The following is a 57671-nucleotide window of genomic DNA, read 5'->3' as shown; positions in this document are numbered from 1 at the left end:
GCGAGGGCACCTGGACCCACCGCAACTTCTTCGGCGCGGCCCGCTTGTTTAATGTTGGGCTGGTGGCCGAGACGGGCCTCCCCGAGAACCCGGACGGCTTCTTGCCCGCTTTTCTGTCGGGTGCCCAGTCGCAAGTGCCCACCGAGCGGCTGTTTCGCGTATCCACGCTGCTGCGGCAGCCGTTTATCTCTCGCACGCAACTGGCCGGTAGCGTCGAGCTGTTTGCCCTGCAGCGCCTCAACCCCAAGCTGCTTACCGACAACACGCGCTTCCTGGGCCTTAACGAGCGCCAGTTTGGCCTCAACACCGAGCTGACCTACACGCTGCTTCCCTTTCGCACCGTGTCGCTGCGCCACACTTTCAACCGCACCAAGCAATTCACCAGCCAGCGCACCGACGCCGGCCTGGGCCTGGGTGACGACTTTTTCGACAAGAGCATCCTGTCGCTGAGCGCCACGCTGGGCCGCACCGACGACTACCTCAACCCGCGCCGCGGCTTTTTGATTGAGCCCGGCCTGGAGGTGGCCGGTACGCTCCTCGGCTCCGATATCCAGTTTCTGCGGCTGAGCAATGCCGTCACCGGATACTATCCGCTCACGCCTAACATCAACGTTGCCGGGCGGCTGTTTGGCGGCTTCTTTCGCCCGCTACAAGGCACGCGTGGAGCCCTCACGCTCCCGGCCCGCCCCTCGCTCGATCAGCTGCGGCGCAATGTGCTGTTCGAGAATCGTCTCGACGACTTTCTGTTTTACGCGGGCGGCGGCACCGACGTGCGCGGCTGGCCCGCGCAGCTGGCCGGCGGCAAGTTTGCCCGCGACCGCAGCCTCGCCACCGACTCGACGGTCATTTATGAACCCACCGGCGGCACCATCAAGCTGGGCGCCAACCTGGAGATGCGCCTCCCGTTTCCAGGCCTAAGCTCCGACTGGCAGACGGCCGTGTTCGTCGACGCGGCGTATCTTGGCACCGATGGATGGGCGCTGGCCCCCGATCCGTCGGTGGCGCCCAACGTGTACCCGACGCGCTCAAGCCAGGGCCAGGTGCGGGTGGGCGCGGGCGTGGGGCTGCGCTACCGCACCCCGTTTGGATTTCTGCGCCTCGACCTCGCTGCCAAAGTTAATCCGGGGCCGTTGGACCTTCGCCGGCCCGGCGACGTGGTGGAAGCGGTGCGCGCGGGCCGTCCGATCACCGCAGCACCCACGCAGTGGGTGCGTCGCTTTCGCGTGCACTTTGGCATTGGACGTACGTTTTAGCTGCTGCCTTCCCCTTTTTCTCTTTGTACCCAACCCTGTATGACTGCTGATACTTCTACCGTCGTAGGACGCAACCCCGTACGCGAGCTGCTGGAGCGCGCGGATGTCGGCATCGAGAAGGTAATGCTGGAGCACGACGCGCACGGCAGCACCATCCGCGCCATCCGCGAGGCGGCGCAGGCGCGTGGCATTCCGCTGCAGTACGTCCCCGAGGCCCGCTTGCGGCACGAGGCGCAGGGCGCGGTGCACCAGGGCGTGGCCGCCATCACCGCCCCGATGCGCTACGACACCCCGCACGACCTGCTGACGGCCGTGGCACCCACCTGGGACGATGTGCAGACGCGCAAGCCCGTGCTCCTGGCCATCGACCGGGTTACCGATCCGCGCAACTTCGGGGCCATCTTGCGCAGCGCCGTAGCGTCTGGCGCGAACGGCGTGGTGGTGCCCAGCCGGGGCATGGCGCCGCTCAATGCAACCGCCATCAAAGCCAGCGCGGGCACCGCGCCCCGCCTGTCCATTGCCCGCACCGACGACCTGGCCGCGTTCCTGACGCAGTGCAAGGAGCGGGGCTACTGGGTGGTGGGCGCCGAGGGCACGAGCGACACGTCGCTGTGGGCGGTCGACTGGGAGCGGCCGGTGGTCATTGTTGTGGGCAGCGAGGGCGACGGGCTTGCCTCGGACGTTGCAGCGGCGTGTGACACGCTGGCGGCCATCCCGATGCGCGGTCCGGCGGAGTCGCTGAACGTGAGTGTGGCGGCGTCCTTGTTTCTCTTTGCCGCGGCCCGCGGGCGATCGTAGCGGCGTGCCGGCCCGTACGGTCGGCCCACCCGAAGCGGGCGCCGGTCACCGGCGATTGCCCCTCCGGGATGACCTAAAGGCCCGGCCACAGGTATCACCTTCGACCTCCCTTCCAGGATGAGCCGTCATTTGCATTGTACGGTACGTTCTTGCCCGACTGTGGAGATTGCTACGCTCCCGCTGGTCGCTCGCAATGACAAAATGGGGAATTGAAGGAACGGAGCGTCAATGGTTCAAATGGCCGTTCGGGGCGGCTTGCGCAACTGCACGCCCAACGTTCCGGAAAAACAACACCTTCTCTTGTCATTGCGAGGAACGAACGGAGGGGAGTGACGCGGAGGCCGAAGGTCATATCTAGGATGGCCGCGCGGCTCCCGTCCTGCGCCTTTACAATGACCGGCGCACGGTGCATCTTGTAGCTCCCACGGCCCGCTCCATTCCCCTTTGCCCTATGGACGCCTTCTCCTCCGCATCGGCCCACGATCTCCTCGAAGCAATCGCCTCCAAGGCGGAAGACACCAGCCGCTGGCTAAAGATTCTGGGCGTCATCAACATCATCATCGGGGTGATGTACCTCGTGGTGCTCATCGGCGCGCTGTATATCTGGCTGGGCGTGCTGCTGTACCAGGCGGGCAACGCTGCCCACAGCCCGTCGCCCGCGGATCTCGTGCGCATGCTCGACAAACTGCGCCTGTTCTTTCTTACGCAAGTGGTGCTATTTGCGCTTGCCCTTCTGTTCATCGTAGCGGTGCTCCTCATCGCCGTACTTACCGGCTCGCTGTTCACCGCCTTCGATCCGTCGACCCTGACCGTGTAGCCGCCTTCTCACGCGTTGCCGCGAAGCTTCTTGAGGCGCGCCCGGACGGCTTCGGCGTGTCCTTGCAACTCCTCGGCCTCGGCAAAAGCGACGATGGCATCGCCCGTCTGCTCCAGGCGCTGCGCGGTGTACTGAATCACGGACTGCGTGCGCACGAAGTCGTCGACGCCCAGCGCCGAAGCGTAGCGCGCGGTGCCTCCGGTGGGCAACACGTGATTCGGGCCAGCAAAGTAATCGCCCACCGGCTCGGAGGAATACGGCCCCAAGAAGATGGCGCCGGCATGGCGAATGTCGGTCATGGTGGCCCAGGGGTCGTCGGTCAGGATCTCCAGGTGCTCGACCGCCAGCTCGTTGATGAGCGCCGTGGCCTCCGCCATGGTGTCCGTCACGACGCACGCGCTAAAGTTGGGCAGCGACTGCTGAAGAATGTCGCGGCGGGGCAGCGCGGCCACCCGCGTCTCCACGTCCTGCTGCACCGCTTCCGCCAGCGGGCGATGCGGCGTAACGAGCACCGCCGAGGCGCGCGGATCGTGCTCGGCCTGCGAAATGAGGTCGGCCGCCACGAAGGACGGATCGGCCGTGGCATCGGCCAGAATCCCGATTTCGCTGGGCCCAGCCACCGAGTCGATGGCCACGCGCCCGTACACCTGCTTTTTGGCCGCCGCCACGTACACATTGCCGGGGCCCACAATTTTATCGACTGCCGGCACCGTGTCTGTGCCAAACGCGAGTGCGCCCACTGCCTGCGCCCCCCCGATGGCGTACACGTGCTCCAGCCCCAGGAAATGCGCCGTGGCCAACACCAGCGGGTGGGGGCGGCCGTTGGCTTGGGGCGGCGATACGAGATGAATTTCCTCGACCCCCGCAACCTGCGCCGGGATCGCGTTCATGAGCAAGCTGGACGGATAAAAGGCCGTGCCGCCGGGCACATACAGGCCCACGCGGTCCATGGGCATCACGCGCTGGCCCAGCACCACCCCATCCCCGTCTTCTGTAAACCACGACTGCCGCACCTGCTTCTCGTGAAAGCGGCGGATGTTGGCGGCCGCATCGGCAATGACCGAGCGCAGCGCATCATCGAGGGCCGCCGACGCGTCGGCTAGCGCAGCCGGCGGCACGCGCGGCGCCTCGATCGTCACGTCGTCGAAGCGCGCGGTGAACCGACGAACCGCTGCGTCGCCCTCGGCACGCACCGCTGCCAGGATCTCGGCCACGGCAGCGTCTACCGTGTCGCTGAAGGACGCGCTTCGGCTGAGCACCGCATCGAGCATGGCGTGGCGCTCGTCGTACGATACAATGGGGAGCAAGGGCATGGTGCAGAGGGCTGATGAACAGGTTCACGGAAGGCACATTCCGCCAAATGGTAGTGTCGACATTTTCCAATGTGCCCGTTGCATTGTACCGGCGCTGTCATTTTCTTGCGCATTCGCACAACCTCTCACAGAATGCGCGCATCGCGCCTCTTATTTCTTGACTGCTATGGATAACTTTTCGATACACGCCGCAAACGACGATGTTTGGGACGATGAGGCCGCCTGGGACGACGAAGACAATGACTTGGAGGACCTCGATTTGGAAGACGACGACTGGGACGAGGAAGCCGACCTCGACGACCTGGACGATTGGGAGGAGGACGAGGATTGGGACGACGAGGACGACTGGGATGATGAGGACTGGGACGACGAAGACGAAGAGGAGGACGACTGGGACGACACGGACGACCGGTAACGCGTCGCCCGCGTCCCCTTCTGACGCAAAATCAAAACAGGTGATCAAAAGGCGAGGCGCTCCACAATTTTCGGGAGCACCACCGGCCCGCGTGGAATTGGAGGCCGCACGAGCAAGACGGGGACGTCGAGTGCCGTGGCGAGGTCGTAGCTCAGATCGTCCATCAAGAAGGTTTGCAAGCGCGTGCGGGGCACGGTGCCGAGCACGACGATATCGGCTTGTGCTGCCTCTCGGTGCAGCGTGTCGTGTACCGGTTCGGCCGTGTGCACCACCGAGGTTGTGGGGGCGCTGCAGCGCTCTGCCAGGTCATCATGAAATGCTTTGACGCGCCCGCGGTGGTCGTCAGAGGCCGCACCGGGCACTGATGTCACGAACCGCAAGGTGGCGCCGTAGTGGGCGGCTACGGCATCAGCCACCACCACCTTGAGCGGCCCGTACGGACCGCGCTGGGTGAACACGGCCACCGTGTCGACGGCATCGGGGGCCGCGTGGGCATCGTCCAGAAATGCGTGTTCACAGGGCACATCGCGCATGTACTCGTCCACATCGTGGCCCAGCAGCTTAAAACGCCACCGCCCGGGCACCGCGCCGCCCACTTGCAATCCAATGCTTTGCGTGTCCACGAAGGTGCGCATGGCCCGCTCGGCATCGTGGCACACAATTTCGTGCGCCGTCACCGGCACCTCGTGCGTCGCGCCCCAGTGCTGCACGCGCTCCTCGAACGCCGCGTCGAACGACGCAATTGCATCGGCGGCCGTCGAGAGGCTCGTCTGACTGGGCACCTCCTCCATGCGCACCGCCGCAACGGCTCCGTCCCACTTCTGCGCAACGCTGCCGCCAATAGCAAGCAAGAACCGCTCGGTCTCCGGCGAAGCCGACGGGTCGAGCGTAATCATGACGTTCGTTTCGCGGATCGCAAACGTCTCGTCGATTCGCACCAGCGCGCGCTGCTGAATGGCACGCTGGATGGCATCGAGCGCTGCGCCTTCGCGCGCGGTCCGCTCGCGTCCGTACAGGCGGTACCACAACAAGCCCATGCCAATGATGCCCACGGCTCCGCCCAGCGCAAGCCAGCCCATCTGCGTGAGCAGCAGCCCCCCGCCACCGATGCCCGCGAGCTGAACCCACGGGTAGCCGGGCGCACGAAACGCCGGATCGTAGCTCTCCAGCCCGCTCTCGCGAAAGGCGATCAGCGCGCCGTTGATGAACGTAAAGATGAGGATCTTGAATGCGCTGGCCAGCTTGGCCAGCTCCAGCACCGGCACAAAGGCGATGAGCCCCAACAGCAGCGCGCCGGTAATCCACAGCGCGTAGGTGGGCGTGCGGAAGCGATCGCTGATGGTGGCCAGCACATCCGGCGCCAGGCGGTCGCGGCTCATGGCCAGCGGAAAGCGCGATGACGACAAGAGGCCGGCGTTGGCCATGCTTGTTAGCGCGAGGACGGCCAAAATGGAGATGATGGGCACGCCAACCGATCCGAATATGCGCGATGCCGCCTCGGCCATCGGCGTGAGGCTCCCATGCAGCGCGGCCGGCGTGGTGGCGCCCACCACCACAAAGGTGATAAGGGCGTAGAGCGGAATCATAATCCCAACCGAAAGGAGGATGCCAAGCGGCAAGTTGACGTCTGGATTGGCCACCTCTTCGGCGATGCTCGCCACCTTGGTAACACCGGCGTACGACACAAACACGAACCCTGTGGCGGCAAGCAACCCGCTGGCGCCGTCCGTAAAGAAGGGATGGTAGCGCGCCGAATTGACGTACGTGACGCCGTCGGCCCCAAACACCAGCAAGGCCCCCACCACCACGGTGACGATGACGGCTTGCAGCTGCCCGGATTGCTTCGCGCCAACGAGATTGATCCCGACAAGGGCTGCCCCCAGGAGCAGGCTCATGGCCTTCAACCCGAGCCCGCCCACCGGAACGACCAACACGAGGTACGCCCCCAGCCCGACCAGGGCGAACGCGCTTTTGAACACGAGCGAGAACCACGCGCCAAGCCCAGCGATGGTGCCCATCCGGGGTCCCATCGCCCGATCGATGTAGAGGTAGGTGCCGCCGGCATCGGGCATGGCGGTGGCCATCTCGGCTTTCGACAGCGCCGCCGGCAACACGATGAGTCCGGCCAGCACGTACGCAACGATGATTGATGGCCCCGTTTTGGCTGCGGCCAGGCCGGGCAGCACAAAGAGGCCGCTGCCCACCATGGCCCCAATGCTTACGGTGATGGTGGCATACAGTCCGAGATCGCGTTCAAGGTGTTTGGCCACGGGTACTGTCAGCGCTTCGAGCAATAGAAGTAGATGCAGCGAACCGGTTTCTCCTCTATGGGCTGACCAATGAACAAAGCAGCGCGCCCACTTGCAGACGGCGCTCGCGGGTTCCTCCCGATCTTTTTCTGCGCGCTGTTGGGCTACCCACAGGCGAGCATGCCCGCTGGCGGCCTAGCGCGTCAGAAGCTTGCCGTAAGTTGCACCCGTGCGGTGTGAATGGTGGGAGCGTTGGACGGGGCGCGGCCGTCGTAGGCGATGGTGGCGCTTAACGTTTGGGAGAGGCTAAGTTGCCCCTGCACGCGCCACAGGTACGAGGTGCCGGGGCCGCGGCCGTCGGTAAGCTCAAACTGCGCCAGCCCGCGGGCCGCGCCCGTAAGGCGCACGTTCGACACTTCGGCGCGCGCCGTCCACCGAAACGCCCCCGCCCGGGCCCACTCCACCACAAGCGGCACGCGCACCAACTGCGCCGATCGGTTGCCCAAGCGATCGGTTTTCTGCGCGAGGATGCCCTGTGCGGTGAGCGCCACGCTAGGGTGCGGGCGGTACGTGAGCGTCGGCTCGGCCTGGCGCGTCTGGATGGCGAAGCTGCGCGAGTCGAACGCGCTGCTGCGCTGCCGGTCGAGCGCCCACACCCCGCGCAGGCGCGCCGTCCACGCGTCGGCAAACCGCCAGTAGCCCTCCACGCTCCAGCTGTTCAGGAAGCTGCGCTGCGTGTTGGCCGCCCGGTCGCGCAACGTGCGCACCTGACTAAACGTGCCCTCTACCCCGTAGGCCACTTCATCTCGAAACAGCGCGGCGGTCTGTTGCAGGCGCAAGCGCCCGCTGAGCGTGGCCCCCGGCGTGCGAAAGCGCGACAGGTTGAGCAAGTAGATGGAGGCGATATCTGCTTGCGCATTTTCCTCCGCCACTTCAACAACGGTGCGCGTGGAAAGGTGACTCAGCCCCTGCTTCCACCAAGCCGTTGCCGTGTCCCACCAGCGGCGCGGCTCCCAGCGGAGCGTGGTGCGCGCATCGACGCTCACTACCGGCGTCAGCTCGTCTGACGGGATGAAGCTCTGGACGTATTCGCCTTCGTTGGGTGTCGTCTCGGGGATGAACTCGTCGGTTTGCTGCAGGCCGTCGCCGTTGAGATCGGTCCACACGTACTGGCCGAGGTCGGGCCCCGTGCGCAGGTACACCTCCTGCTGCGTAGGGGTACGCTCGGTGCGGCCTTCGTAAAAGAACGACCACTCCAGGCCCCGGTCGAGCGGGGCGGCGGTGGCCTCCAGCTGCAGCAGCAAGCTCTCGGTGCCCGCCCGCCCGCGATTGATCCGAAAGTAGTCGCGGATGCGCCGCGACCGGTAGCCCACCTGCGCGCGGGTCCGCAGCGCGCCGGCCGGATCGAAGGCCACGCCCGACTGCACCGTCCACGATGTGGAGGCCGCGCGCAGCGTGTCGGCAGCGGCCTCGTCGGTTTGGCGGTAGGCGACGCTGCCGGTTACGCGCCACGCCCCGGCCGTAAGGCCCACGCCCGGCTGCACCTCCACAAACACGAACGACCCATCGGTGAGGCGTCCGCTGAGGGTACGCTGCATGCGGCGCTCGTGCGAAATGGCCAGGCGCGGCGTAAGCTGCGCATCCCCCAACGGATAGCGCAGGGTGCCGTGCTGCTTCAGCCACGTGCCCGACCGGTCGGTGGCGCGGTTGGTGCTCGCAACCCGGCTCACACGGTAGCCAAGGGTGGGGCCTGAGTGGCCCGCGCGGAGGGCGCCCGTCTGGCGCCGGGCCGTAAAGGCATCGCCAATCTGAAACTGCCCCCACCCGCTTTCCACCGATACTACGGCGGCGGGCTGCCAACGGACCTGTGCTTCGGTGAGCACTTCGTCGCCGGCGGCGCGGAGGGCGTCGGGAAGTGCGGTGCCGCTACGGTCGAGGTTCCAGCGGCGGTTAAACTCGATGGCCCGCGTGGGCTCAAACGTTACGAATGAGGCCCCGCGGCGCTCGCGCGAGAACGTGGCCCCCAGGCGCCCCCAGCCGACGTTGAGAGAATCGAGGCGGAGGCCGGCCCGGTAGGCCTGCGCGCGGTCGTTGGCGGCATCGCGCGCCGAGAAGCGGTTCAGGTCGTTGTACGATTGCGCCCACTCGCCCACCAGCGTAACGCCGCGCACAGGCGTCAGCGTGCCATGCAGGTCGACGATGCGCTGCTCCTGCGGCGCCGGGATGGGGGCAACCGGGGCGTAGCGGCCCTCGCCCGGTCCCTCGTACGTGTAGGCCAGCCCATTGGCGGCACGCGTGCCCGGCACGTAGGCGCCGTTGCCGGCACCGACGAACGTGAAGTCGACCCGGTACACCGGCGCGCCGGGGGGCGGCGCGGTTTCGAGGACGGAGAAGATGGTGTCGCCGGCGGCCGTCACGCGACGCGCGTACTGGATGTAGGGCGCTTCGGGATCGAAGGGCACCTGCTCGGCGGTTTGGCGGAAGGCTTGCGCGTCGCCGGCCTGGCGCAGGCGGGTGGAGTCGGCAGCGGAGAGGTCGAACGCCGCGCCAAAGTTCTGGCCGTCGGCCTCGCGGAGGACGGTGGCCCCGAGGCGCACGCGCGGTGCGCCCTGGGCGGTGGTCCAGAACGCGGCCTGCGTTTGGGCGCCCACGAGCGTGCGATCGAACGCGCTGGTGCGGTACTGAAAGGTAACGGTGAGGCGGCGGTCGTCGGTGATGAGGCGGTTGGCCGTAAAGGTGAGCTCGGCGGCGGCGTAGTCGATGGTGTAGTCGTTGGTGCGGCCGCGCGTGAGGCGCTCGCCGTCGAGGTACACCGTCTCGGAGCCGGCCACGACGATGATGAAGCGCTCGCCGTTGGCGCCGCGCAGGCGGTAGGGGCCCTGCACGCCGTCGCGGAGGTCGACGGTTTGGGTGCGGAACTGCCCGCGCGATACGGCCCCGACCACCGTGGCCGATCCTTCCGCGAGGCCCACGGCGGGGCCCACCGCCTGGCTTTCGACCTTCGCGCCTTGCAGGCGCCGCGCGAACTGCGCGAAGCGGCTGGTGGAAAAGCGGGCGTCGATGTCGCCCAGCTGCATGGTGCCGGGCGGCGCGTTCACCTCCATAAAGACGCGGTCGAAGTCGCGCAGCCGCTGCGTGGTGCCGGCCGGCTGCAGCGGCGTGTTGGCGTCGGTAAGCACCGCGCGCACCGACACGTCTTTGGTCACGTTGCCCTGCAGCTGCATGCGCAGGCCCGAGGCGAGGTTGGCGTCGCGGTTGGTGCCGGCCACCACGCCCCGCGTGATCGACCCGCTGCTTTGGATGGCGAGCCCCGCGAAGGGATCGGCGGGGGCGTCGGCGCGCGTCGCGTTGGGCGCGCCCCGGCGGGCCGTTGCGGTGGTATCGCGCGGGCCGCGGCGGTAGCGCTGCGCAAGCGGAAAAGGATACGTGCGGTATACCGCGACGAGCGTGTCGGCCAGGCCCAGGCGACGGGGCCGCACCACCCAGAGGCGTCCGCGCTGCGTGTGGAGGCGGTACGCGCTGGTGTCGAGGCGGGCGCCGTTGAGGTAGATGCGCGCCGAGCCGGGCAGAATCCACGGGCGCAACGCGAACGGCTGCGGCCGAAAGGCGTCGATGGTGTCGCGGTGGGCGGCCAGGTCGCCAAACACGCGCGTGGTGTCTTGCGCGGCGGCCGCGTGCCCTCCCAGGAGGCCCATCAGCAGCAACCAGATGTACACGGCGCAACAGCGCATGCCCGCGAGGCAAAAACCGAGGGAGCAACAGCGTATGCACCATACGGCACGGACGCCCCAATGGAAAGCGCCCGGGCCGCGCAGTCATCTTGAAAGGGAGCCGCTAGGTCACACTGCGCTGGGTCACCCTGGAAAGGTGGAATCTCCGCAATGGGGCGCCTCTGCCCATACATGGAGATCGCACCTATGGCATGACCTCTGGCCCCATCATAGATATGACCTTCGGCCCCCACGTCCTTCGCATCCGCACCAGTGGCATGACCAAGGCCCCGCAGTCCTCGCGATGACACATGGATTTTTGCTTTTTTGTGCGTTGGGCGTGCAGTAGCACAAATCGAACCGAACGACCATTTGAACCATCAACGCTCAAACCTTCATCTAAGTCTTGGTGTCATTGCGAGGAACGAACGGAGGTGAGTGACGCGGCAATCTCCGCAATAGAGGGTTCCGGCCCGCACATGGAGATCGCACCTCCCGCGCTTAGCCGATGCGACGCAGTTTCGCAAACTTCAGCTTCAGCTTCTTATTGCCCACGTCCGAGCCGAAGTAGACCACCGCGGTGGCCTTCTCGCCGCGCCCGTCAACCGACTGCACCTTGCCCTCGCCAAACTTCTTGTGTTCTACGCGGGCCCCGGGTACGATCTCGCTGTAGTCCTCGTCGTACACCACCCGGCGCCCGCCCCCCGTGGTGCGCTGCACGCGCTTGGTGCGGCGCTTCGTCTCGTTCGATCCGCCCCCGCGCAGGTTCTTCCGGTAATAGTGCGGATCGACGCCGTCGTAGCGGCCGCTCGATTTCGTGGACCCGCCGCCCGATGCCTGAAAGCGGTTCTTCTTTTGCCGCAGCGTACCGCCGCCCTCCGTGCGCACCACGTCGGTGTCAATTTCCTCCAGGAAGCGACTGCGCGAATTGCTCTTTTGCTTGCCGTAGCGATAGCGGCTACGCGCCCAGCTCAAGAAAAGGCGCTCCTCGGCCCGCGTCGCGCCCACGTAAAAGAGGCGCCGCTCCTCCTCCAGCTCTTTTTTCTCCTGCGCCGCGCGTTCCAGCGGAAAGAGGCCTTCCTCCAGTCCGGCCACAAACACGACCGGAAATTCGAGCCCCTTCGACGCATGCAGCGTCATGAGCGTCACCCGGTCGGTCGTCTCGTCCTCGTCCTGATCGGTGAGCAGCGCCACCTCTTGCAAAAACGTGCTCAGCGACGCGTCGTCGCCGGTGGCCACATGCTCCGAGACGGCACTGATGAGCTCCTGCACGTTCTCCCACCGCCGCAGGTTTTCGCGGGTGTGCTCCTTTCGGAAATCCGCCATCACGCCGGCCTCCTTGATGAGGTCGCGCGCCAGCTCGTCGGCCGGCCCTTGCCCGCGCTTGCCAATGTACTTGCCAATCAGAAAGCGAAACTTGTCGACCGCGTTCACGGCCCGCGTGCCCAGCGCGTCGATGTTTTCCACCTCCTCGATGGCCTGCCACAGCGTCAGCTCGTGTTCCTGTGCGTAGCGGCGGATGCGCTCTTGCGTGGTGCGGCCAATCCCGCGGCGCGGGTAGTTGATGATGCGCTCCACGCTGGCCGTGTCGTTCGGGTTGACCAGCAGCTTGAGGTATGCCAGCACGTCCTTAATTTCCTTGCGGTCGTAGAACGAGGTGCCGCCAATGATGCGGTACGGCACGTTGGCGCGGCGCATGGCCTCCTCAATAGCGCGGCTTTGGGCGTTGGTGCGGTACAGCACCGCAAAATCGCCGTACCCCAGGTTCTCGCGGGCGTAGAGGTCGCGGATCTTCCGCTCAATCTTTTGGGCTTCATCCTTTTCGCCCAGCGCCTCAATGAGCGTCACCGGCTCGCCCGTCACGTTGTCGGTCCACAGCGACTTGTCGAGCTGGTTGTCGTTCTGGTCGATGATGGAATCGGCCAGGGCCAGGATGTTTTTGGTGGAGCGGTAGTTGCGCTCCAGCCGCACGGTGGTGGCGTTGGGGTAGTCCCGCTCAAACGACAGGATGTTGGTGATGTCGGCCCCGCGGAAGGCGTAAATGCTCTGGGCATCGTCGCCCACCACGCAGATGTTTTGGTGCCCGCCGGCCAGTTGCTTCGCCAGCGTGTACTGCGTGTGGTTGGTGTCCTGGTACTCGTCGATGTGGACGTACGCCCACTTCTCCTGATACTTGTTAAGCACCTCTGGGTGCTTGTTAAAGAGCTCGACCGGCTTGAGCAGCAGGTCGTCGAAATCCATGGCGTTGGCGCGCCGCAGGGCTTTTTCGTAGAGCGGGTAGATTTGCGCCGCCACGTCTTGCGCCTGTCCACGGGCCGTTTGGGCATAATCGGACGGCGCAATCATCTCGTTTTTGGCGCTGGAGATGAGGCGCTGCACCGACCGCGGGCGCACGTCGTCGGTGCCAATGTTGAGGCGCGTCATCTCTTGCTTGATGATGCGCTCCGCGTCGCTGGTGTCGTAAATCGAGAAATCTTTGGAGTACCCTATCTTGTCGCCCTCGCGGCGCAGGAGGCGTGCAAACGAGGAATGGAACGTGCCCACCCACATGCCGCGGGTGCGGTCGCCCACGAGCTGGTGCACGCGCTCCTTCATCTCGCGGGCCGCCTTGTTGGTGAAGGTCAGCGCGATGATCTCCCAGGGCTGCGCCTTGCCGGTGGCCAGCAGGTAGGCGATGCGGTGCGTGAGCGTGCGCGTTTTGCCCGAGCCGGGGCCCGCGATGATCATGACGGGCCCCTCGGTGGCCGTCACCGCCGCGCGCTGCTCCGTGTTCAGCCCTTGCAGGATGCGCTCTTGGGCGTCCGGATCGGCCTGTACGGTGCTCTGCGGATCGGGCGTGGCAAGTTCGATGTGGCGCATAGGAGCGGGCAGATGGCTTGGGCGCGGTACCTAACAGTTGGCGTACGGAAGGTCGCGGGCGGCGTTCTGCCGGTCCGCGCAAAGCCTGCACGAACATAGCGCGCCGCGTGGGTCCAACCAGGGGGCCCGCCGGACGCACACAGCGTATGCTCCAACGGGCCCAGCCGTTGTTCTTTGAGGATGCACATTCAAGAGCGGATACGCATAGCTACCGCACCACGCTCAAGCGCCGGGTGGCCCGGACGTGCGCGCCCACCGCCCGCACAAAGTACAGCCCGCTGGCCAGGTGCGCGCCCTTCAGCGTCAGGCGCAGCGGCGTCGACGCCGCCAGCCGGCCGCGGTAGAGCGTTTGTACGCGCCGCCCGAGCACGTCGTAGACGTGCACCTGCACCCGTTGGGCCTTGCGCACCGTCAGCTCGACGGTGGCTTGCCTGTGCATCGGGTTCGGGTAGGCCCGAAGCCGGTAGGCCGTGCCCAGCGGCACGCGCACGGCCTGCGGCGCCGAGGTCCAGGCCGCCGGGGCCTTCCCGGCCGGGCGGTAGCGCAGGCGCAACTGGCGCGGACCGGCCGGCAGCCCACGCGCGGTGAAGGCGTAGGAGGGGCCATGGGTCGTGTCGACGGCCGCCGAGTCGGCCGAAGGTACGACGCCCAGACGTTGCCACGCGCCGGTGGTATCGGCGCGGTGCTCGATGACAAAGCGCGCCGCGGGCAGGGAGCCGGTAGCGGCCCAGCGAAGCGTCGCCGTGCCCGGGGCCGGAGCTTGCACTGCGAGCCCTTGCAGGCGCGCTCCCGCAGCGAGAAAGCCCGTTGTTGGGTAGCAAACAAGGCCGCCATCGGGGCAGTTCGGCCCGCTCGGAAGCACAGAAATGTTGCGCGTCTGCGTATCCGTCTCGCCTCCCCGGGTGACCGTCACGCGAATGCCGCCATTGGGTATGACCGTATTGGTGTCGTTGAAAAACGCGTGGCTGCATGAACTCGTGGTGCACGGCAGGTCGTACCAGCTAAAGCTTTGGGGGTTACTGGCCTTCCAGGCATAGCTGATGGATCCGCTGCCGCCGGTGACCGAAGCGGTCCAGGTGCCCTGCTCGCCACTGGCAAGCGACGTGGGCCCCGAGAGGGAGACATCCAGGGGAGGCGTTCCGGGGCTACCGATCACGGTGTACTGAAAGCGTCCGCCCCGCTTATGCACCGTGGGATCGAAGGGGATCCACCCGATCTCCTGCCCATTGACGCTTGTCTCAATGTAGTAGAAAAAGGTCGTTGCCTCCGCCGAGCTTTTCGAGACGGACTTCGACAGGTACCGGTCTCCGTCGTTGGGGTTGGCCGCCGAGAACCCAGGCTCGGTGACGGGCAGCCAAAACCAGGGTTCTTCTTCGTAGTAGAAGTCAGGCGAGGACGCCGACGCGCTTAGCTTGTAGATGTCACAGATGTATATGCCCGCGCCATAGTGTACGCCCCCGCTGGAGGTAAACCCGTTAGGGAAACTCACGCTATCGTCGTTGTAGAGCTTCGTGAACGAGGCCGGGCCGTGGCTCACCTCGTAGGGGTCGCTGACGCGCCGAACGGCCGCATGGGCGTCGATCATACCGTAGCCCACCTCTGGGTCGTGGCCGCTCCCATAGCTCTGCGCCGTTCGCTTCAAAAGGTACTCAATGTCATGGGTGTGAAGGCTCGGCTCGGCGGACAGCAGCAGGCTGGCCGTGCCTGTTACGAAGGGAGCAGCCAGTGACGTGCCGTCGAAAGAGTAGTAGTCGACGGAAGCTGCACTCGTGTAAATATCCACCCCTGGAGCCGCTACGTCTGTAAAGGAGCGAGACCCGGTGTTGTCCCACGGCGACCCGCTTTGATTCATGGCTCCCACGTTGACGATCCAGGGTCCCACGTTGTTGGGATAGCTGGACGTTTGGCCAGGTATACCGTCCTTATATGGATTGGCGTGAACCAGAAGAACGTCGGCCTCATACGCGCTACGAAGTGCCTGCGTTAGGGTCGTCGACTGATCAGCAAATCCCCAGCTGTTGTTAATCACGGAAGCCCCGGCCGTCACGGCGTCCTCGATCGACTGGGCGGTGTTCACGAGTCCACCGAGTGGTTCGGAGTGAATTTTGGCATACCAGTCCACGCCGGCGATCCTGCCTGCAGGATTATCGCCCTTCGCGGCAGCAATTCCAGCGACAGCGGTGCTGTGATCTGTGGTCCCGGTGTATCCGCTGACCTTGCCCGACAGCTCTACGTGGCCGGCCTTGATGCCTCCGTCAACGATGCCAATCGTGACGTTGTTGCTTCCTTTCGTGTAGGTCCACGCCTTCGTGGCCTCAATGTCGGGGCCGCTGGTGTTGCGAAGCCCCCACTGCTTGTCGAAATCTTCCTGGTTCGGAGGAATCACTTCGTCGGTTGCGCTCTGGGGTTGGGAAGAAACCGTGTGCGACCGATTACCAGGAGAAAATCGTGGGGCGGGACGCTGGTTCTTCTCGGCGTACTGGACTCCGGGCAATCGATTTAGCCGGGCAACCACTGAATCGCGATTGGCATTCGGGGGCAGCGTGACGACAAAGAGGTTCGTGTAGTCGGGCACCCGATAGGTGCGCCCGTCGCCCAGGACGCGCAGGGTATCGGACCGCTGAAAATCAGGAAATCCCCTTGCTATCCTGCGGGCACCCGCCCGCTGCAGCACGCCCTTCACCGGGCCCGGCAGCCGAGCTTGGCCAATTTCGGCCCGCGTTGCTCCGTGGGGGAGTGCAGCGGCGTCCGTCTCGAACATCACGATGACCTGTCGCTCGACGGGCGGGTCCGGCGGTCCTTGTTGTGCGTGAAGAGGCGTGCTGAAACAGAGTCCCAGAACGAGGATTGTCCAGAAAAACGTGCGCATGGTCATGGTTCTGTGCTTGGAGTGAGTGTGATCCTGCGGATACAGCCCGGCCGACCTGCCCGTCCTCGCCCGGCGGCTCCCTGCCCGGAGCCGGCACGTGAGCCTGCGTTTTTGCAGCGGCCGGGTTTTCTGTTTTCGGAGATTGATTGCTGAAACATTGCTGCGGAGTTCGTTGCGATTCCGGCGGGGGCTCGTACCGCTGCTCGGGCACCTTCCCGGTAAACTCCACGGGCTTATCCGGTCGCGGAATGCTCACCACCTGCGTCGGCAGTATGATGGTCCGGCATGGGCCCAGGTCGGGAACCGGCCCAATGTCCACCACGACCCGGTCTCCGGCATCGTAGATGCCCTCGATGGCCCTAATTCGATGGGTGACCCTGCAGCCCCCGTAAAAGTAGCCCCAGTATATCCCGATGATGATTCGACGGTTGAAGTCGATTGACGGGGGAGGATAAAGCTCGAAGTTCTGGTCGCGTACCATAACGTGTTCGTTCCAGAACTGGGCCCAAGTGGTGCTGTCCCGGAAGACGCGCGCTTGGGCTTCGTAGACATCAACACCGTGGCCCCGCTTGACCCACTCATAGGGGATCGGCTCGCCGGGCGGGCCGGACGCGCCTTGAAGCAGGTCGCACCCTGCAAGGAGAAGCCCCGCGAGCAGGAGGGTCGTCAGTATCGTTCGCATGGCAAACCTCGTTCGGGTTTGGAAAAGAACGAATGAACGAGGGATGCCGGCCGCCTTTCCCTCACGGGTCGGGCGTACCGGTCCCCCGATGCTGCTTGATCTTGGCGGATCCAGGTCGGTTGGCAACGGGCACCGGGCCCGTCGAGGGTTTTTTATGGGGAACGCAAGTTGTCCTCCGGCCTGTCGCGGACCGTTAGTTCAGGGGATTGCGCGAAGGATTCGTGATCTGCCGCAGCTCCGAGCCGTCGCGGCGGATGACCCAGAGAGCAGTGAGGTCGCTATTGTGGGCCGGTTTGGAAAAGACGATGCGCTCCGAGTCAGGTCCCCAGGCTGGGAAGCTTCCCCCCTTGGCAAGCTTCCGTTTGCCGGTTCCGTCGGCCCGCATAACCCAAAGCTCGAAACCGTTTTCGTCGAGCGGGGACCAGGCGATCCACTCCCCGTCCGGGCTCCAGGCCGGATGGCGATTATCGACAGCGCCGTTGTCAGTCAGTTGCATTACATCGGCACGGCTCGTGTCAGCAATGAAAATCTGAGTCTTATCATACACGATTCTTTTGCCGTTAGGAGCCCAATCTGCGGGTGCAGCTCCAAAACCGAATTTTGTGAATGTCGAATCGGAGAGGTGGACGAACCAGATGCCGGACTCTTCTGTCGAGCCCGAGCGACTGAAGGAGAGGGTTTGGCCATCCGGCGACCAGCGTGGAAAGAAAGAAGCCCCAAAATCCGTGACCTGCCGCAGGCCCGACCCATCGGGTCGGATGGTGTAGATGTTGCCGGTCGTGAAGGCGATGCGCGCTCCGTCGGGCCGCCAGTCGGGACTTCGGGCCGAGCCCTCTACCACGAGCCGCGTCGAGCCGGTCTCGAGATTAAGGACGTAGAGCCCGCTCACGTCGGTCGTGTCCTCGGTCCACCCGGCGTCGTGATGGTAAGCAATGCGATTCCCCTCCGGACTCCATGCCGGGGAGTAGTCTACCCGGAAGGGGCCCGGGTTCGGGTCGTGGGTATAACCGGGCCCGCTGTCGCAACCGCTCAGGAGCGCGAACGCCACAAGGAGTAGAGCAGCCGTGCGCACGGCTACGCCGCGCAGGAAATACAAACGAGGTAAACCTGTCATAGCAGCTTGGATCATAGCAGCTTGGAAAGCAAAATGCGAGGAGGCAACAAGCCCATGGTTGAGGTGAGCGCGTCCTGAGGCGAGCGCGCACTAAAGACCCATTAGCTCTCGAAAACATAACCTTCGCGAGCTATTTTCCGACTTGGAGAAGGCGCCCTTGGAGAAGGCGATCCCCTCCGGGGAGCCATCTGGTTCAAGGTTTGCGTCGAGAGGTCGGGAAACTTCGGGACCGAGTCCGGCAGCGCCGGCCAGAGCGGCCGGGCCTGCATCGTCTCGAGGTCGAAGCGGTACGGCACGTAGCGCGCGCCCTGCCCCCGATTTACGTCCCGGCGAAAGATGAAATACGAACCGTCGGGGCCCCACCGGGGGTTATCGCCGCCGAGCGTAGTGATCTGGCGGGCATCCTCATCCGTCCCGTCCGGATCGGTCCGGAAGAGAAAAAGCTGCTCGGCGTAGCCGACGTAGCGCGGTTGCACCGCAAGGTCGGCCGTGGGGCTTGGCACCGGCGTGTCGACTAGGTCGAGGGAGTCTTTCGGAAAGTCGGTGATCCAGTGCCAAGTGCTATCGGCAAAGGTGTAACGAGCAAAGTTGCCGCTGATCGGCCCTCGGTCTCGCAGATACTTCTTTCCAACTACGTATTTCTTCTGGTTGCCGAAGGTCGTGGCTTGCATCAGTTCGACGAGCGGCCCGGTGGTCGTACTGTCGCGGGTGTCAATCACGTAAAGCCCGCGGGGGAAGGGCTGCTGGTAGGCCCTTTGGTTTACGTGGACGAGAATACGATGACCGTCAGGGAACCAGCCGCTGCTGGAAGCAACCTCGAAGGAGATGCGCTGGTTTTCTTCTCCGGTCCACTGTGTGGTTTCAAGCGTCTCCAGGTCGATGGTGTGAACAGTAAAATTGCGAAACACCGTGACAGCTACCTGATCCCCACTGGGATGCCAATTTACTGTAATAGTATTGACGCTAATGAGCTGAGGATTAGATCCATCCCGATCGACGATCCATAGCTGATTGCGCGGGTCAAACGGCTTGCCGGGGGTGCGCTCTCGGATCAGGGCAATGCGGTCGCCGCTCGGGCTGGGCATTAGATTATAGAGGTTCTCGGTTCCAGGCAGGGGCTGTCCGCCATACTCTCCCTGCGCGAAGATCGGCTCTTCTCGTTCCGGGGGCGGCGGCTCGGTAGGGACTGAGCAGGCTGCTGCCAGGAGGGTCATTCCGGCCATGGCGGTCAACAAGAGAACAACAACACGGGACATAGGAAGCAGGCTTCAATATGCAAAAGCACCGCAGGCAAGCGCCGCCCTGAAGGCCGCGCATGGTTTCCGGAAGTGAATTATGCTTCAACGGTACATCACAGGAAATGCAATATCAAGTTAACGAAAGAACACCTGCTGCGTGGACGGCCGGCACCGCCGTTGCATGCGCGAAGATTAACGTCGCCGCACGTCTCATGCTGTGCAAAGACCGCATGCGGTAACGGTACGCAAGGAACCAACGACGCGGCGCATAGCAATCCCCCAGGGCAAAAGCGGAGCGCGTACGCCCCCTCCCTTCCGCAGACCTTCGACGCCTCGGCCCGCTCGCACCTCGGCTGGAACCGCTGCGGGGGCGGGTCGTGTGGATCTCGCGCACTGCCTTCGTTCGCCGACGCCCCTTGCCATGGAAGCTTCACCGTCTATTGGACGCCTGCACGTTCTCACCGATTTCCACCTCCAGCAGCGCTACAGCCATGCCGCGCTGGCCCGGCTCGTCATTCGCGGCGGCGCGGATACCATCCAGTTTCGGCAGAAGACGGGCGGGCTGCACAACCTCCTGGTGGAGGCGCGCAAGGTGCAGGCGGTGTGCCGCGACACGTCGGTGCCCCTGATTGTGGATGACCACCTGCCCATCGCGCAGGCCGTGGGGGCGGCAGGCGTGCACCTGGGCCAGGAAGACTTTCCCATCGCCGCTGCCCGCGATGTTCTGGGGCCCGAGGTGCTCATCGGAGCGTCGGCCAACACCCGCGCCCAGGCCGAGGCCGCCTACGAAGCCGGGGCCGACTACATCGGCTACGGGCCCATCTACCCCACCACCTCCAAAGCCTACATTAAGTCTGTGCAAGGGCCGCAAGGCCTTGCCGACGTGTGCGAGGCCCTGCCGCTGCCCGTCATTGCCATCGGCGGCATCACGCACGGACGCGTCCGGCCGGTGTTAGAGGCCGGGGCCTACGGCGTGGCGGTGCTCTCGGCCATCTGCACGGCGGCCGACCCGGAACGCGCCACCGCGCGCTTCCGCGCGGCCATCGATGGGGCCTTGCTGCAGGAGGCGTAGCGGTGCTTTTCCACACCATCCGCAGAAACGCCGGACCGCCGCTCGCCGTTGGGGTCTTTCCGCACTGAAAGCGCTTTTCCCTCACCCGCCGTTATGCCTGTGCCTACCGATGCCCCTGCTGCTCCCGCCACCACCGCGCCCCCCTTTGGGGTGGCCAGCGAGTCGAACCTGCTGCAACAGGTGATCGTCCACACGCCGGGCCACGAGATGGAGCTGGTATCGCCCGATAACCGGCTGGAGCTACTGTTTGACGACATCTTGTTTGTGGAGAACGCGCGCCGCGAGCACCTGCTCATGTGCTCGGTCTTTGAAACGATCGTGGGCCGTGCCGACGCCGTGTTGCAGGTGGGCACCCTGCTACGGGAGGCCTTCGAGACGTCGGCCGATGCCCGCGGGTCGTTTGTGGAGGCGCTGTGCCGCGAGCTGCCGGCCACGTCCAACATCCGCGCGGTGGAGGGGGAGCTGAAGGACCTCTCCCCGGAAGCCCTCCACCGCTTTGCCCTCACCGGCGAGTCGGCCCTGCCGGTGGCGCTGCCGCCCTTGCCCAATTTGCTGTTCACGCGCGACCTTGCGGCTGTGGTGCACGATCAGATCATCATGAGCCACGCGGCCACCTCGGCCCGCACCCGCGAGAGCATCATCATCGAGACAGTCCTGCGCCACCACCCGCGCTTTGCCGACGCCGCCAGCAACCTCATAAAGCTCCCGCCCGGCACGACCTTCGAGGGCGGCGACTTGCTCGTGGCCAACGAAAAGGTGGTGCTCATTGGTCACTCCGAGCGCACGTCGCTGGGCGCCATCATGGCCATTGCCCACGAGCTGTTTGAGCGCACGCCGGTGGAGCACGTGCTGGCCGTCGACCTCCCGAAGCGGCGCGCCACCATGCACCTCGATACCGTGTTTACGTTTGCGGCGCCCAACGAGTGCGTGGTGTTTCCGCCGCTGCTGGAGCGCTTCGGGTTTGGCTATGCCGTGCACTTCACCGCGCACGACGGGCCCGGACGCTTTGTGACGGACATGCGGCGCAACCTCAAGGAGGCCCTGGAAGAACTCCTGGATCACGACCTCACATTCATTCCCTGCGGCGGCGATCAGCGCTTGCACCAGGAGCGCGAGCAGTGGACCGACGGCGCCAACGTGTTTTGCATCGCGCCGGGCGTCATCATGGGCTATGAGCGGAACGGCCGCACGTTTGCGCGGCTGCGCGACCACGGCTACCGCGTGGTGAGCGCCGAGAGCTTTCTCTCGTACCACGAAGGCGGATCGTTTGATGTGGGCGACGAGAAGGTGGCCATCCAATTGGCCGGCACCGAGCTTTCGCGCGGTCGCGGCGGCCCGCGCTGCATGACGCTTCCGCTGGCGCGCACGTAGCCGGTGCGTTCGTTCGTCTCCCCAAGCCTTTTGCCTGCCCTGTTGTGCCCGCCCCGCTGCCCGCTACCATCCGCGACCGCTTTGCAGCTCCCGAGCCGCCCGACGCGGTGGAGCTGCGCGCCTTCACGCACGGGCTGATGCCCCGCACGGTGCCCGCCATGATGCAGCGCTTCACCGAGGACTGGCGCACCCGCGGCGTCGATGCCTGGAACCGCGTCCCGAACCACTGGCGGCCCGCGAGCGATGAATCCGTGGGCTGGTGGACACTGCCGACGTACCTCGGCGACGCCTTCATCGCTCCGCTCCTGGGCGCGCCCGACGGCACGTGCATCCATCAGCCGCACGTGCATTGGACGATGCAGTGCCTGCTCTCGGCGCCCGAGGTGGCCGCCCGCGGCTCGTCTGTCCTCTGCACCGAAGCAGCATTTCCGTCGGTCGGCCACAGCGTGCAACAGTGGAGCGCCCTGGACGGCCTTGCGCCCACGGCCCTTCCGGTGGCGGCCGACGGCGCGCTCCCGGTCGACCGCCTGTGCGCAACCCTTTCCGACGATACGGCGCTCGTCATCGTTAGCCACGTGGGCTTCACCACTGGCGCCCGCGCGCCCACACGCGCCCTGCGGCGCCTCGCGGACGCTGCCCACGCGCACGATGCGCTCCTGGTGGTGGATGGCTACCATGCCGCCAGCACGATGCCCATTGACGTAGACGCCCTGGGCTGCGACGTGTACATGGGCGGATTGCTGAAGGAGGCGTGCGGCTCCTCGGGCAACGCTTTTGTGTACCTGCGCCCCGGACTCGACCTCTCGCCCCGGCTGCAGGGCTGGTTTGGCGATGCCGAGCCGTTTGCGTTCAACGATGCCCCCACGCCCCATCCGGAGGTGCGCCGTCGGTTTTTGGGCGGCACCACCGCGGTGGCCTCCATGTATCACGCCGTCGAGGGCGTGCGCATTTTGCTCGATGTTGGGCTGGAGGCGGTGCGCGCCCATTCGCTCGCCCTTACCGACCGGGCCCTGCGGCGGGCCGATGCGGCCGGCCTTACGGTGCGCTCCCCGCGGCCCGCGGCACAGCGCAGCGCCATGGTGATCCTGGCGGTGGAGGAGGCCGCGCGGCTCTGCGAGCACCTCAAGACGAAGCACATCTACACCGACAGCCGCCAGAACCGCTACCTGCGGATGGCGCCGTTCCTGTGGAATACGGCCGCCGACGTAGACCGCGCGTTCGATGCCATCGACGCGGCCCTGCAAAGCGGTGCCTACCGATCGGCCACACTCCCGGAGGGCGGGCCCGTCACGTAGCGCGCCGCACGGCTTCTTTCTGATACACCGGCACGGTGCTCTCCAAATCGGTGAGCGCGAGGCTCGCCCCCCACAGCCGAGCGGCCTTTTTCTCGTCGAAGGCTGCCGGCGGCGGCTTCACTTCTTCCGTCTCGCGGAAGTATTGTCCCGTCACGCCCTTTGCCTCCTCGGCGGCCGCGAGGTACACCACGCCCTTCGCGCCACCCGCGGGCGAGCGAAAGAGCCAGCGGAAGCGCCGCGCCAACCACGGCAGCCACCCTTGGTCGCGCCAGATGTTGGTGTTTACCACGCCCGGATGCACGCAGTTGACGGCCACGCCCGTCTCGTACATCCGGTGGGCCAGCTCGTGCGTGAACATCGTGAGCGCCAGCTTCGATTGCGCGTAGGCCTGCATGCCGCTGTAGTCGTCTTCGTTCTGCAGGTCGTCCAGGTCGAGCGTAGCGGCCCGCTGCGCATCGGAGCCCACATTTACCACGCGGGCCTCGCCGTGGGCCTGCGCGGTGGCTTCCAGGTCGTCCAGCAACAGGTGCGTGAGCAGAAACGGCGCCAGGTAGTTAACGGCCAGCGTGTACTCGATGCCGTCGGGCGTCGTCTCGCGGGAGGTGCGCAGCACGCCGGCGTTGTTCACCAGCACGTCGATCCGGTCGTAGTGCGCGCTCAGCTCGGCGGCCACCGCACGCACGTCCTCTTGCACCGCAAGGTCGGCCACGAAGAGCGAGAAGTGGCCCGTATCCACCGCGGCGGCCAGTTCATCGCGGGCCGCCGCGCCGCGTTCGGGCGAGCGGCAAACCATCGCCACCTCGGCCCCCTGACGGGCTAGCGCCCGCGCCGTTTCTTTTCCGATGCCCGAGTTGGCGCCGGTAACCACGCACACGTGCCCTGTGAGGTCGCGCAGTGTAGCGTCATCCATACAACGTTCGATTCAGTTGAGCAGGTACCTGCCATAGAGCAGGGACAAGAATCACGCCGCAAGCATCAACGACTGACGAAATTGCTCCACGTTCGACGCGATGTCACCGCCAAAAATGGCACTGCCGGCCACCAATACATCGGCCCCGGCTTGCACAATCTCCAGCGCGTTGTGCGGCTTCACCCCGCCGTCCACTTCCAACAAGGTGGTAACGCCCAGCGCATTGAGGCGACGGCGTGTCTGCCGAATTTTATCGGTGGTCGTGCCAATGTACGACTGCCCGCTAAATCCTGGGTTCACCGACATCACCAGCACAAGGTCGACCATCGTAAGCACCGGCTCGATCTGTGTGAGCGGCGTGGCCGGATTGATCGCGACGCCCGCACGGCACCCAAGCGCGTGAATCTGCTGGAGGGCACGGTGCAGATGCGAAGTGGCCTCGGCGTGCACCGTAAGAACGTCGGCGCCAGCCTCGGCGAAGGCTTCCAGAAAGCGCTCGGGGCGCTCCACCATCAAGTGAACGTCGAGCGGCGCTTGGTGGGCCTCGGCCACCGGGCGCAGGGCAGCCACGACGCCCGGGCCAATGGTCAGGTTGGGCACGAAGTGGCCGTCCATCACGTCCAGGTGCAGCCAGTCGGCCCCGGCCTGCAACGCCGCGTCGGCCTGATCCGCCAGATGGCCAAAGTCGGAGGCAATGATGGAAGGGGCAAGCGTAGCCATGGGCGTTTACAGTCAGCCAAAGGAGTAATACGTGAACCTACGAGGCAGCAACACATGCGCCAAAACAATCCCGGCGCTTATGGATCGCTCGCGTCGGCGAGCACCTACGCCGCCGTCACGTGCGAGGGCTTGCATTTCGCCTCAAAGTCTTCCCGGAAGCGCTGGATCGTGTTGCGCACGGGCCAGGCGGCCGCATCGGCAAACGCGCAAATCGTGCGGCCCTCCATCTGGTCGCACAGATCGAGCAGCAAGTCCAGGTCGCGGAGCCGTCCCTCGCCCTCGTCAATACGGGTTACCAGCTGCTCCAGCCAGCCGGTGCCTTCGCGGCACGGCGTGCACTGCCCGCAGCTTTCGTGCTGGTAGAAGTGCGTCACGCGGCGCAGCCAACTCACCATGTCGGTGTCTTCGTTCAAGATGAGCATGCCGGCCGTCCCCATCATTGAGCCGGCCTCGCGCAGGCTTTCGGCATCCATGGTAACGCCCTCGATGCTGTCACCACGCAGCGGCGGCACCGAGCTTCCGCCCGGAATGACGGCCTTTACGCCCTTGTCTTGCTGCATGCCCCCGGCCACCTCGTAAATCAGGTCGGTGATGAGCATGCCCGTGGGGTACTCGTAGGCCCCCGGACGATTGACGTGTCCGGCAATGCCGTAGATCGTCGGGCCGGGGTGGCCTTCAGCACCGATGTTTCCGAACCACTCGGCGCCGTTTTTCATGATGTGCGGCACGTGCGCCAGCGTCTCCACGTTGTTGATGGTCGTGGGGCTGTCCCATGCGCCTTTTTGGGCCGGAAACGGCGGCTTGTACCGCGGATACCCGCGCTTGCCCTCCAGCGAGTTGAGGAGGCTTGTTTCTTCTCCGCAGATGTAGGCCCCGGCGCCCTTGTGGATCACGATCTCCATGTCGAAGCCCGTGTCCATGATGTTTTGCCCCACGTAGCCGGCCGCGTAGGCTTTTTCGAGCTCACGCTCCATGTGCTGAATCCAGTCGGCGTACTCGCCGCGCACATAGATGTAGCACACGTCAATGGACATAGCGTAGCCCGCAATGAGGATGCCCTCGTAGAGCAGGTGCGGGTTGTACTCCATGATTTGCCGGTCTTTAAACGTGCCCGGCTCGCTCTCGTCGGCATTGCACGCTAGGTAGCGCGGGCGATCGTCCGGCTCGGGCATAAAGCTCCACTTCATGCCAGCAGAGAAGCCTGCGCCGCCGCGGCCTCGCAGGTTGGCTTCTTTCACCGTTTCGGTCACGTCGCCGGGCGTTGTGTCGGCGTCGGTGAGCACATCGCGCAGCACCTCGTAGCCGCCTTCGTCCTCGTACACGTCGAGGCGATGCAGGTCTTTTACGGGCGGCAGCAAGATGCGCTGGTAGTTGCGCCAGTCGCCGGCTTTGGATTGGGCACCATTCGTGGCTTCCATAACAGAAACGCGTTAGGTTCAGAAAACAGAATCAGGCCGTAGCAGTCGATGCGTGGCGCGCCGTGGCCAGCAGGTGTAACGCGCGCAACGCGTCGACTTTGCGCTGCCACGTCATGTACGTGTGGTAGGCCCACCCGCCGAGGCTCGCGGCAAAGGCGCACGCGCCCACCATGGCCAGCAAGAAGGCGTAGCGCGGCACAGCGCCCGCGGTAAACATCCATTCGCGCAAGATGGCTGTGGGCACCACCAGCGCCATCAGCAGGATGGTGCCGGTAACGGCCCACATCCAGCGGCGCTCGTCCGTTGCCTCGCGCAGTTGGGCCTGGATGTACCCCGGGTGGGCGCCGTCTTGCAAGGTGCGCTCCACCTCAGCCGAAACGCCGTCGATGCGCTCAACCAGCAATGTGCGCAGCGCGCGCTGCGAGTCATCGGCCATGCCAAACTACTCTACGTGTTCGGGGAGCGGCTGCGTTTGGTACGTGTCGGTGTGCTCCACGTCGGTACGGCGGTTGCCGCCCATCTCGTCTTCGTCCTGGGGCAGCGTCATCGATGTAAACGACGGCACGATGCCCTCTTGCAGGTCCTCAATCAGGCGATCCACCTTTTCCTCGGTCAGGTTGTGCACGTACGGCCCGTTGGTGATTTGCATCATCGGGGCCGAGCCGCAGCATCCCAGGCACTCCACCTCTTGCAACGTGAAGGTGCCGTCGTCGGTCGTTTGGCCGGCGTGGATGTCCAGCTTTTCCTCCAGGTAGTGCAAGAGGTCGTAGCCGCCGGTTTGCTGGCACGCAAAGCACGTGCACACGTCGAGCACGTAGGTGCCTTGCTTTTCTTTGTAGTACTGCGTGTAGAAGGTGGCCACGCCGTAGGCTTTGGCAAACGGCATGTCGAGCGCATCGGCGCACAGCTGAATGACCTCGGGCGGCAGAAAGCCAAACTTTTCCTGGCCCATCCACAGCACGCGCATAATCGCAGCGTCGGCGGTGGGGTACTGGTCTTTGTAGGCCGCGATCTGCTCCTTTTCCTCGTCGGTAAAGAACAGCTCGTCGTCCGGAATCTGCGGCTCGGGCTGCTGGTCGGGCAGCTCCACAATGGGCCGCTGAATATCAAAATGCGACATAAGCGCTCGGGATGGTTTGCAAACGGAGAAGGGGCAGGGCTACTTGTCGGCTTCGCCCATCACGGGATCCATTGAGCCGATGATGACGACGGTGTCGGCCACGAGTGAGCCTTCCATGATGTACTCCATGCCCTGCAGGTTGGTAAACGATGGCGCGTTGATGCGCATGCGGTACGGGTTGCCGGTACCGTCGGACGTCAGGTAGAAGCCGAGTTCGCCTTTCGGACTTTCGATGGCGTGGTAGCTGTGCGCGCCCTTCGGGGCGACGGTGCCCACGTCGGTGTACATGAAGTCGTGAATCATGCCTTCCATCGAGTAATACACTTCCTCTTTCGAGGGATAGGCCTGCTTGGCGTCATCGGTGCGAATGGGGCCTTCGGGCATGCGGTCGAGGCATTGCTTGATGATGCGCACCGACTCGCGCATTTCTTCGAGGCGCAGGAAGTAGCGCGCCAGGCAGTCGCCTTCTTCCCGAATGGGAATGGTGAAGTCGACCTCGTCGTATTTCAGGTACGGCTCAAAGCGGCGGATGTCGTACGCCACGCCCGAACCGCGCAGGTTGGGCCCGGTGAGGCCGAGCTCCATGGCTTCTTCTTTGGTGACGCGTCCCACCCCCTTGTTGCGCTCGATCCAGATGCGGTTGCGGTTGAGGAATTTCTCCCATTTGTCGAGCTCGTCGATGAAGCTCTCGTTGAACGCCTTGATGCGCCGAATGGCCTCGCCGCTAATGTCGGAGGCCACGCCCCCGATGCGGCTGTGGCTCACGGTGAAGCGGGCGCCGGCGACCTCATCGAAGATTGAATAGATGTCCTCGCGCTGCTGAAACGTCCACAAGAAGCCCGACACGGCGCCCGCGTCCATCAGGCCCACCCCCAGCCACAGGCAGTGCGAAGAGATGCGCGCCAGCTCGCACATGATCATGCGAATCCACTGCGCCCGCTCGGGTACTTCAATGTTGGCAAGCTTCTCAACGGCCAGGCACCACGCCACGTTATTGGAATAAGGCGAGAGGTAGTCCATGCGGTCGGTGTACGGCATGAACTCCTGGTACGTCTTGTGCTCCGCGAGCTTTTCGATGCCGCGGTGCAGGTAGCCGATGTCGAGCACGGCCTTTTCGATGGTCTCGCCGTCCAGCTTTACCACGCAGCGCAGTACGCCGTGGGTGGCCGGATGCTGCGGGCCCATGTTGAGGATCATCTCATTTTCGAGCGGGTCCTCATCGGCGGCCGGGGCACCATCGCCCATCGCGCCGTCGCCCGCCGCGGCGCGCTTTTCTTCAATCCAGGCATGCTTCGATTCGAGCCGCTCGTAGATCTTTTCGTTATGCTTGGGCCAGAAGCGAAACTTGTCGCCAAAGTCGAGGCCCGGAAAGTCGGGGAGGTTTGCCATGAGCAGAAAGGTCCTTGGGCAATGAAAGCAACACGCCAGACGCCGCTAGTCGACGTCTTCGTCGGTGAAATCGGACGTCGGCTCTTCGTAGCTCTTGACGGGCTTCGAGCCGTGGGCCGCGGCAAAGGGGTCCATGGTGAGCGGGCCCTCGGGCGTTTGCGGGGGCAGCGGCAGCGAGCCGGGAATGCCAAGCTGCGGAAATTCCTTGCGCAGCGGGTAGTACTCAAAATCCTCGGGCATGTACATGCGCCGCAGGTCGGGGTGGCCGTCAAAGATGAGCCCGAACATGTCGTAGGCCTCGCGCTCGTTCCAGTTGGCCGCGCGGTACACCGGCGTCACGCTGGGCACGTGCAGGTCGTCTTCGTCAATGCGCACCTTCAGGCGCAGGCGCTTCACATCGTCGATGTTGACGAGGTTGTAGAACATCTCGAAGCGCTCGTCCTCGGTGAAGCGGTCAATGCCGCCGCAATCCACAAAATACAAGAAGCCTTGCTCGGCCTTCAGGTAGCGGCATACGTTGGCAATCTCGTCCTTCGCAATGAAGACGGTGTCTTCGTTGGCATAGGTTTCCGCGCGCAAGACCACGGCGTCGCCAAACGTGTCGCGCAGCGCGTCAATCACCTCGGGCACGTGGGTGGTGCCCTGCGCATGCGGGTTGCCCTCGTCCTGATCGGGGCGCGCCTCGTCGGTGGGCGTGTAGTAGAACTTGAGGTTTTCGGGCCCCGCGTCGGCGCTAGGCGGCGGCGTGGCGCGCTTGTCGTCGGCTGGCATAAGCTCTCTGTAGACGTGAGTGAACGTTACGCGTCGTGGCCCGGACGCTCAAGCGTGAAGTTGGCGGCCTTGGGCTTCTCCAGTTGGCCGGGAAAGCCCTGCGCGTTTTCCGGGAGGATGGGCGCGCGGTGATCCTTGGGCCCGTGGGTGTAGTCCTGCGTCACCGAGTACTCGTTCCGAATCTTCTCCTGAATGTCCATCAAGGCATGCGCAACGGCCTCGGGGCGGGGCGGGCATCCGGGGATGTAGACGTCTACCGGCAGGAAGTTGTCGATGCCCTGCACGACGCCGTAGCAACGGTGCATGCCGCCGGTGGAGGCACATGCGCCCATCGCAATGCACCACTTGGGGTCGGGCATCTGGTCCCACACGCGGCGGATGGCGTGGCTCATCTTGTACGAGCACCAGCCCGCCACGATCATGAGGTCGGCCTGGCGGGGCGAGAAGCGCATGGCTTCGCTCCCAAAGCGGGCCGCGTCGGTTTTGGGCCCAGCAAACGCCATCATCTCAATGGCGCAGCACGCCAGCCCCATGGGCATGGGCATCAGCGAGTTGGAGCGCGCCCAGTTGAGGACGGCGTCGAGCCGCGTGGTAAGAAAACCTTGTCCGCCGGAGGGGTTCGATCCAGCCATGGTTGGGATGCGCTATGGAGTGAAGCATGCGTATGCGGCAGCGATCGGCCGAGGCCAATCCGTCACGTGTTCAATGACCCACGTTCGCCCCCTGTTTCGGCACCGGCGACGCCCACGGTCTCAATTTTCAGAAAAACATGAAACGTGTGCCGTCACTCAAACTCAAGGCCGCCCTTCTTGATGTCGTAGAGCAGCCCGATGGCCAGAATGACGGTAAAGAGAATCACGACGGTCATGACGCCAACGGCCGCGCCGGCGTCGATGAAGTCGTGGAAGCTGACGGCCCACGGGTACATAAACACGACCTCCACGTCGAAGACGATGAAGATCATGGCGACCAGATAGAACTTGACGGAGTAGCGCTCGCGGGCCGACCCAATGGGATCCATGCCGCTTTCGTACGGCGTGCGCTTTACACGATTGAGGCGCCGCGGACCGATCAGCTCGGCCGCCTTCAGAAGCGTCATCGAGAGGCCCAGCGCGATGAGCATCTGGATGTACAGCGGGATAAAGTCGGAAAACATAGCGCAGGCGGTCCGCCTTGTGGGGGCAACGAGTAAAACAGTGCAGGGCCCGGCGTGTGCGGCATGGGAGCATCGTGAGCGATGCGCTCGGCACCGGGCACTCGGTACAGGCTACAGCGGCGTTGCGATCTACTGCACGCACAACCGCTGCAGTGTGCTGCATAGTTTGCAACAGGGGTACGGATAGCGTACGCACCGCAGGCTATGGATGCAACCGGAGGGCGCGCCAGAATCCGAAATGCCCGTTAATACCGGACGCGTGCGGCGACCGAAGCGACATGTAGGGGGCGGTGCTACCAGGCCTCAGCGGTGTACAACGGCGGGTCGACGGCCAGGAACGCCGTCCGGAGGGCCTCTTGCGCGGCCTGCGGCACTTCGTCGCGCCAGCGCTCGGTGTTGTGTGCGGAAAGATCGCGGGCGGTGCCAAAGGGGGTGCCGCCCGGCTGCTCGGTGGTGATGCGCTCCGCGAGGCCCGCGCGCGCTGCAGGCGTCCACGAAAGCCCTGCAGCGTCATACACCGCCCGAAACTGCGCCTCCGGCGTGGCGCACACCGCCTCGTACCGCAGCACCGTGGCCTCCGGCCGGTCGTGCACAACCTCCATCGCGGCCCGCAGCGCAACCCCTTGCACGTAGCCCATCCGCGCCCAAAAGGTGTCGCGCGGCGGGGGCGGATACTGCGCCTGCCGCGACGGATGCACGTACGCATCGCGCGGCTGGCGCGTCCACCCCAGACGGCGGAAGCTGTACGCGACGGCCGCGGGGTGCCGCACCAGATAGATGACCTGCGGCTGATAGCGACCCGCGTACCACCGCAGGGCCAGCGGATGCACCTCCTTCACAAATACCCGCCGGTGGGCACGCGCGCCGATCCGCCACTGCCGCGGGCGCCGCACGATGTTTGTGGAAAATGCCGGCACGCCCGCAAACGCCCGGTCGGCCCAGCGGGCGTAGTACGCCGGGGCCTCGCCACGGCCCTTGTCTTCGACGGCATAGCGCCCCGCCGGACGCGACTGCGTGACGGGTTCTTGCAGGTAGAGGAGCTCCGGCGCGCGCCCGATCACATCGGCCACCCAGGTGGTGCCGCTCCGCGGAAAGCCCATCAGCAGAAGCGGCGGCTGTGCGGGCGGATACGCCCGGGCCAAGTGGCCACGCAGCCCCGGCACGTTGGCCCACCACACCGGCGAGATGCGGCGCACCACCGGCTGCACAAGCGATTGAAGGAAGGAGCGAACCATGAGGGCCTGCAGGTAGCAAAAACGCGTAGGGCAACCTCCCACACGCAATGGGCGCGCCGATAGATTCATCCGCTCACCGATAGATTCGCGCGGGCAGCCGGCGGCCTTTCGGCAGCCGGCATTGCCATGTCGTTTCAACCGTTTACATCACGGACGATGCCGCTCACTGCCCACAGGTGCACCCGACTATGAAGTTTCCATACGGTTTCGGTAAATTTGTAGCGCCTGACCCGTGAATCCCTGGTTATTTGTTTCCTGTTTGTTAATATCCGTCACCTTTGCAAAGAAAAAGTGCCGAATGCCTGCCGGGCGATGGCTCCACAGGTTGACTTTTTAAGAGGGCACAAAACGCAAAGGGCGCGGGAGGGATCGCTTACGTTTATGCGTCCACCAAGCACGCAGGAGAAGCCTGCGCTTCCGCCAGCGATTCGTTTTGCATGCGTAGCAGCCGCTCCCACCGGCTGCTGCTCTCACGCCATCCATGCAGCCGCATCGCGCTGTTGTGCCTTTTCATCACTCGTATTTGTTTGGTTTACCCACCACCTTTTATGCATCGTTTACCTGCAGTAACACGGGGCGTGCTCGCCAGCGCTCTCGTTTTTGCACTGCTGTTTACTGGCTGTGACAAATCGAGCGCTCCCACGGTTGCACCAACGGCTGACAAGCCGGATGTGAGCGCCAAAATGACTTCGGAGGCGCCCGCCAATACGCCAGGCGCCACCGAGCTTCCGGGGAATGAGCGCTCCGAGCCTATTCCCGGCCAGTACATCGTCGTTCTCAAAGACAACGCCGTTACGCAGAAAAGCGAAGCCGGCGTGCGCGCCCTGGCCCAAGAGATGCTTGGCAAGTCGGGCGCCGTGAAGAACACCTACGCCACCGCCCTGACCGGCTTTGCCGCGAAAGGCATTAACGAAACCATCGCGAGCCGCCTGGCGGACGATCCGCGGGTGAAGTATGTGGAGCAGGATCGCACGGTATACGCCGTGGCTACCCAATCGAATGCCACCTGGGGCCTCGACCGCATCGACGCGCGCAGCGGCCTCGACGGCGACTACACCTATAACGCCAGCGGACAAGGCGTGAACGTGTACGTGCTAGACACAGGCATTAACACGTCGCACAACGACTTTGGCGGCCGCGCGGTGCCCGCGTTTGACGCCATCGGCGACGGCCAACAGGCCCAAGACTGCAACGGCCACGGCACCCACGTGGCCGGCACCATTGGCGGCGGCACCTACGGCGTTGCCAAAAATGCCACGCTTTACGCGGTGCGCGTGCTCGACTGCAGCGGCGGCGGTACGCTCAGCGGCGTTGTAGACGGCATCGACTGGGTCACGCAAAACTACCAAGCCCCGGCCGTGGCCAACATGAGCCTCGGCGGCGGCGCCAGCCAGTCGATTGACGACGCCGTAGCAAACTCTGTTGCTGCGGGCGTTACGTACGCCGTGGCCGCAGGCAACGAAAACACCGACGCCTGCACGAAGTCGCCGGCGCGCGTCAGCAGCGCCATCACGGTGGGCTCGAGCACCTCCAGCGACAGCCGCTCGTCGTTCTCGAACTACGGTTCGTGCGTCGATCTCTTCGCCCCGGGCTCGAACATCACCTCGGCGTGGTACACCAGCGACACCGCAACCAACACGATTAGCGGAACGTCGATGGCCTCCCCGCACGTAGCGGGCGTTGCCGCGCTGTACCTGGAGAACAACCCGAGTGCTAGCCCCTCGGCCGTGACCAATGCGATTGAGAGCAGCGCCACACAAGGCGTTGTCTCTGATGCGCAAGGCTCACCCAACCTCATGCTGTACAGCCTCTTTGATGGCAGCACCGGCGGTGGCGGTGGCAATGACGGCGGATCGGGCGGCGGCGGAACCGCGCCGTGCACGAACTGCTCGGCCTTCAGCGGATCGCTCTCAGGCAGCGGCGACTCCGACTATCAGCCGGACGGCACGTACTACGCGGGCGACGGCACGGAGACGGGCTACCTCGTGGGCCCCTCCAGCGCAGACTACGACCTCTACCTGTACAAGTGGTCGGGCTACGGCTGGCAGCAAGTTGCCAGTTCAACGTCTGCCTCGTCCGAGGAGCAAATTGACTACAACGGCTCGTCGGGCTATTACTACTGGGAGGTCTACTCCTACAGCGGCAGCGGCTCGTACACGTTCTATCTCGAATAGACGGTGCGCCCTGCGCTTAACCCTAGCAAAGAAGCGGCCGCTTCCCTTTCGGGAGGCGGCCGCTTTGTTGTTGGATGCCGCAGGCCGTTGGGGCCCGCAGCAGAGCGCCATCAACCGCGGGGGCGCAGCGGGCGCATCACCACTTCCGAGATGAGATAGTTGTCGGGCCCTTCGATGACGTGCAGCACCGTGCCCGCTACATCTTCGGGTTGCATCGGGTTGGGCGCAATGCTGCTGCCGGCCACATCGGAGAAGTTCGTTTCCACCGAGCCAGGGTACACGCACGTCACCTTGATGCCATCGTCGCGCAGCTCTTTCATCATCGCGTCGCTAAAGCCGCGGACGGCAAACTTACTGGCGTTGTACGCGCTGATGTTGGGGTTGCCAAGCAAGCCGGCGATAGAGGCGATGTTTACGATGTGCCCGCCAAAGCCCTCGGCCTCGTTCTGCGCGCGCATCATCGGGACGGCCTGCTGCGTGCACAAAAAGACGCCGTTCACGTTGGTGGCTTGCTGCTGGTCGAAGGCCTCAGGGGTGAGGTCTTCAATACCACCAAACTCGCCATAGCCGGCGTTATTTACGAGCACATCGCAGCGGCCCGCACTGTCTTCCACCACGGCAAAGGCCTCGGCGACCGATGCGGCGTCGCGCACGTCGCACGTCACCGGATGAAACGCGTCGCCCAGCTCGTCGCGCACCGCAGACAACGTGTCGCCCGAGCGCGCCAGTCCAAAGACGGTTGCCCCGCCCTCAACCAGCTGGGTGGAAATAACGCGGCCGATGCCGCTGCTGGCACCGGTTACCACGGCTACTTTGTCTTGTATGTTCATTGCGTTGGGTGTATCTTGTTGTAGAGGATGCGTCTGCTCAATGCCGCATGGCTCAACGGATGCGCCCGGTCCGGTCGATCCCCACGGCGGCCGCTCTTGGCCGATCCGTTACGTCTGGTGCACGGGCGTTCACTTGCGCGCGCCGCGAGCAGCTGCGGCCCCAACACGCCTTCCACCGAAAGTTCACCCCGACTGTAAACGGCGGGCTTGCGTTCGCCGAAACCATCGCCTATCGTATGGGTCCGATGGTTACACATGATGGTGGGCATAGCTCAGTTGGTTAGAGCGCCAGGTTGTGGTCCTGGAGGCCGTGGGTTCAAATCCCACTGTCCACCCCGCTGTAGCCCCTACATGCCGCGTTCGTCTAGCCTGGTCCAGGACGCCGCCCTTTCACGGCGGTAACACGGGTTCAAATCCCGTACGCGGTACCAAGCGCCGATGGGATCTCCCGTCGGCGCTTTTTTTGTGACGTGTGCCTCCTCCGAACCGCCGCGGAGCCGCGTCGTTTACCGGATGGTTTCTTCGCTGACTGCCTCCTTGCGCCCCTGGCTTCATGTCCACCCGCTTCGGTGTGATCGTCTTTCCCGGCTCGAACTGCGATCACGATGCGTACCATGCCGCAAGGCACGTTTTTGGCCAATCGGCCCGGTTCATCTGGCACGAAGATTCGTCGGTGGGCGACGTGGATGCCGTCATCGTTCCGGGCGGCTTTTCGTATGGCGACTACCTCCGCTCGGGGGCCGTGGCCCGCTTCGCCCCCATCATGGAAGACGTGCAGCGCTTTGCTGCCGACGGCGGGCTGGTGCTGGGCATCTGCAACGGCTTTCAGATTTTGTGTGAGAGCGGCTTGCTGCCGGGCACGCTCATGCGCAATGCGTCGCTCCGCTTCTTGTGCAAGCCCGTGACGATGCGCGTGGAGCGCGCCGATACGCCGTTTACCAATACCCTTGCGGAAGGCGACGTGGTGACGTTTCCCGCGGCCCACGGCGAGGGCCGCTACTATGCCGACGCCGAGGTCTTGGACGCCCTTGCAGCGCACAACCAAGTGGTGCTGCGCTACGCCACGCCCGACGGCGCGGTGACGGAGGCCGCCAACCCGAACGGGTCCGTGCACAACATTGCCGGCATTGTAAACCGCGCAGGCAACGTGTTTGGGCTGATGCCACACCCCGAGCGGTGCGTGGAAGACCTGCTGGCCCGCCCCGACGGCGCCCACATCTTTCGGTCGATGATTAACCATTGCACGGCCGTTGCCGCATAAGCATGCCTGGACTCTCTGACGCCCCCATCACGCTCCTGCTCATCCTGGCAAACGTGCTCGTGAGCGGATACGCCTTCGTGGGCGATGCCTCGTTGCTCGACGAGCTGTCGTTTCGTCCGCGCCGCGTGCGCGACGAGGGCGAGTACTACCGCTTTATCAGCGCGGGCTTCGTGCACGCGAGCTTCGGCCACCTGCTGTTTAATCTGATCACGCTCTACTTCTTCGGGCCGTGGCTGGAGCGCTTTCTGGGCCCCGCCGGGTACCTCGTGCTGTACTTTGGATCGATGCTCGCGGCCCACGGGCTCACCTACGTCAAGCACCGCGACAACTGGGAATACGCGGCGGTGGGCGCATCGGGGGCTGTAAGCGGCGTCCTGTTTGCCTTTTGCCTGTACCGCCCGCTGGCCATGCTGGGCGTATTTTTCGTGATTCCAATGCCCGCTATTCTGTTCGCGGTACTCTACGTGGTGGGGTCCATCTATGCCATGAACCAGGGCGAGGGCATGGCCGGCGGCATTGCCCACGAAGCCCATCTGGGCGGCGCGCTGGGCGGCCTGCTCCTCACCATTGCGCTCGACCCCACCGCCATCGTCACCTTCCTGCGGGCCATCCGCGGTCTCTTTTAACACCACCGTATGCCTATGCTTCGCCGGGTTGTTCTTGGCTCTCTTGTCGCCGTTCTGCTCATCGGCTGTGGACAAACGGACGCGCCCGCGCCTACCCCGCAACAGCCGCTAGCGACCACCGATACGGTATCGCTGCGCGGGCTGCTCGCCACCGATGCCCGCTTTTCTACGTTGGCCACGGCCCTCGATTCGGCCCGTCTCAGCAGTCTCCTGCGCGCCGACACGACGCTCACGGTGTTTGCGCCCACCAACGCGGCGTTCGAGGCGCTTCCGCCCGGCACCCTCGCGGCGCTGTTGGCCCCCGCCCGGCGGCCGCGCTTGCGCACGCTCCTGCGCTACCACCTCGCGCCCGGTCCCTATTCCCCCCAGGCGCTGCGATCCCGCGACAGCCTTGCCACGCTCGACAGCCTCCACGTGCCCCTGCGCACCGCGGGCGACACGCTGCAGGTTGGCGCGGCCCGCGTGCTGGGGCCGCCCGTGTCGGCGCGCAACGGAACGGTGTACGTCATCGACCGGGTACTGGCGCCGCCCGCGCCGTAGGCAGCGGCGCTACTCCACCACCCGGTCCGGATTGTTGTCCACAAAACTCGCCCAGCCGGTGTACGACGTCTGATCGTGCCCGTGGCCCGCGCGGTACTGTCGGCAGAGCGCAATCGCGAGGGCATCGGAAGCGTCGTGCGGCACCGATGTCTCGGCACGTAGCGACAGGATGTTGCGAACCATGAAGGCTACCTGCTTCTTCGAGGCGTTGCCGTTGCCCGTCACGGCCTTTTTCACTTCCGCCGGTGTGTACTGATCGACCGACAGGCCCGCGTTGAGTCCGGCCAGCATGGCCACGGCCTGCGCCCGGCCCAGCTTGAGCATCGACTGCGCGTTGCGGCCGTAGACGGGCATCTCAACGGACAGCGCCTCGGGCGCATGATCGGAGATGAGCGCGCACAGGGCGTCGTAGATCTGCTTGAGGCGCTCGGGGTGGCTGTCGTCGGCATCCAGGCGGATGGTGCCAAACGCAACGGCGGTTTCGTCGGCGGTATCGATGATGCCGTAGCCGGTGCACCGCGAGCCGGGGTCGACGCCTAAAATGCGCATATGAGGCAAGCATGTATGCAACGAGTGGACGCTTCGTATGCGGGCGGGCGGCGGGCGGTTCTGCCCGCCACGTCGCTAAAAGGCTTCGAGCATGGAGAGGTACAGCTGCCAGCCGCCGCTTCCATAGGCCAGGTCGATGCGTCCGTGCACGCCCCCGTCGGTGAGCCGCAGGCGTCCGCCGCCGCCCGCTGCAAACGCGAGGTCGCCCACCAGATCTGGCGTGAGCCCGCCGGCCACTTCCCCCACACTGCCAAACGCAACCGCCTTAAACCGCCAAAAGAGCGGCAGGCGATAGGCGGCTTGTGCGGCCCAGTACACCCGGTCGCGAAAGCGGCCTTCGCGGTAGCCGCGCAGCACATCGGGACCGCCAAGTTGCGGGAGCAGGCTGAAGGGCGGTTGCCCCATCGTCGCTTCGCCGTACAGCTGTGCCGCTGCAATGCCCGGCCCCCACGGGCGATACGCCCGGAGGTCGATGCGCGACTGCGCGAAGACGCGCCCGCCGGCGAGGAGCCGCGTAACGCCCAGCAGCGATGCCTCGGCAAAGGAGCCGCGCCGCGGGAAATAGCGGTTGTCGCGCCGGTCGCGCGTGAACACCCCGCCCAGCCCCAGCACCCACGACCGCTCGCGGCCCGCGAGTGCGGCCTGGCCCGGCGGCAGCTCCTCCAGCGCCGTGATCCGCTCGTAGCGGCTCAGCAGCCGCGGCCCGGCATGCCACCCGGCGGTAATGCGCCGCTGCACCGCCACATCGAGCAGCGCCTCGGTGCTGGTGTAATCGGTTGCAAACGACGTCGGGGTATCGCCGCCAACGCCGTAGAACGTATCCGGGAAGTAGCTGCCTTGCACCTCCCCGAGCACCCGCCACCGCCCGCCGCGCAGGTACACATCGGGCTGCACCTGCACGATAACCTGCCGGCGCTGCGTCACCGTCACCAGGCCCTGCACGTTGGAGGCATAGCCGCCCTGCGGCGGCGCATACCAGCCCACCACCAATCCGCCCGACAGCTTGGTCTCGGGGGCATACGCGGCGTACGGCAGCACGAGCCAGGCGTCGTCTGTGGCCGCCGAGTCGGGCGCTTGGCCCTGCGCGCAGCCCGCGCTCAACAGACCCATCACGGCCACCAGAACGCCCGTTACGGCCCACCAACGCATCAAACGACCAGTCACCAGCCCACCCGGTTTTGGCGCGTGGGCATCGGGCGGGCGGTTGTGGAATCGGACGCGGTGCGGAATTGGTCGGGCATCGGGAAGGTTGCGTCTTCGCGCAGCTTTGCCTTCTCCGAAGCTGCCATCTGCTGATAGTAGTCGCCCACAACGAACAGCGCATTGTGCGCCCCCTGGCCCCAAAAACTGGTGCGGAAGGTAAGGCGCGGGTCGTTAAAGCCCACCCACGATCCACTCACCAGCTCGGGATGCATCAGCATGAACCAGCCATCCGCGCTGCGCTGCGTGGTGCCCGTCTTGCCTGCAAAATCGTATTCGCCCAGCCCCCACTGCGTACGGATGCGGATACCGGTGCCGTAGTCAATGACGCCGCGCATCATGTCGACCACCGTGTACGCCGTCTGTTCAGAGAGCGCCTCCCGAGGCGTGGTTTGGGCCTGCCACAGAACGTTTCCGTAGCGGTCCTCCACGCGAGTAATCGCTGTGGGCTCGTAGTACAACCCGCCATTGGCCAGTGTGGAATAGGCTGCGGCCATCTCCAGTAAACGCACGTTGGCGGTTCCTAATGCCAACGAGGGCACCTTTGGCAGGTCGCTTTTGATGCCCATCCGCTGGGCGTACTGGGCTACGTTTGCCGGCCCCACCTGAAGGATGAGGCGCGACGTGATGGTGTTGATAGAGCGCGCGAGGCCCTGACTGAGGGTGAGCATCTGGCCGCTGGAGCCGCCGAAGTTGCGCGGCGTCCATGTCGTATCCGCCCCTCGGTCTTTCCACGAAAACGTGCTGTCGAGCAGCGTGTCGTAGGGCGACCAGCCGTTGTCGATGGCCGTGGTGTACACGAACGGCTTAAACGTAGAGCCCGGCTGACGGCGCGCAATGCTTACCTTGTCGTACTTGTCTTTTCTGAAGTTACGCCCGCCTACCCAGGCTTTTACGTGACCATTGCGCGGATCGATGGACACGAGGCCCGTTTCCAGCCGCGTTTCAATGGCGCGCAACGAATCCATGAACGCCTGATTTTGGCGCAATTGATTGATGGCAGCCTCGGCGCCCACGTCTTGGCGACGGAGCGCAGCGTAACGGTCGGTGGCGCGAATGAAGTCGTTGACGACGCCGTCGCGCTCCGTCCAAAAGTCCTGGAACGGCGTGTATCCCCCCTTACGCGCACGTTCCACGTAGTCCTCCAGCTGCGTGCTGTACAGGCTACCGGTTTCCTGCGACCACTCAAAGTTGACAACCTTTTGTAGCTTTGTCATCTGCGAGTCGACAGCCGCGCGCGCCATGCCTTGCAGCCGCGCATCGAGGGTCGTGTACACACGCAGCCCGTCTTGGTAAATGTTGCGCCCATGCAGCGGGTGGCCCGGCGTTTCCGTCCACTCGTCAAGGGTGGTGCGCACATGCTCGGCAAAGTAGGGCGCGAGGCTCGCGTAGAGTTCTGCCGAGTGGTATTCCGCATCCACCGGATCATCGGCGTGGGCCTCGTAGAACGCTTGCGACAGGTACCCGCGCTTCACCATCTGGCTGAGCACCACATTGCGGCGGTCCTGCGAGTTCTCGGGGTTAGCAAGCGGGTTGTAGTACGTGGTGGCCTTCAGCATGCCCACCAGCGTCGCCGATTGCAGGGTATCGAGCTGCGCGGCCGAGGTGCCGAAGTAGGTGCGCGCAGCGGCCTCAATGCCAAACGCGTTGTACCCAAAGCTCACGGTGTTCAAGTACATCTCAATGATCTCGCGCTTGGTGTAGCGCCGCTCCAGCTCCACGGCCGTCACCATCTCCTTCAGCTTCCGCGTGATGGTCACCTCGCGGCCTACCACCTTGTTGTAGAGGTTACGCGCCAGCTGCTGCGTGATGGTCGAGGCGCCGCGCAAATCGCCCCCGGTGAGAATGTCGAAGATGGCCCCCATGATGCCCTGGATGTCAACGCCCCAGTGCTGGTAGAAGCGATGGTCTTCGGTAGCCACCAGCGCATTGATCACTTCCGGCGCGATGCTGTCGTACTGCGCCCACGAGCGGTTTTGGCTGGCGTAGCGCGCTAGTTGCTTGCCATTGGCCGTGTAGGCGATGGTAGCGAGCTGGAAGGTGGGGTTCTCCAGGCGCTTCGTCGACGGAATATCGTCGGTGAGCGACCACATGTAACCGCCCAAAAGCAGCGTGACAAGAAGCACACTTCCGGCCAGCAGCGACAGCACGAAGGCCGCTTGGGCCTTCTCGGGAGACGCAAACCGATCGTAGAAGAAGCCCCGAAGGCCGCCGGGCGCATTGGGCGGCGTGCCGTTGGACCCGTTGGGCGTTGGGGACGCAGGAGACGCATCGTCGCCGGGCGCACGTTCGTGGCGCGACGTCCGATCATTGAAATACTGCTCCAACTCTTCTTCGGAGTAGGACCAATCAGACATGAAGCATCCGGGCGTTCAATACAAAGGGATTGGCCGCGCGGCGTGGGCGCAGCCTTCAGAGGGGCTCGTACGCAGGCCGCAGGGCCTTGTTACGTTGTTGTTGGCCACGGGCGGGCCCCGGCGTCGGTCCACCGGAAGAGTGCCAGCCCATCAGCATCCAAACGGGCGAAGGTCTGCGATTCGTACCACGCCCCCAGGTTGACGTAGGTGCCGCCGTTGTGCGTGTGGGTCAGCGGGGTGTGGCTATGGCCCATCACCACGGCGTCGTGGGTGCGGAGCTCGGCCTCGGCGTGCGCCCGAAGCGCCTGTGTTACCGCGGGCTCCGGTGCGCGATGCAGGCGCCGGCTCACCCATCGGGCGAGGCCCATCCCCCAGTCGGCCGGCAGCAGCGTGCGATACGCCGCCACGGCCCACGGATGCCGCAGCACCGGCCGCACGCGGCGCGCCAGGTTTCCGTGGCCGGCCGCCACCGCGTCGCCGTGGGCCACGTACACGGCGTGCCTGGCATGGTGCGCGGTGAGGGCGTTGGGCACGAGGCGCACGCCCAGCTCCTCCGTCAGGTACGAGCGATGCCAGGGGTCGTGGTTGCCCAGCAGGTAGGTAGCCGCGCGGCCGGCGTCGACCCAGTCGGCCAAAAACCCCCAAAAGCGGACGCAGCCCTTGGGCACAAGGTGGCGGTACTCGATGTACGCATCGAACACGTCGCCCACCAGGTACAGATGCGTGGCGTCTGCGGCCTGGGCGCTCAGGCAGTCAATCAGGGCGCGTTCGTGGGCGCGCGTCGTGGGCCGATCGAAGCGGCCAAAGTGCATGTCGGAAACAAAGAGAACCACAGCGTCGCGAACGCTCTGTTTGAAAAGTCGACGCAGGAGCGGGCGCGCCACCTCCGCAGGATTTCCGGACAGCGCTTCTGCACGCGAACGCCACAGGGGGCCCGAACGCACGGCCACGCCCCGCGTACCAATGCTGATTTTCGTAGCGCCTTGCCGCGCGTTTTTGGTCAAGACCCGCCGTTATGAATCGACGCCCCTACTACCAGCCGCCTACCCAGTTCGCGGTCTTTCCGCCGGTCATCAAAAACTTGCTGATTCTGAACGTGCTGTTTTTCATGGCACAGTTCGTGGCACAGCAAACCCTAACCGAAAGCGCGCTCCTGGCCCACGTACTCAACCAACTGCCGCTGTACCCGGTGGGCAGCGAAGGCGCGTTCGGCGTGCGCCTCTTTGGGCGCGGGGCCGTGCCGGGCTTTGGCGTGTGGCAGCTGGTATCGTACAGTTTCTTGCACGGCGGCTTTGGGCACCTGCTCTTCAATATGTTCGCGCTCTGGATGTTTGGCGTGCAGATTGAAAACAAGTGGGGGTCGCAGCGCTTCGCCACCTTTTACTTCGTATGTGTGGTGGGCGCAGCGCTGGTGCATCTGCTGTTTGTGGAGGCCCCGGTGCCCACCATCGGCGCATCGGGCGGCGTGTTTGGCGTGCTGCTGGCCTTTGGCATGATGTTTCCCAACCGCCCGATCTACCTCTACTTTCTGTTTCCCATCAAGGCCAAGTGGCTGGTAATTGGCCTGGGGGCGCTGGAGCTCTTCTCGGGCATCTCGGGGACGCAGGCGGGCGTGGCGAACTTCGCCCACCTGGGCGGCATGCTCTTTGGCTTTGGGCTCATCCAGTACTGGCGCGGCAAGCTGCCGGTGGCGCCTGACCGCGTCATGCGCTGGTAGCGGCCGGCCGCTCCGACGGTTTGATCGTGCTGACGGCTAGAACCGGTAGGCGATGCCAAATTGAAATTGACGCGGCGGCCCGGCGTTCTTCTTGACGAGCCCGCGGCGCGCCGGCCCCACCTGAATCTGATTGCTTTGGGTGGCGCTGTTGGCGTAGCCGCTCCAGTTTTGATCGTTGAGCACGTTAAAGACGTCGGCGGTGAGCTGTACGCGGCCGTTGTAGAGCGGCACGGCATAGCGCACGCTCACGTCGAACGTGGCGGCCCAGGGCAGACGGTCGCTGTTGCGCGCGGTCCCCGGCCAGCGGTCGCTGTTGCCCACGTAGGCCGCGCCGTACGAGCGGCCGTCGCCGTTTAGGTCGGTGGTGCCAAACAGGACCGCGTCGGGGATGCGGTTTACGGGCTGCCCGCTTTGCACGGTGGCCCCCAGCGTCACGCCGAGTCCGGCGGTGGGGTAGTACGTCACGAGGCCCTCCATGACGTGCGTGCGGTCGTTCACCGAGGGGCCCCACTCGTCGGCAAAGTCGTTGGCCACCTCCGCGCGAAAGTTGATGTCGTCCGTGTTGTTGCGCAGCCGCGAGAGCGTGTACGAGAGACGATAGCTGAAGTCGTCGCGGCCCCGCGCGTTGACCACGTTGAAGGTGGCAGCCCAGTAGCGCGCCGCGCCGGCCATCTCGGTCATGGTGATGGTGCGCGCCGCGCCGGGGCGGTACAGCGGATTCCCGTTTGCGTCGCGCGCGATGGCGCCGCTGCTGGTGCGCTGGAAGATGTCCGTGGGCCGCGTTTGGTCGGCGGCAAATTGCGAGCGCACCACATCGGCCGGATCGCCGGCCGCGGCAAGCTCGGCCGCCGACACGTCGTATGGCGCCGGCGCATTCAGGTCCACCAGCCGGGGCAGGTGCCGCGAGCGCGTGTGCATCAGATCGACGTAGAAGAGCGTGCTGGCCCCCAACTGCCGCTGGTAGCCAATGGAGAACTGCTGCGTCATCGGGTTCTCGTAGCCGTTGGGGTTCAGGATCCGGCGCTCGTTGCTGAACACGTCGTCGCGCGCAGCGGCAAGCGCGGCCCCCCGCGGCGCGTCGAGGTACGAGGCGTTGGGCACGGTGGCCGTGAGGTTGCCATTGGCCGTGATGCGGGCAATGGATGTGCCCGCCGGCAGGCGGCCCTGATCGATGAGGGTCTGCAGCTGGTCGCGATAGGCCGCCGAGGTGGTGCTCTGCATCACCGCATCGGTGTAAATTGCCGCCAGCACCTTGTCATAAAAGATGCCATACCCGGCGCGCACGCTGCTGCGCGGGCTCAGCGCATAGTTGAGGCTAAGGCGCGGCGCAATGTTGTTCCAGTCGCCGGTGGTGCCGCCGCCCTTCGAGAGCGAGTCGTAGTCCCACCGCAGCCCGGCCGTAACCGTGAGGGCCGACGAGACGGCCCACCGGTCTTCCGCATACACGCCCACCTGGTTCTGCCACTTGGTGAGCGCGCCGGGCCGCAGCTCAACCGCGTAGTTGAGCACGTTCACCGGCCCGGGCAGGGTAGACAAGTCGGTGGCGCGCAGCCCCTGCGTAATGCCTCGTTCGTTGAGCGCCGCCACCTGATCGGCGGTGAGGCGCACGGTGTAGTTGCCGTTGGGGTTGCCGCCGTCGAGCAGGTTGATGTGCGTGTTGATCACATCGACGCCGGTTTTGAGCGTGTGCGCGCCCCAGTTCCACGTCAGCTTTTGCTGCACCTGGAGGGTGTTTTCGGTTTCGTCGAAGGTGTAGCCCGGGTGCCCCAGCACGGCGATGGTCGTCTCTTGCGGGTCGAGCACCGTCACCTGCGGGCTGTTGGGATTGGCGGGGTTCGCGTAGTTCCAGTGGAAGCGGCTGTACTGCACGTTGCCCTCGTACACCAGGCGGCTGCCGGCGTAGGTTGTTTGCAGGGCCACGTGGCCGCCGTCGCGCTGCTGCGTGTTGGCCGCCGACGGAAACAGCACGCCCCCGGTAAGTCCGCCGCCCTGCCGCTCGATGCGCACGCGCTGCCAGTTGGTACGCAGGGTGGAGCGCCACTTGTCCGTCCACCGATGATCGAGGCGCAGCGTAGCGTACGAAAACTGATTGCGTCCGGGCACGGTCTGCTGCAGGCCAAGCTGCGGGACGCGCAAGAGGTTGTCCTTCCAGTCGGCGATGTGCGAGGCGCTTGCAAAGACAAACGTCTGATCTTTCACCAGCGGCCCGCCCACATGCACGCCGCCCTGATGACGCTCGAAGCCCGCGCTGACGGCGTTCCCCGACAGGTCGCGCTGGGCGTACTGCGTGTTGCCATCGAGGGGCTGGCCCGGGCGCGTCAGGTAGTACGCCTCGCCACGCCACGTATTGCTCCCGGATTTTGTTGTTACGTTGATGACGCCGTTGCCGGTGCGCCCGTATTCCGCCGAATAGTTGCTGGTGAGCACCATGACATCCTGGATGATGTTGATGGGCAGGTCCATCTGCGGGCCGCCCAAAAAGTTCTCGTTGTTGTCCATGCCATCGATCATGTAGTTGGCATAGAGCCCGTTGGCGCCGTTGATGCTAACGGTGGGCGCTTCGGGGAAGAAGCCGGTGGCCTGGGTGACGTTGGGCAGGCGGTAGAGCACCTGCGAGAGGGCGCGGCCCTCGACGGGGGTGGCTTGCAGCGTTTCGACGGGCAGGGTGGCCGACACTTCGGCATCCACGCGATTGACCTCGGCAACGCCGGCGTCGGTGACGGTTACTTGCTCCAGTTCAAACGCGGCCAGGGGCGAGAGGAAGAGCGTGACGCTGCGCGTTTGGTTGCTGCGCAGGCTGAGGTCGTCGAGGCGGGCGGCGTAAAAACGATTCGTCTCCGGCGCCCGCACGGTGTAGCGGCCGGCGGTGGAGAGGCCGCTGCGCACCACCTGGCCCTGCGCGTCGGTCACGAGCGTATCCCGAAATCCGATGGCATTGTTCTCGATGATGAGCGGCACGTCGGCGGCGCCGACGTTGCGCTCGACGTTGAGGGCTGTAACGCGCAGGGTGGCCTGACTGTGCGCGGGCGCCGCGGTGGTGAGAAGGGCGAACGCGGCAGCAAACAAAGCAAGGAGTCGCATAAGGCGAAAACGAAAACATGCGGAGGGCTGAACACAGCGACGGGTACGCAAGATACGTACCCGTGGCTTGGTATTCGTTACACGCTTGTTCGTTTATGCCTCCGGCGGTGGCGCGGGCGCCGCGCTGTGTTCAGTTGAGGGCCACCGTGGCATCGGCCAAGACCGGCTGCGCCACCGCTGTATCTTGTTCGAGTTTACCGTCGCGAAGCCGGATGATGCGCCGTGCGTGCTGGGCAATGTCTTCCTCGTGCGTGACCACCAGCAACGTATTGCCTTGCCGGTACAGCGCTTCAAAGAGGCGCATGATCTCGTCGCCCGTCTCGGTGTCGAGGTTGCCGGTGGGCTCGTCGGCCAAGACGAGCGAGGGACGGTTGGCCAGCGCACGGGCGGTGGCTACGCGCTGGCGCTGCCCGCCCGAGAGCTCGTTGGGCTTGTGCGTGAGGCGATCGCCCAGCCCCACATCGGTCAGAATTTCGGCGGCGCGCTGGCGGCGCTCGTGCCGCGGCATGCCGGCATACACGAGCGGCACCTCGACGTTGCGGAGGCAATCGACCCGCGGCAGCAGGTTGAACGTCTGAAAGATGAAGCCAATCTCGCGGTTGCGGATCTCGGCCAGCTCGTCGTCGCTCAGGTGGCTCACGTCGGTGCCGTTCAGGTAGTACGTGCCGCTGGTAGGCGTATCCAGGCACCCCAGCATGTTCATGAAGGTGGATTTTCCGGAGCCGGAGGGCCCCATGATGGCGATGTACTCGCCGGCCTGGATGTTGAGGCTTACGCCATCGAGGGCCCACACTTCTTCGGAGCCCATCAGGTAGCGTTTCTTGAGGTCGACCACCTCAATGAGCGGGCGGTCGGTAGAGGCAGTGGGTGCATTCATGGCGGCAGGGAGGCAAAGAGGCGCAGGCAGGCGAACGGGGCGCGTCACTCGTTAGACGCGAGCGCCGCGTCTGGGCCGGCGCCGGGCGCGCCCTCGTTCGTCACGGTGATGGCCGCCCCCGGCGACAGCTCGCGGCTGATGGCGCTGTAGGGCCCGGTTACCACGCGGGCACCGGGTTCCAGTCCGCTGGCGATGACGATGTGCGTGTCATCGGCAATGCCGGTCTCCACCTCCACCATCTCCACCGTGTCGGCCTGCGCAACGAACACCACCTTCCGCAGGTCTTCCGTGGCATCGTCAGCCGCCGCGTCTTTGCGCCCCTCCAGCTTGTTGAAGTCGCGCACCGTAACGGCCTGAATGGGCACCGCCACGGCGTCCTTCACGGTTTGCGTGAAGATATCGACCGTGCTGCTCATGCCCGGGCGCAGCGTGGGGGCATCGGTCGCAGGCGGTGCTCCTTCCGGCGATTGCAAGCCAGCCGTCGGCCGGGCGTCCATGGCCGGGAATTGGAGGTTGTGCGGGCTCGTCACCCGAATCTTGACCGGGAAGTTGGTCACTTGCTCCTGCGTGCCTTCGCCACTGACGCGCGCCGAGTTGGCAATTTCCATCACCACCCCTTCCAGCGACTCCTCCGGATACGCATCGACGGAAATGGACGCGGTGTCGCGCAGGGCGACGTTCACCACGTCATTCTCATTGACATCCACCACAACTTCCATCTGGCTGAGGCGGGCGATGCGCATCATCTCGGTGCCGGCCATTTGGCTCGTACCCACCACGCGCTCGCCGGCTTCCACGTTCAGCCGACTGATGGTTCCGCTCATGGGTGCCTGGATGGAGGTTTTGCCCAACTGCTTCTGGGCCTCCTCCAGCCGTGCTTCGGCATTTTGGACCTCGAAGCGGGCCGCTTTTAGGTTGGACTGGGCCACTTTGTAGGCCGTTTGGGCATCCAGGTAGTCGGCCTCCGAGATCACTTCGCGGGCGTACAGCTCCTTCTGGCGCTCGTAAATGCGCTCAGCCTGCAGCATGTCGGCACGGCGCTGCTCCAGGCGGGCGCGGGCGCCGCTGAGCGATGCGCGCATCTGCTCAACCTGTGCCTGATACGCATCGGGGTTGATGCGCGCCAGCAGGTCGCCCTGCTGTACGCGGTCGCCCTCTTGCACCGGCAGCGCAATGATTTCGCCGGAGACATCGGGGCTTATCGTGACTTCCACCTCGGGCTGGGTGCGCCCAAAGGCGGTAACCACCTGCGTGACGGTGCGACGCTCAGCGGCTTCCACTTCAACGGCAAGCCCTTCGGGCGCTACGCCCCACCAGCCGAGCCAGCGCCCCAGGCCGCCGACGAGGAGGAGAAACAGGAGGGCACCGCCGGCAATGTAGAGGATACGACGTGTAGGAGACGATGACATAATCGGGTCGTTGGGTCTAGGGGAAACACAGGCCGTGACGCGTGCTGTCTGTTACTGAAACAGCGGCGTTTCGGGGTTCAGCGTGCCGATGTAGTAGTCAATAAGCTGCTGCTGGAATACGAGCGTGTACTGCGCCCGCACCTCTTCGCTGGCCGCCTGCACAAAGTTGCGGTTGGCGTTGGTGAGCTCCACGATAGAGGCGGCGCCCAGCCGAAAGCGCTCCTGGGCCGCTTCCCGCGCGAGGCGCGCGGCTTGCAGACGCTCCTTGGCCGCCGCCAACCGCTGTTGCGCGTTCCGGTAGTCCAGGATGGCTTGCCGCACTTCCGCCGCAATTTGCTGGCGCCGGTCTTGCACTGCGTACTGCGCATTGAGCGCTTGCACGCGGGCTTGCTCAATGCTGGCGCGGGTTTGGTAGCGGTTGAACAGCGGGATGCTGAGGCTAAGGGTGATGCTACCGCCGCGGCGGTTATCCAGCTGATCAAAAAAGTCCGGCTGCACAAGCGTGGGATTGCTGCCGGTGCCTGGCACAAAATAGGGCACGGTACCGCCGCCCGCGGTTTGCACCTGCACCTGGGTGGGCGGGCGGCCGGTGCCCGGCACCGGAAGGAGCGCCGTGCTGGCCCAGTTGCTCCCGTAATCGACGCTCAGATCGAGCGATGGGTACAGCGCCGACTGTGCTACGTCAATGCCGTACGCCGTGGCGTTGGCTTCCGCCCGTTGCGCCTGCAGGTCGTTGCGGCGGCGGTAAGCCTCCTTGAGCAGGTTTTCGTAGCGGAAGGTGGCCGCGGCCGTAACCGGCTCATTGAGCGCAGGGGCCTGAAACGTGTAATTTTTCATCGGGTCAAGCTGCAGCGTCTGGATCAGCTGCGTCTTGTCGAGGCTCACCGCGCGCTCGGCCTCCAGCACCGACGTGCGCTGCTCGGCCACGGCGGCCTGCTGCTCGTACAGGGCCGAGGGCGGGCGGGCGCCGCTTTCCACAAACGCCCGGATTTGTTCTAGCTGCTGCAGCCGGGCGGCCAGTTCCTCGCGCTGCACCGCCAGCACCTCGCGGTCCTGCACGAGCGCCAGGTACTGGTTCATCACGCGAAAGACGACGTTCTTGCGGGTGCGCTCTAGGCTGAGGGTGGACGCGGCGGCATTTTCTTGCGCCTGGTTGAGCGCGGCCACATCGCCCCATCCGTTGAACAGGTTGATGGACCCCCGCGCATTGACCGTGAAGAAGTCGGTCGTCTCGTTGACAATCGCGCCCTCCTCTTGGCTAAAGCTACGGCCAAAGCTGCGCTGTCCGGCCGACGAAGCAGAAAAGCTGGGCCCAAACGCGAATTTTCGTTGCGTGAGCACCGTTTCTTGTTGACGCACGGCGCTCTGGGCGCGCTTCACGTCCGTGTTCTGATCCAGCGCAATATCTACGGCCCGATCAAATGTAATTTGAAGCGTATCGACCGATTGCGCTTGGGCCACCGGACCCATCGCGAGGCACAGGGTGAGCACCGCTGCAGCGCAGCGTACCGAAGAGAAAAACATAGGCGTAGGGAAGGAAATCGTCAGCGAACGTCGTGCAGCAAACCACTCGCAAAGGAGTCAGCCACGTAACGATTAGGCCTTACCCGATGTTACGCATGGGCACAGAAAAGACATGAAGCGCACAGAAGACGCGGCCACCGGTCGTTGCGACCGAATCAACCGGGGCCCGCGATATGAAATACGCCTTGCACTAGCCGGCCGCCGATGAATCATCGAAGCGGCTGTGGACGAGCAAGCCATCGCCCGAGGCCGCCGGCAGGGGGGCCGTGGACTGGAGGGTGGTGCGGAAGGTGAGGCACGTGAGGTTTAGGGCTTCACACGCCGTGCGAAGCGCGCGCCGCGCGGCCGGCGTCCCGGCCAACACCGGCACGATGACGGCCGTCGCCCCGCTTTTCTGCTGCGCCGCGGCGAGGCTCGCGGGCGTCCCCACCACCGAGACGCCTTGCAGGTGAAGACCAATCTTTGACGGACGGGCCGCGATAAGGCCCACCACCACATGATTGGTGGCATCGTCTTGGCGAAGGTGCCGGAGCGCCAACATCGCCGCTTCGTCGGTGCCAAACAGGAGCACCGGCTGCCCCCGGCGCCGCTGCGATGCTGCATACTGCCGCAGCGCGCGAAACCCGAAGCGTACGCCCAAGAGCGCAAGGGTCACGATCATCAAATCGAGAATGACAACCGCGACAGACAACACGGCCACGCCATACGCCAGCGCCACCACCCCCCACGTGAGTGCTGCGGCGGCCATCGTAGCACCGAAGAGCCGGATGACCTCGGGGGTGCCGGCATGACGCCAGATGCCGTGATACAGCCCAAACATGTAGAATACGGCCACCTTGGCAACGGCCACCAGTGGAAGCGCCGTGCTCACGAGGTGCTGCACATTGGCCGGGAGCGCCCCGGCGTACCGGAGGTAATGCGCCAGAATGAACGCGGCCATGACCACCATCAGGTCGGCCATCATGCCCATCACCGATTTCCACGATACGCCGCCCGCTACGGCGCGCATCCAGGCCCCGAGGCGCTCGGTGGCGCTGCGATGCACCGCCTCGTGTCCGGGCACGGGCGTCCCGGCGAGGTACAGCCCAAACACGACAGTCGCCACGCCGCACAGCAGCAACAAGGCGTAGAAGAGCTGTGCCGTGGATTGGTATACCGCGAGCCCCGCAACGCCAAAGACGAGGCTCACCACGTACAGCACGTACACCGTCTGCCGCTCCGACAGCCCGTCGTGCACCAGCCGGTGCATGGTATGATCGACGCCGCCCTCGGTAATCGGCCGTCCTTGCAAGATGCGCGTGACGGTCACAAACGTCGTGTCAAAAATAGGAACGGCCAGCACCACGATGGGCACTAACGTCGCCGCAAATGGGCCGCCGCTGCTCTGCACCGTCATTGCCAGCACCGCGAGCACGTAGCCTAAAAACAGACTGCCGCAGTCGCCCATGAAGACGCGCGCCGGCTTCACGTTGTACACCAAAAAACCAATGCATGCAGCAGCCAGCACGAGCGCAAGCACCGCCATCGAGGCATGATCCAGCCACAGCGCGATGACGCCCAGGATACCGCCGGCAATGGCCGTAATACCGGCCGCGAGCCCGTCCATCCCGTCGATGAGGTTTACGGCATTGCTGATGCCGATGACCCACAGAAACGTGAGCGGCACCGACAGCCACACCGGCCCGCCCCGCCAAAACGCCAGGCCCGCCCACAACACCAACGCCGTAGCCACAACCTGGGCCACGAGCTTGGCTTCCGGACGAATGTCGTACAGATCATCCGCTAGGCCCGTGCCAAACATCACCACGCCGCCCAGAAGCACGCCCACCGGGAGCGAGGCCCACGCGCCGCTGGCCCATAATCCGACACCCACACTGGCAAAAATTCCCAACCCGCCAAGCAGCGCAACCGGACGCGTGTGCCAGCGGTCATCCTTAGGATACGCAATCCATCCGGCCCGATGAACGCCCCAAATAACCAACGGCGTAAGAAGCAACGCGGCCATGAGTGCCGCACCGCCTCCCCAGTACAACGCCTGTAACGTACGATATGCAAGGTCCGCTGTCCCCCCATACAGCAACGGATGCAATGTCGTCATACGTTTGTGCTCATCCCTTTAGAACCGGCAAGGCCCGTGCGGCAATCGTACACGCGCCGTTCAGAATATATAGATGCGATGATCGAAAGGTACGACGCGGTCGGCAATAATTCAACGAATAGCGCCGCACTTCTGCCACGCGTTCCCAAACCAGCATAAATTGTGCCTCCATCGGCGATGGGCACACACAACCACACGAGCCGTTTGACGTGCTGTTCGTGCATCCTTGCAACTTGCGTTTTCTGCCGACGTGGCTTCCTCCGCAACCTCCACCCGGGGCCAAACGCCCCTCATGCGTCAGTACTTTGCGATTAAGGAGCGGCACCCCCAGGCGCTGCTCCTCTTTCGGATGGGTGACTTTTACGAAACCTTTGTAGATGATGCCAAAACGGTAAGCCGCATCCTGGGCATTACGCTCACCTCGCGCAACAACGGCAAGGCCGATGATGTGCCCATGGCGGGCTTTCCGCATCATGCGCTGGATAGCCACTTGCCGAAGCTCATCCGGGCCGGGTTGCGCGTGGCCATCTGCGAACAGATTGAAGACGCAAGCACGTCGAGCGGGAAGGTCGTTGACCGCGACGTGGTGGAGGTCGTCACGCCGGGCGTGTCGTTTCATGATCAGTTGCTCAACCCAAAGCAATCCAACTACCTCGCGGCGTTGCACTGGAGCGGCGACCGTCTGGGCGTAGCCTACATCGATGCCTCGACGGGCGAGTTTGCCGTCACCGAAGCGCCCGCTCCGCAACTGGCCGACCTGCTGCAAACCATCCAGCCCGCGGAGGTCATTCTGGACAAGCGCCGCCGCAGCACGCTCGATGCCCTCCGCGAACAGCCGTTTACCATCACGCCGCAGGAGGATTGGGTGTTTGGCTACGACTTCGCCTACGAGACCCTGCTCGACCACTTTGAAACCCACTCGCTCAAGGGATTTGGCGTGGAGGCCCTCGACGTGGGACTCGTGGCCGCTGGCGCTGCGCTGCACTACCTGCAGGAGACGCAGAAGGGCGCGCTGCCGCACATCCAAAAAATTCGGCGGTTTGCGGGCGATGAGCATATCGCGCTCGATCCGCAGACGAAGCGCAACCTCGAACTCGTGGCGACCATGCACGACGGCGGCCGCGAGGGATCGCTCGTGCACATCCTCGACGATACGCAAACGCCCATGGGCGGGCGACGGCTGCGGGCCTGGCTGGTGCGCCCGCTCCGCACCCTCGATGCCATCAACGCCCGCCAAGAAGCCGTGGCCGAGCTCGTAGCCGATCGCGACCGGCGCGACGCCCTGCGCGACACGTTAGGCCACATGGGCGACCTGGAACGGCTGGCCGGAAAAATTGCCACGGGGCGCGCCTCGCCTCGCGACCTGAATGCCGTAAAAACGGCGCTCCAGCAGCTGCCCGCGGTGCAAGCGCACCTAGAAGACGCCCCCGGCACCACGCTGCCCGCTCTCCGCGCGGCGCTCACCCCCTGCCCCGACCTCATCGCGCGCATCGAGCAGGCCCTCGTTGACGATCCACCGGCCAAAATTAGCGAAGGCGGCCTCATCCGCGACGGCTACGACGACGAACTCGACGAACTCCGCCAGATCGCGTCCTCGGGCAAGGAGTGGGTGGCCAACCTGGAGGCTACCGAACGCGAGCGCACCGGCATCCCGTCGCTCAAGGTCGGCTTTAACAAGGTGTTTGGGTACTACCTGGAAATTACCCACACGCACACCGAGAAAGTCCCCGAGCACTACATCCGAAAGCAAACGCTCGTCAACTCGGAGCGCTACATTACGCCCGAGCTAAAAGAGTACGAGGAGAAGATCCTAACCGCCGAGGAGCAGATCGAACGGCTGGAGCTGGAGCTGTTCAACGCGCTCCGCGAGGCGATTGCGCAGCGCACGGCCGATCTGCAGGACAACGCCGATGCCCTTGCGCGCCTCGATGTGCTGGCGAGCCTGGCCGCGGTGGCCGACCGCCACGATTATGCGCGGCCGACGGTGGACGACAGCCTCACGCTCGACATCACCGCGGGGCGCCACCCGGTGGTCGAGCAAACGCTGCCGCCCGGCGAGGCCTTCATCCCGAACGACACGCATGTTGACCCCGACGACGACCAGATTCTCATCATCACCGGCCCCAACATGGCGGGCAAGAGCGTTGCCTTGCGACAGGTGGGCCTCATTGTGCTGCTTGCGCAAATTGGCAGCTTCGTGCCGGCCGAGGCCGCCCATGTGGGCCTCGTCGATCGCATCTTTACCCGCGTGGGCGCTTCCGACAATCTCGCGGCCGGCGAAAGCACCTTCCTCGTGGAAATGAACGAGGCGGCCAACATCCTCAACAACGCCACGAGCCGCTCCCTTATCCTGCTCGATGAAGTGGGCCGCGGCACCAGCACCTTCGATGGCCTCTCCATTGCCTGGTCAATTGTGGAGTACCTCCACGAGCGCCCCGAGGTGGCCGCGCGCACCCTGTTTGCCACGCACTACCACGAGCTCAATGCCCTGGCCCAGCGGCTCGATCGGGTGCGCAACTATCGCATTCAGGTGCAGGAGCACGAGGGCGACATCATCTTTTTGCGGAAGCTAGTGCCCGGCGGCGCCGACCACAGCTACGGCATTGAGGTGGCGCGCATGGCCGGCCTACCCCGCCCGGTGATTGCGCGGGCGCACGAAATTTTGCACCACCTGGAGGCCCAAGACCTGGCCATGGACGATGCGCAGCAGGGCGATGGCGCCGCCCCGTCCGGCGACGATATTCCCGCTCTGGGTGACGAAGCCATGCAGATGAATCTGTTTGGGCAGCCCGATCCGATGGCTGCCGAGCTGAAAGAAGCGCTGGCCGCAATCGACCCCAACCGCCTGACGCCCATCGAGGCCCTCATGAAGCTCTCGGAGTGGAAAGCAAAACTGGACGCCTGATCGCTTAACGATTGCTTGTGTTGACGCCGCCCCGTTGCCCGACGTATGTTGTAGCCATATTGCCTGCTCCTCCTTCGCGTTCAACCCGCCGTGCTTGTACCTCTGGGTCGCTTGGTGCGTCATCCGGTTATACAGGGCGTGCTGGCCCTTGGCCTGCTCGGCGCGGTGGTGTACAGCGTTGACCGCGTGGCCCTGTGGCGTGCGCTGCGCACGGCCGATTTGCTTTACGTGGCGGCTGCGGGCCTGCTCACCCTTCCGAACCTCGCCCTTGATGGATGGATCTGGGCGCGGGCCGCGCGGCCGCGGGTGGTTATGCCCTGGCGCACGTGGGCGGGGGCTACGCTGTGCGGATGCGCCGCGGGCTTTGTGACGCCGGCCCAACTCGGGGAATTTCCGGCACGCGCCTGGGCGGTGCCCCGCGCCGATCGGTGGACGCTGGTGGGCGCGGTGGGGGTGCAGCGCGTCATGGACTTGTGGGCGGCGTTGGCGGGCGGCCTTGTGGGCGTCGGCGGGCTTCTCGCGGCCGATGTGCTGCCGGCTCCTACGCTTTGGGGGCTCGTTGTTGGCGCTACGGCCGGTACCCTCGCGGGCCTGTCTTGGGTGATGCTCCGGCCGGGGCGGGTGGTCGCTTGGCTGCGCCGCTGGTCGCGCACGCGGCCCGCCGCACGTAGGCTTCTATTTTTGCGCGACCTGTCGCCTCTTCGTGTGGGCCTGCTACTGGGCGCTACGCTGGTGCGCTATGCCCTCTACGCCGGACAGTTTGTGCTGCTGGCCTGGGCGTTTGCCCCGTCGCTGCCGGTGGGTCTCCTCGCGGCTGCCAGCGGATTTATCTTCTTCGTGAAGGTGCTCCTCCCGTCGCTCGCGCTGGACCTGGGCATTCGCGAAGGGACAGCCCTGTTTGCCTTTGCGCAGCTAGGCTGGCCGGCTCCTGCTGCTGTGGGCGCCGCGCTGCTGCTGTTTGTGCTGAACGTCGCCGTGCCCGCGGGCCTTGGCGCGCTGGTGCTGCATCGTCGCCTCGCGCTCTCCTCATCGCCCCTCCCGGCCTAATGCCCGTAGCGCTTGGTGTGCTTGCCGTTGCCCTGCTGGTCTACTGCGGCGTACAGGGGGCCACCGCGTGGGGCGTGCGGCAGACGCTCCGGCGCCCGCTGCCGCCCGCGCCTTCTCCATGGCCGTCTGTCTCGGTGATTGTGCCCGCCCGCAATGAAGCCGACGCCATCGCCGCTTGCCTGTGCAGCATCCGCGCCAACCGCTACCCCGGCCCGTGCGAGGTGATTGTGGTGGATGACTTTTCCACCGATGCCACCGCCGCCATCGTGGCGCGCCACATCGATCGCGAAGCGCCGCTGGACGCGCCCGTGCGTCTGCTGCGGCTCGACGCGCACATGCCCCACAACCCACAGCAGAAGCAAGGCGCCCTGCAGGCCGGCATTGCGCAGGCCACCGGAGCGGTTGTGCTCACCACCGACGCCGATTGCACCGTCGGGCCGCGCTGGATCGAGACGATGGCGCGCTTTTGTACGCCCGAGACGCCGTTCGTGGCGGGGCCCGTCCGCTACCGAACCAGCCCGCGCACGCTCGGTCGCTTTCAAGGCGTGAGCATCGTCGGCGCTGTGGCGCTGGGGGCCGGACACATCGCCCTGGGCGCACCCACGTTCTGCAACAGCGCCAACGTGGCTTACCGGCGCGCGCTGTACCTCGCGGGCCGCGCGCACCTGCCCGAGGGGCCTGCCACCGACGAGCTGCTGCTTCAGCACGTCGCCTACGCCACCGATCAGCAGCCCGCGTTTGCACACCCGGCGGCCGCGTGTGTAACCACCGACGCCGTGGCCTCGTGGCGCGCCTTCATGCAGCAGCGGGTGCGCTGGGCCAGCACCGGAGCCACCTACCCGCATGGCCGTGCACGCGCCCTCCTCGCGGCCTACATGCTTCCCATGGCGCTCCTGCTCCTTGGCGCCCTGGGCGCGCTCGCACTGCCCGCCTGGCGCCTGCCGGTGGCCGCAGCCTTTGCGCTCAAGGCGCTCGTTGATGCCGCCCTTGTCGTTCCGGCCGCCCGTGCCTACCGCGTGCCCTTCACGCTGCCCCTGCTGGCCGCCGTTGTGCTGGCCGAAGGCCCGCTCGTATGTTACGCGGCCCTGCGCGCAGCCGTAGCCCCCGGGCGCTGGAAAGGACGCCCCCTGTGAAACGTTCACTAGTTATTTACATTTTGAATATGCTGACATATATTGGGCTATGTTGATGTAGTATCGTCCGTCTACGCACCCTGCGCGGTCTGTTGCCTGCCGCACGACACCTGTGGCCGTGCGGACTGGATGTATTCGGGCATTTACCCCGGATGCCCGCGGCCGTTGCAGGATACAACGTGACGTGTCTACGTATTGAAGCGTCTTTATGATGTGATGCTGCACACCGTCTCCCCCTACTGCGTGCGGCTGACGTGTTCTGTTTCCTAAGTGCAGCCTACTGCTGCCACGTGCTCATGCCGAATGATGTTACCCAACTCCTTTCGAACTTGCAGGGGGGCGCCGACACCGCGGCCGATGCGCTGTGGGATGAGGTGTACGATGAGCTCCGCCGCATCGCGCACTTTAAGCTCCTGCGCGAGCGCCAGGGCCATACCCTTAGCACCACCGCCCTGGTGCACGAGGCGTATCTCAAGCTGATTGATCAGACCCAGGTGGAGTGGCAAGACCGCCTGCACTTTTTTGCCATGTCCTCGCGCATCATGCGCAACATCCTGATTGACTACGCC

General features: G+C 64.9%; 43 protein-coding genes and 2 tRNA genes (2 of these 45 only partly in view). 18 read left to right on the top strand and 27 right to left on the bottom strand.

The annotated features are described in order from the left end of the window. The 3 genes from SALLO_RS0111735 to SALLO_RS0111725 all read left to right on the top strand — a co-directional run. Nucleotides 1-1253, top strand: the 3' portion of a protein-coding gene (locus SALLO_RS0111735; protein ID WP_022836498.1) for a BamA/OMP85 family outer membrane protein. 979 nt of this gene lie to the left of the window's left edge; 1253 of the gene's 2232 nt are visible here — the last part of the coding sequence; its start codon lies beyond the left edge, outside the window; the stop codon is at nt 1251-1253. 39 nt (nt 1254-1292) lie between these two features. After that, nucleotides 1293-2051, top strand: a complete 759-nt coding sequence (rlmB, locus tag SALLO_RS0111730; protein WP_022836497.1) for a 23S rRNA (guanosine(2251)-2'-O)-methyltransferase RlmB — start codon at nt 1293-1295, stop codon at nt 2049-2051. 451 nt (nt 2052-2502) lie between these two features. Continuing rightward, entirely contained in the window at nt 2503-2868 is a 366-nt protein-coding gene (locus SALLO_RS0111725) for a DUF5362 family protein (RefSeq protein ID WP_022836496.1), read from the top strand. Nucleotides 2869-2876: 8 nt separating this feature from the next. On the opposite strand, the gene hisD is transcribed toward SALLO_RS0111725, so the two are convergent. Continuing rightward, the gene (hisD, locus tag SALLO_RS0111720) at nt 2877-4181 is read right to left on the bottom strand and encodes a histidinol dehydrogenase (protein WP_022836495.1); all 1305 of its coding nucleotides are present in this window, start codon (nt 4179-4181) and stop codon (nt 2877-2879) included. A 166-nt stretch (nt 4182-4347) separates the two neighbouring features. On the opposite strand from hisD, the gene SALLO_RS16905 reads away from it, so the two are divergent. Continuing rightward, nucleotides 4348-4596 carry a hypothetical protein gene (locus SALLO_RS16905; RefSeq protein ID WP_022836494.1) on the top strand — a complete coding sequence of 83 codons (249 nt, stop codon included), beginning with the start codon at nt 4348-4350 and terminating at the stop codon, nt 4594-4596. Between the two features lie 44 nt (nt 4597-4640). On the opposite strand, the gene SALLO_RS0111710 is transcribed toward SALLO_RS16905, so the two are convergent. The 6 genes from SALLO_RS0111710 to SALLO_RS16895 form a co-directional block, all read right to left on the bottom strand. Continuing rightward, a complete protein-coding gene (locus SALLO_RS0111710) occupies nt 4641-6866 on the bottom strand; it encodes an amino acid permease (RefSeq protein WP_022836493.1) in 2226 nt (741 codons plus the stop codon). A gap of 182 nt (nt 6867-7048) precedes the next feature. Next, nucleotides 7049-10561: a hypothetical protein gene (locus SALLO_RS16900; protein ID WP_228702809.1), complete on the bottom strand. Its 3513-nt coding sequence runs from the start codon at nt 10559-10561 to the stop codon at nt 7049-7051. 495 nt (nt 10562-11056) lie between these two features. Continuing rightward, a complete protein-coding gene (locus tag SALLO_RS0111700; protein ID WP_022836491.1) occupies nt 11057-13414 on the bottom strand; it encodes an ATP-dependent helicase in 2358 nt (785 codons plus the stop codon). Nucleotides 13415-13622: 208 nt separating this feature from the next. Next, nucleotides 13623-16289 (bottom strand): S8 family serine peptidase, encoded by a 2667-nt coding sequence (locus tag SALLO_RS0111695; RefSeq protein ID WP_084696277.1) that lies wholly within the window; start codon nt 16287-16289, stop codon nt 13623-13625. Between the two features lie 869 nt (nt 16290-17158). Then, the gene (locus SALLO_RS0111685; RefSeq protein ID WP_028567195.1) at nt 17159-18094 is read right to left on the bottom strand and encodes a PD40 domain-containing protein; all 936 of its coding nucleotides are present in this window, start codon (nt 18092-18094) and stop codon (nt 17159-17161) included. Between the two features lie 86 nt (nt 18095-18180). Beyond that, nucleotides 18181-19335 carry a TolB-like translocation protein gene (locus SALLO_RS16895; protein WP_022836487.1) on the bottom strand — a complete coding sequence of 385 codons (1155 nt, stop codon included), beginning with the start codon at nt 19333-19335 and terminating at the stop codon, nt 18181-18183. A 403-nt stretch (nt 19336-19738) separates the two neighbouring features. Here SALLO_RS16895 and thiE point away from each other — a divergent pair, with 403 nt between their 5' ends. The 3 genes from thiE to SALLO_RS0111665 all read left to right on the top strand — a co-directional run bounded on the left by thiE (nt 19739) and on the right by SALLO_RS0111665 (nt 23055). Beyond that, on the top strand, nt 19739-20389 hold the full coding sequence (gene thiE / locus SALLO_RS0111675) for a thiamine phosphate synthase (protein ID WP_022836486.1): 651 nt from the start codon (nt 19739-19741) through the stop codon (nt 20387-20389). 93 nt (nt 20390-20482) lie between these two features. Further along, nucleotides 20483-21760 (top strand): arginine deiminase, encoded by a 1278-nt coding sequence (locus tag SALLO_RS0111670; protein WP_022836485.1) that lies wholly within the window; start codon nt 20483-20485, stop codon nt 21758-21760. Nucleotides 21761-21804: 44 nt separating this feature from the next. Then, the gene (locus tag SALLO_RS0111665) at nt 21805-23055 is read left to right on the top strand and encodes an aminotransferase class V-fold PLP-dependent enzyme (RefSeq protein WP_022836484.1); all 1251 of its coding nucleotides are present in this window, start codon (nt 21805-21807) and stop codon (nt 23053-23055) included. Here SALLO_RS0111665 and SALLO_RS16890 read toward each other — a convergent pair. The 10 genes from SALLO_RS16890 to SALLO_RS0111615 form a co-directional block, all read right to left on the bottom strand. Then, on the bottom strand, nt 23048-23965 hold the full coding sequence (locus SALLO_RS16890) for an SDR family oxidoreductase (RefSeq protein WP_022836483.1): 918 nt from the start codon (nt 23963-23965) through the stop codon (nt 23048-23050). The two genes, SALLO_RS0111665 and SALLO_RS16890, sit on opposite strands and share 8 nt — an antisense overlap. 51 nt (nt 23966-24016) lie before the next feature. Beyond that, a complete protein-coding gene (gene rpe / locus SALLO_RS0111655; RefSeq protein ID WP_022836482.1) occupies nt 24017-24685 on the bottom strand; it encodes a ribulose-phosphate 3-epimerase in 669 nt (222 codons plus the stop codon). Between the two features lie 104 nt (nt 24686-24789). Next, nucleotides 24790-26103 carry an NADH-quinone oxidoreductase subunit NuoF gene (gene nuoF, locus SALLO_RS0111650; RefSeq protein WP_022836481.1) on the bottom strand — a complete coding sequence of 438 codons (1314 nt, stop codon included), beginning with the start codon at nt 26101-26103 and terminating at the stop codon, nt 24790-24792. Nucleotides 26104-26134: 31 nt separating this feature from the next. Next, nucleotides 26135-26539, bottom strand: coding sequence for a hypothetical protein (locus tag SALLO_RS0111645; RefSeq protein ID WP_022836480.1), 405 nt, complete (start codon nt 26537-26539; stop codon nt 26135-26137). Nucleotides 26540-26545: 6 nt separating this feature from the next. Continuing rightward, nucleotides 26546-27223 (bottom strand): NADH-quinone oxidoreductase subunit NuoE family protein, encoded by a 678-nt coding sequence (locus SALLO_RS16885; RefSeq protein ID WP_022836479.1) that lies wholly within the window; start codon nt 27221-27223, stop codon nt 26546-26548. A gap of 39 nt (nt 27224-27262) precedes the next feature. Beyond that, nucleotides 27263-28612: an NADH dehydrogenase (quinone) subunit D gene (gene nuoD / locus SALLO_RS0111635; RefSeq protein WP_022836478.1), complete on the bottom strand. Its 1350-nt coding sequence runs from the start codon at nt 28610-28612 to the stop codon at nt 27263-27265. 45 nt (nt 28613-28657) lie between these two features. Beyond that, the gene (locus SALLO_RS0111630) at nt 28658-29383 is read right to left on the bottom strand and encodes an NADH-quinone oxidoreductase subunit C (protein ID WP_022836477.1); all 726 of its coding nucleotides are present in this window, start codon (nt 29381-29383) and stop codon (nt 28658-28660) included. 26 nt (nt 29384-29409) lie between these two features. Beyond that, nucleotides 29410-30015, bottom strand: coding sequence for an NADH-quinone oxidoreductase subunit B (locus tag SALLO_RS16880; protein ID WP_022836476.1), 606 nt, complete (start codon nt 30013-30015; stop codon nt 29410-29412). Nucleotides 30016-30167: 152 nt separating this feature from the next. Beyond that, a complete protein-coding gene (locus tag SALLO_RS0111620) occupies nt 30168-30539 on the bottom strand; it encodes an NADH-quinone oxidoreductase subunit A (protein WP_022836475.1) in 372 nt (123 codons plus the stop codon). A gap of 293 nt (nt 30540-30832) precedes the next feature. Continuing rightward, nucleotides 30833-31774: a sulfotransferase gene (locus SALLO_RS0111615; protein ID WP_022836474.1), complete on the bottom strand. Its 942-nt coding sequence runs from the start codon at nt 31772-31774 to the stop codon at nt 30833-30835. A gap of 671 nt (nt 31775-32445) precedes the next feature. On the opposite strand from SALLO_RS0111615, the gene SALLO_RS0111610 reads away from it, so the two are divergent. After that, complete coding sequence (locus SALLO_RS0111610) at nt 32446-33948, top strand: S8 family peptidase (RefSeq protein WP_211214090.1); 1503 nt, start codon at nt 32446-32448, stop codon at nt 33946-33948. A 110-nt stretch (nt 33949-34058) separates the two neighbouring features. Here SALLO_RS0111610 and SALLO_RS0111605 read toward each other — a convergent pair whose 3' ends face one another. Next, nucleotides 34059-34778, bottom strand: a complete 720-nt coding sequence (locus SALLO_RS0111605; protein ID WP_022836471.1) for an SDR family oxidoreductase — start codon at nt 34776-34778, stop codon at nt 34059-34061. 261 nt (nt 34779-35039) lie between these two features. Here SALLO_RS0111605 and SALLO_RS0111600 point away from each other — a divergent pair. From SALLO_RS0111600 to SALLO_RS16875, 5 genes are all read left to right on the top strand, one after another. Next, nucleotides 35040-35113: transfer RNA gene (locus SALLO_RS0111600), tRNA-His, on the top strand. Nucleotides 35114-35131: 18 nt separating this feature from the next. Further along, nucleotides 35132-35209, top strand: a tRNA-Glu gene (locus SALLO_RS0111595). 122 nt (nt 35210-35331) lie between these two features. Next, nucleotides 35332-36039: a phosphoribosylformylglycinamidine synthase subunit PurQ gene (gene purQ, locus SALLO_RS0111590; protein ID WP_022836470.1), complete on the top strand. Its 708-nt coding sequence runs from the start codon at nt 35332-35334 to the stop codon at nt 36037-36039. A gap of 2 nt (nt 36040-36041) precedes the next feature. Further along, on the top strand, nt 36042-36665 hold the full coding sequence (locus tag SALLO_RS0111585) for a rhomboid family intramembrane serine protease (RefSeq protein ID WP_022836469.1): 624 nt from the start codon (nt 36042-36044) through the stop codon (nt 36663-36665). Nucleotides 36666-36674: 9 nt separating this feature from the next. Beyond that, nucleotides 36675-37205 carry a fasciclin domain-containing protein gene (locus tag SALLO_RS16875; protein ID WP_084696275.1) on the top strand — a complete coding sequence of 177 codons (531 nt, stop codon included), beginning with the start codon at nt 36675-36677 and terminating at the stop codon, nt 37203-37205. A gap of 9 nt (nt 37206-37214) precedes the next feature. Here the strand turns inward: SALLO_RS16875 and ruvC are convergent, their stop codons facing one another. The 4 genes from ruvC to SALLO_RS16865 form a co-directional block, all read right to left on the bottom strand. Beyond that, nucleotides 37215-37754: a crossover junction endodeoxyribonuclease RuvC gene (ruvC, locus tag SALLO_RS0111575; protein ID WP_022836467.1), complete on the bottom strand. Its 540-nt coding sequence runs from the start codon at nt 37752-37754 to the stop codon at nt 37215-37217. A gap of 75 nt (nt 37755-37829) precedes the next feature. Next, entirely contained in the window at nt 37830-38918 is a 1089-nt protein-coding gene (locus tag SALLO_RS0111570; protein WP_157621430.1) for a BamA/TamA family outer membrane protein, read from the bottom strand. After that, nucleotides 38915-41311 (bottom strand): penicillin-binding protein 1A, encoded by a 2397-nt coding sequence (locus SALLO_RS16870; RefSeq protein WP_022836465.1) that lies wholly within the window; start codon nt 41309-41311, stop codon nt 38915-38917. Before SALLO_RS16870 ends, SALLO_RS0111570 begins: the two co-directional genes overlap by 4 nt. An 89-nt stretch (nt 41312-41400) precedes the next feature. Continuing rightward, nucleotides 41401-42144 carry a UDP-2,3-diacylglucosamine diphosphatase gene (locus SALLO_RS16865; protein ID WP_051141452.1) on the bottom strand — a complete coding sequence of 248 codons (744 nt, stop codon included), beginning with the start codon at nt 42142-42144 and terminating at the stop codon, nt 41401-41403. A 182-nt stretch (nt 42145-42326) separates the two neighbouring features. On the opposite strand from SALLO_RS16865, the gene SALLO_RS0111555 reads away from it, so the two are divergent. Continuing rightward, complete coding sequence (locus SALLO_RS0111555; RefSeq protein WP_022836463.1) at nt 42327-43028, top strand: rhomboid family intramembrane serine protease; 702 nt, start codon at nt 42327-42329, stop codon at nt 43026-43028. A gap of 36 nt (nt 43029-43064) precedes the next feature. Here SALLO_RS0111555 and SALLO_RS0111550 read toward each other — a convergent pair whose 3' ends face one another. From SALLO_RS0111550 to SALLO_RS17905, 5 genes are all read right to left on the bottom strand, one after another. Further along, nucleotides 43065-46109: a TonB-dependent receptor plug domain-containing protein gene (locus SALLO_RS0111550; protein ID WP_028567193.1), complete on the bottom strand. Its 3045-nt coding sequence runs from the start codon at nt 46107-46109 to the stop codon at nt 43065-43067. Nucleotides 46110-46239: 130 nt separating this feature from the next. Next, the gene (locus SALLO_RS0111545; protein WP_022836461.1) at nt 46240-46986 is read right to left on the bottom strand and encodes an ABC transporter ATP-binding protein; all 747 of its coding nucleotides are present in this window, start codon (nt 46984-46986) and stop codon (nt 46240-46242) included. A gap of 44 nt (nt 46987-47030) precedes the next feature. Then, on the bottom strand, nt 47031-48395 hold the full coding sequence (locus tag SALLO_RS16860) for an efflux RND transporter periplasmic adaptor subunit (protein ID WP_022836460.1): 1365 nt from the start codon (nt 48393-48395) through the stop codon (nt 47031-47033). Between the two features lie 51 nt (nt 48396-48446). Further along, on the bottom strand, nt 48447-49919 hold the full coding sequence (locus SALLO_RS0111535; RefSeq protein ID WP_022836459.1) for a TolC family protein: 1473 nt from the start codon (nt 49917-49919) through the stop codon (nt 48447-48449). Between the two features lie 190 nt (nt 49920-50109). Next, on the bottom strand, nt 50110-51924 hold the full coding sequence (locus SALLO_RS17905) for a glycosyl transferase (protein WP_022836458.1): 1815 nt from the start codon (nt 51922-51924) through the stop codon (nt 50110-50112). A 385-nt stretch (nt 51925-52309) separates the two neighbouring features. On the opposite strand from SALLO_RS17905, the gene mutS reads away from it, so the two are divergent. The 4 genes from mutS to SALLO_RS16850 all read left to right on the top strand — a co-directional run. Then, entirely contained in the window at nt 52310-54922 is a 2613-nt protein-coding gene (mutS, locus tag SALLO_RS0111525) for a DNA mismatch repair protein MutS (protein ID WP_157621506.1), read from the top strand. Between the two features lie 90 nt (nt 54923-55012). Further along, complete coding sequence (locus SALLO_RS0111520) at nt 55013-55969, top strand: lysylphosphatidylglycerol synthase transmembrane domain-containing protein (protein WP_169577926.1); 957 nt, start codon at nt 55013-55015, stop codon at nt 55967-55969. Continuing rightward, nucleotides 55969-57102, top strand: coding sequence for a glycosyltransferase (locus SALLO_RS0111515; RefSeq protein WP_022836455.1), 1134 nt, complete (start codon nt 55969-55971; stop codon nt 57100-57102). Before SALLO_RS0111520 ends, SALLO_RS0111515 begins: the two co-directional genes overlap by 1 nt. Before the next feature lie 296 nt (nt 57103-57398). Then, nucleotides 57399-57671: the start of a sigma-70 family RNA polymerase sigma factor gene (locus tag SALLO_RS16850; protein ID WP_022836454.1), read on the top strand. 306 nt of this gene lie beyond the right edge of the window; only the first 273 of its 579 coding nucleotides appear in the window; its start codon is at nt 57399-57401; its stop codon lies beyond the right edge, outside the window.

The sequence above is a fragment of the Salisaeta longa DSM 21114 genome (assembly GCF_000419585.1).
Lineage (GTDB): Bacteria > Bacteroidota > Rhodothermia > Rhodothermales > Salinibacteraceae > Salisaeta > Salisaeta longa.
The sequence above is the reverse complement of the archived record's forward strand: the minus strand, read 5'-3'. Positions and strand labels throughout refer to the sequence as shown.

Coding starts and splice junctions, on each gene's coding strand:
- rlmB (WP_022836497.1), top strand. CDS start 1,293: ATGACTGCTGATACTTCTACCGTCGTAGGACGCAACCCCGTACGCGAG.
- SALLO_RS0111725 (WP_022836496.1), top strand. CDS start 2,503: ATGGACGCCTTCTCCTCCGCATCGGCCCACGATCTCCTCGAAGCAATC.
- hisD (WP_022836495.1), bottom strand. CDS start 4,181: ATGCCCTTGCTCCCCATTGTATCGTACGACGAGCGCCACGCCATGCTC.
- SALLO_RS16905 (WP_022836494.1), top strand. CDS start 4,348: ATGGATAACTTTTCGATACACGCCGCAAACGACGATGTTTGGGACGAT.
- SALLO_RS0111700 (WP_022836491.1), bottom strand. CDS start 13,414: ATGCGCCACATCGAACTTGCCACGCCCGATCCGCAGAGCACCGTACAG.
- SALLO_RS0111695 (WP_084696277.1), bottom strand. CDS start 16,289: ATGACCATGCGCACGTTTTTCTGGACAATCCTCGTTCTGGGACTCTGT.
- SALLO_RS0111685 (WP_028567195.1), bottom strand. CDS start 18,094: ATGATCCAAGCTGCTATGACAGGTTTACCTCGTTTGTATTTCCTGCGC.
- SALLO_RS16895 (WP_022836487.1), bottom strand. CDS start 19,335: ATGTCCCGTGTTGTTGTTCTCTTGTTGACCGCCATGGCCGGAATGACC.
- thiE (WP_022836486.1), top strand. CDS start 19,739: ATGGAAGCTTCACCGTCTATTGGACGCCTGCACGTTCTCACCGATTTC.
- SALLO_RS0111670 (WP_022836485.1), top strand. CDS start 20,483: ATGCCTGTGCCTACCGATGCCCCTGCTGCTCCCGCCACCACCGCGCCC.
- SALLO_RS16890 (WP_022836483.1), bottom strand. CDS start 23,965: ATGGATGACGCTACACTGCGCGACCTCACAGGGCACGTGTGCGTGGTT.
- rpe (WP_022836482.1), bottom strand. CDS start 24,685: ATGGCTACGCTTGCCCCTTCCATCATTGCCTCCGACTTTGGCCATCTG.
- nuoF (WP_022836481.1), bottom strand. CDS start 26,103: ATGGAAGCCACGAATGGTGCCCAATCCAAAGCCGGCGACTGGCGCAAC.
- SALLO_RS0111645 (WP_022836480.1), bottom strand. CDS start 26,539: ATGGCCGATGACTCGCAGCGCGCGCTGCGCACATTGCTGGTTGAGCGC.
- SALLO_RS16885 (WP_022836479.1), bottom strand. CDS start 27,223: ATGTCGCATTTTGATATTCAGCGGCCCATTGTGGAGCTGCCCGACCAG.
- nuoD (WP_022836478.1), bottom strand. CDS start 28,612: ATGGCAAACCTCCCCGACTTTCCGGGCCTCGACTTTGGCGACAAGTTT.
- SALLO_RS0111630 (WP_022836477.1), bottom strand. CDS start 29,383: ATGCCAGCCGACGACAAGCGCGCCACGCCGCCGCCTAGCGCCGACGCG.
- SALLO_RS16880 (WP_022836476.1), bottom strand. CDS start 30,015: ATGGCTGGATCGAACCCCTCCGGCGGACAAGGTTTTCTTACCACGCGG.
- SALLO_RS0111620 (WP_022836475.1), bottom strand. CDS start 30,539: ATGTTTTCCGACTTTATCCCGCTGTACATCCAGATGCTCATCGCGCTG.
- SALLO_RS0111615 (WP_022836474.1), bottom strand. CDS start 31,774: ATGGTTCGCTCCTTCCTTCAATCGCTTGTGCAGCCGGTGGTGCGCCGC.
- SALLO_RS0111605 (WP_022836471.1), bottom strand. CDS start 34,778: ATGAACATACAAGACAAAGTAGCCGTGGTAACCGGTGCCAGCAGCGGC.
- purQ (WP_022836470.1), top strand. CDS start 35,332: ATGTCCACCCGCTTCGGTGTGATCGTCTTTCCCGGCTCGAACTGCGAT.
- SALLO_RS0111585 (WP_022836469.1), top strand. CDS start 36,042: ATGCCTGGACTCTCTGACGCCCCCATCACGCTCCTGCTCATCCTGGCA.
- SALLO_RS16875 (WP_084696275.1), top strand. CDS start 36,675: ATGCCTATGCTTCGCCGGGTTGTTCTTGGCTCTCTTGTCGCCGTTCTG.
- ruvC (WP_022836467.1), bottom strand. CDS start 37,754: ATGCGCATTTTAGGCGTCGACCCCGGCTCGCGGTGCACCGGCTACGGC.
- SALLO_RS16870 (WP_022836465.1), bottom strand. CDS start 41,311: ATGTCTGATTGGTCCTACTCCGAAGAAGAGTTGGAGCAGTATTTCAAT.
- SALLO_RS0111555 (WP_022836463.1), top strand. CDS start 42,327: ATGAATCGACGCCCCTACTACCAGCCGCCTACCCAGTTCGCGGTCTTT.
- SALLO_RS0111550 (WP_028567193.1), bottom strand. CDS start 46,109: ATGCGACTCCTTGCTTTGTTTGCTGCCGCGTTCGCCCTTCTCACCACC.
- SALLO_RS0111545 (WP_022836461.1), bottom strand. CDS start 46,986: ATGAATGCACCCACTGCCTCTACCGACCGCCCGCTCATTGAGGTGGTC.
- SALLO_RS16860 (WP_022836460.1), bottom strand. CDS start 48,395: ATGTCATCGTCTCCTACACGTCGTATCCTCTACATTGCCGGCGGTGCC.
- SALLO_RS0111535 (WP_022836459.1), bottom strand. CDS start 49,919: ATGTTTTTCTCTTCGGTACGCTGCGCTGCAGCGGTGCTCACCCTGTGC.
- SALLO_RS17905 (WP_022836458.1), bottom strand. CDS start 51,924: ATGGCCGCGTTGCTTCTTACGCCGTTGGTTATTTGGGGCGTTCATCGG.
- mutS (WP_157621506.1), top strand. CDS start 52,310: ATGCGTCAGTACTTTGCGATTAAGGAGCGGCACCCCCAGGCGCTGCTC.
- SALLO_RS0111515 (WP_022836455.1), top strand. CDS start 55,969: ATGCCCGTAGCGCTTGGTGTGCTTGCCGTTGCCCTGCTGGTCTACTGC.